This is a genomic window from Arthrobacter sp. KN11-1C (assembly GCF_052180225.1).
GTDB lineage: Bacteria > Actinomycetota > Actinomycetes > Actinomycetales > Micrococcaceae > Arthrobacter.
The window spans coordinates 1,479,895-1,537,308 of sequence record NZ_CP197467.1 but is presented as its reverse complement, the minus strand read 5'-3'; the positions used below and the strand labels follow the sequence as shown (position 1 = coordinate 1,537,308).

Annotated in this window: 53 protein-coding genes, 1 other RNA gene and 1 riboswitch (2 of these 55 cut by a window edge); of the genes, 28 read left to right on the top strand and 26 right to left on the bottom strand. The window is 62.0% G+C overall.

What is annotated here, in order from left to right:
• A protein-coding gene (locus ACSBOX_RS07185) for a hemolysin family protein (RefSeq protein ID WP_442545420.1) crosses the window boundary here: on the bottom strand, positions 1–1,026 show its 5' portion. It extends 45 nt beyond the left edge of the window; the window shows 1,026 of its 1,071 coding nt (coding positions 1–1,026); the start codon lies at positions 1,024–1,026; its stop codon lies off the left edge, out of view.
• A complete protein-coding gene (locus tag ACSBOX_RS07180) occupies positions 1,023–2,486 on the bottom strand; it encodes a hemolysin family protein (protein WP_442545419.1) in 1,464 nt (487 codons plus the stop codon). Before ACSBOX_RS07180 ends, ACSBOX_RS07185 begins: the two co-directional genes overlap by 4 nt.
• Positions 2,487–3,029: 543 nt before the next feature.
• On the opposite strand from ACSBOX_RS07180, the gene ACSBOX_RS07175 reads away from it, so the two are divergent.
• From ACSBOX_RS07175 to ACSBOX_RS07155, 5 genes are all read left to right on the top strand, one after another.
• Positions 3,030–6,827: a multifunctional oxoglutarate decarboxylase/oxoglutarate dehydrogenase thiamine pyrophosphate-binding subunit/dihydrolipoyllysine-residue succinyltransferase subunit gene (locus ACSBOX_RS07175; protein ID WP_442545418.1), complete on the top strand. Its 3,798-nt coding sequence runs from the start codon at positions 3,030–3,032 to the stop codon at positions 6,825–6,827.
• Between the two features lie 135 nt (positions 6,828–6,962).
• A complete protein-coding gene (locus ACSBOX_RS07170) occupies positions 6,963–7,562 on the top strand; it encodes a GDSL-type esterase/lipase family protein (RefSeq protein WP_284751260.1) in 600 nt (199 codons plus the stop codon).
• Between the two features lie 120 nt (positions 7,563–7,682).
• Positions 7,683–8,531, top strand: a complete 849-nt coding sequence (locus tag ACSBOX_RS07165; RefSeq protein ID WP_442545417.1) for a DUF4097 family beta strand repeat-containing protein — start codon at positions 7,683–7,685, stop codon at positions 8,529–8,531.
• A complete protein-coding gene (locus ACSBOX_RS07160; RefSeq protein WP_442545416.1) occupies positions 8,531–9,145 on the top strand; it encodes a PadR family transcriptional regulator in 615 nt (204 codons plus the stop codon). Before ACSBOX_RS07165 ends, ACSBOX_RS07160 begins: the two co-directional genes overlap by 1 nt.
• Before the next feature lie 127 nt (positions 9,146–9,272).
• Positions 9,273–9,347, top strand: coding sequence for a 50S ribosomal protein bL37 (locus ACSBOX_RS07155; RefSeq protein ID WP_369299106.1), 75 nt, complete (start codon positions 9,273–9,275; stop codon positions 9,345–9,347).
• A 79-nt stretch (positions 9,348–9,426) separates the two neighbouring features.
• Here the strand turns inward: ACSBOX_RS07155 and rsrA are convergent, their stop codons facing one another.
• Positions 9,427–9,684 carry a mycothiol system anti-sigma-R factor gene (rsrA, locus tag ACSBOX_RS07150; RefSeq protein WP_028264789.1) on the bottom strand — a complete coding sequence of 86 codons (258 nt, stop codon included), beginning with the start codon at positions 9,682–9,684 and terminating at the stop codon, positions 9,427–9,429.
• The gene (locus ACSBOX_RS07145) at positions 9,681–10,520 is read right to left on the bottom strand and encodes a sigma-70 family RNA polymerase sigma factor (protein WP_442545415.1); all 840 of its coding nucleotides are present in this window, start codon (positions 10,518–10,520) and stop codon (positions 9,681–9,683) included. Before ACSBOX_RS07145 ends, rsrA begins: the two co-directional genes overlap by 4 nt.
• A 218-nt stretch (positions 10,521–10,738) precedes the next feature.
• On the opposite strand from ACSBOX_RS07145, the gene ACSBOX_RS07140 reads away from it, so the two are divergent.
• From ACSBOX_RS07140 to ACSBOX_RS07110, 7 genes are all read left to right on the top strand, one after another.
• Positions 10,739–11,254, top strand: coding sequence for a DoxX family protein (locus ACSBOX_RS07140; protein ID WP_078108439.1), 516 nt, complete (start codon positions 10,739–10,741; stop codon positions 11,252–11,254).
• A gap of 6 nt (positions 11,255–11,260) precedes the next feature.
• Positions 11,261–12,655 carry a 3-phosphoshikimate 1-carboxyvinyltransferase gene (gene aroA, locus ACSBOX_RS07135; protein ID WP_442545414.1) on the top strand — a complete coding sequence of 465 codons (1,395 nt, stop codon included), beginning with the start codon at positions 11,261–11,263 and terminating at the stop codon, positions 12,653–12,655.
• Positions 12,656–12,657: 2 nt separating this feature from the next.
• The gene (gene rsgA, locus ACSBOX_RS07130; RefSeq protein ID WP_078108437.1) at positions 12,658–13,773 is read left to right on the top strand and encodes a ribosome small subunit-dependent GTPase A; all 1,116 of its coding nucleotides are present in this window, start codon (positions 12,658–12,660) and stop codon (positions 13,771–13,773) included.
• Between the two features lie 59 nt (positions 13,774–13,832).
• Complete coding sequence (gene hisN / locus ACSBOX_RS07125; protein ID WP_415983775.1) at positions 13,833–14,645, top strand: histidinol-phosphatase; 813 nt, start codon at positions 13,833–13,835, stop codon at positions 14,643–14,645.
• A 160-nt stretch (positions 14,646–14,805) separates the two neighbouring features.
• A riboswitch (SAM riboswitch) is annotated at positions 14,806–14,918 on the top strand.
• A gap of 35 nt (positions 14,919–14,953) precedes the next feature.
• On the top strand, positions 14,954–16,378 hold the full coding sequence (locus ACSBOX_RS07120; protein WP_442545413.1) for an aminotransferase class V-fold PLP-dependent enzyme: 1,425 nt from the start codon (positions 14,954–14,956) through the stop codon (positions 16,376–16,378).
• Positions 16,379–16,428: 50 nt separating this feature from the next.
• Entirely contained in the window at positions 16,429–17,205 is a 777-nt protein-coding gene (locus tag ACSBOX_RS07115; protein ID WP_442545412.1) for a class I SAM-dependent methyltransferase, read from the top strand.
• 29 nt (positions 17,206–17,234) lie between these two features.
• Positions 17,235–17,948 (top strand): metal-dependent transcriptional regulator, encoded by a 714-nt coding sequence (locus tag ACSBOX_RS07110; RefSeq protein WP_442545411.1) that lies wholly within the window; start codon positions 17,235–17,237, stop codon positions 17,946–17,948.
• Positions 17,949–17,994: 46 nt separating this feature from the next.
• Here ACSBOX_RS07110 and ACSBOX_RS07105 read toward each other — a convergent pair whose 3' ends face one another.
• On the bottom strand, positions 17,995–19,440 hold the full coding sequence (locus ACSBOX_RS07105; RefSeq protein WP_442545410.1) for an MFS transporter: 1,446 nt from the start codon (positions 19,438–19,440) through the stop codon (positions 17,995–17,997).
• 91 nt (positions 19,441–19,531) lie between these two features.
• Between ACSBOX_RS07105 and ACSBOX_RS07100 the strand changes: the two genes are divergently transcribed.
• A complete protein-coding gene (locus ACSBOX_RS07100) occupies positions 19,532–19,906 on the top strand; it encodes a hypothetical protein (RefSeq protein ID WP_442545409.1) in 375 nt (124 codons plus the stop codon).
• 122 nt (positions 19,907–20,028) lie between these two features.
• Complete coding sequence (locus tag ACSBOX_RS07095) at positions 20,029–20,169, top strand: hypothetical protein (RefSeq protein ID WP_171983543.1); 141 nt, start codon at positions 20,029–20,031, stop codon at positions 20,167–20,169.
• Positions 20,170–20,235: 66 nt separating this feature from the next.
• Here the strand turns inward: ACSBOX_RS07095 and ACSBOX_RS07090 are convergent, their stop codons facing one another.
• Positions 20,236–21,234: a S1C family serine protease gene (locus tag ACSBOX_RS07090; protein WP_442545408.1), complete on the bottom strand. Its 999-nt coding sequence runs from the start codon at positions 21,232–21,234 to the stop codon at positions 20,236–20,238.
• Between the two features lie 289 nt (positions 21,235–21,523).
• Between ACSBOX_RS07090 and ACSBOX_RS07085 the strand changes: the two genes are divergently transcribed.
• A complete protein-coding gene (locus ACSBOX_RS07085; RefSeq protein WP_442545407.1) occupies positions 21,524–22,021 on the top strand; it encodes a hypothetical protein in 498 nt (165 codons plus the stop codon).
• Between the two features lie 734 nt (positions 22,022–22,755).
• On the opposite strand, the gene ssrA is transcribed toward ACSBOX_RS07085, so the two are convergent.
• The 13 genes from ssrA to ACSBOX_RS07020 form a co-directional block, all read right to left on the bottom strand.
• Positions 22,756–23,124: a transfer-messenger RNA gene (gene ssrA, locus ACSBOX_RS07080) on the bottom strand.
• 140 nt (positions 23,125–23,264) lie between these two features.
• Entirely contained in the window at positions 23,265–23,735 is a 471-nt protein-coding gene (gene smpB, locus ACSBOX_RS07075; RefSeq protein ID WP_028264808.1) for an SsrA-binding protein SmpB, read from the bottom strand.
• Positions 23,736–23,799: 64 nt separating this feature from the next.
• Entirely contained in the window at positions 23,800–25,227 is a 1,428-nt protein-coding gene (locus tag ACSBOX_RS07070; protein WP_442545406.1) for a peptidoglycan DD-metalloendopeptidase family protein, read from the bottom strand.
• Positions 25,228–25,229: 2 nt separating this feature from the next.
• Complete coding sequence (gene ftsX / locus ACSBOX_RS07065; RefSeq protein WP_442545405.1) at positions 25,230–26,144, bottom strand: permease-like cell division protein FtsX; 915 nt, start codon at positions 26,142–26,144, stop codon at positions 25,230–25,232.
• Complete coding sequence (gene ftsE, locus ACSBOX_RS07060) at positions 26,141–26,905, bottom strand: cell division ATP-binding protein FtsE (RefSeq protein WP_059387583.1); 765 nt, start codon at positions 26,903–26,905, stop codon at positions 26,141–26,143. Before ftsE ends, ftsX begins: the two co-directional genes overlap by 4 nt.
• Positions 26,906–27,076: 171 nt before the next feature.
• Positions 27,077–28,192 carry a peptide chain release factor 2 gene (prfB, locus tag ACSBOX_RS07055; protein ID WP_442545404.1) on the bottom strand — a complete coding sequence of 372 codons (1,116 nt, stop codon included), beginning with the start codon at positions 28,190–28,192 and terminating at the stop codon, positions 27,077–27,079.
• 65 nt (positions 28,193–28,257) lie between these two features.
• Positions 28,258–28,737, bottom strand: coding sequence for a pilus assembly protein TadG-related protein (locus ACSBOX_RS07050; protein WP_442545403.1), 480 nt, complete (start codon positions 28,735–28,737; stop codon positions 28,258–28,260).
• The gene (locus ACSBOX_RS07045; protein WP_442545402.1) at positions 28,734–29,252 is read right to left on the bottom strand and encodes a hypothetical protein; all 519 of its coding nucleotides are present in this window, start codon (positions 29,250–29,252) and stop codon (positions 28,734–28,736) included. The genes ACSBOX_RS07050 and ACSBOX_RS07045 overlap by 4 nt, the downstream gene beginning before the upstream one ends.
• The gene (locus tag ACSBOX_RS07040) at positions 29,233–29,616 is read right to left on the bottom strand and encodes a TadE family protein (RefSeq protein WP_442545401.1); all 384 of its coding nucleotides are present in this window, start codon (positions 29,614–29,616) and stop codon (positions 29,233–29,235) included. The genes ACSBOX_RS07045 and ACSBOX_RS07040 overlap by 20 nt, the downstream gene beginning before the upstream one ends.
• 42 nt (positions 29,617–29,658) lie before the next feature.
• Positions 29,659–29,811: a hypothetical protein gene (locus tag ACSBOX_RS07035; RefSeq protein ID WP_416028337.1), complete on the bottom strand. Its 153-nt coding sequence runs from the start codon at positions 29,809–29,811 to the stop codon at positions 29,659–29,661.
• Between the two features lie 236 nt (positions 29,812–30,047).
• Entirely contained in the window at positions 30,048–30,986 is a 939-nt protein-coding gene (locus tag ACSBOX_RS07030) for a type II secretion system F family protein (protein WP_442545400.1), read from the bottom strand.
• A complete protein-coding gene (locus ACSBOX_RS07025) occupies positions 30,983–31,834 on the bottom strand; it encodes a type II secretion system F family protein (protein ID WP_442545399.1) in 852 nt (283 codons plus the stop codon). Before ACSBOX_RS07025 ends, ACSBOX_RS07030 begins: the two co-directional genes overlap by 4 nt.
• Entirely contained in the window at positions 31,834–33,057 is a 1,224-nt protein-coding gene (locus ACSBOX_RS07020) for a CpaF family protein (RefSeq protein WP_442545398.1), read from the bottom strand. The genes ACSBOX_RS07025 and ACSBOX_RS07020 overlap by 1 nt, the downstream gene beginning before the upstream one ends.
• A gap of 192 nt (positions 33,058–33,249) precedes the next feature.
• Between ACSBOX_RS07020 and ACSBOX_RS07015 the strand changes: the two genes are divergently transcribed.
• A complete protein-coding gene (locus tag ACSBOX_RS07015; RefSeq protein ID WP_442545397.1) occupies positions 33,250–35,154 on the top strand; it encodes an S-layer homology domain-containing protein in 1,905 nt (634 codons plus the stop codon).
• Positions 35,155–35,422: 268 nt separating this feature from the next.
• On the opposite strand, the gene ACSBOX_RS07010 is transcribed toward ACSBOX_RS07015, so the two are convergent.
• Positions 35,423–35,623 carry a hypothetical protein gene (locus ACSBOX_RS07010; RefSeq protein WP_442545396.1) on the bottom strand — a complete coding sequence of 67 codons (201 nt, stop codon included), beginning with the start codon at positions 35,621–35,623 and terminating at the stop codon, positions 35,423–35,425.
• 220 nt (positions 35,624–35,843) lie between these two features.
• Between ACSBOX_RS07010 and ACSBOX_RS07005 the strand changes: the two genes are divergently transcribed.
• From ACSBOX_RS07005 to ACSBOX_RS06985, 5 genes are all read left to right on the top strand, one after another.
• Entirely contained in the window at positions 35,844–38,435 is a 2,592-nt protein-coding gene (locus tag ACSBOX_RS07005; protein WP_442545395.1) for a GH25 family lysozyme, read from the top strand.
• Between the two features lie 171 nt (positions 38,436–38,606).
• Complete coding sequence (gene rfbB, locus ACSBOX_RS07000) at positions 38,607–39,605, top strand: dTDP-glucose 4,6-dehydratase (RefSeq protein WP_078108409.1); 999 nt, start codon at positions 38,607–38,609, stop codon at positions 39,603–39,605.
• A gap of 3 nt (positions 39,606–39,608) precedes the next feature.
• A complete protein-coding gene (locus ACSBOX_RS06995; protein ID WP_442545394.1) occupies positions 39,609–41,027 on the top strand; it encodes a sugar nucleotide-binding protein in 1,419 nt (472 codons plus the stop codon).
• Positions 41,028–41,065: 38 nt separating this feature from the next.
• Positions 41,066–41,758 carry a glycosyltransferase family 2 protein gene (locus tag ACSBOX_RS06990; RefSeq protein ID WP_442545393.1) on the top strand — a complete coding sequence of 231 codons (693 nt, stop codon included), beginning with the start codon at positions 41,066–41,068 and terminating at the stop codon, positions 41,756–41,758.
• A 9-nt stretch (positions 41,759–41,767) separates the two neighbouring features.
• Complete coding sequence (locus tag ACSBOX_RS06985; protein WP_442545392.1) at positions 41,768–42,178, top strand: DUF2304 domain-containing protein; 411 nt, start codon at positions 41,768–41,770, stop codon at positions 42,176–42,178.
• 55 nt (positions 42,179–42,233) lie between these two features.
• On the opposite strand, the gene ACSBOX_RS06980 is transcribed toward ACSBOX_RS06985, so the two are convergent.
• A complete protein-coding gene (locus tag ACSBOX_RS06980) occupies positions 42,234–43,115 on the bottom strand; it encodes a glycosyltransferase family 2 protein (RefSeq protein ID WP_442545391.1) in 882 nt (293 codons plus the stop codon).
• Between the two features lie 221 nt (positions 43,116–43,336).
• Here ACSBOX_RS06980 and ACSBOX_RS06975 point away from each other — a divergent pair, with 221 nt between their 5' ends.
• Positions 43,337–44,119 (top strand): glycosyltransferase, encoded by a 783-nt coding sequence (locus ACSBOX_RS06975; RefSeq protein WP_442545390.1) that lies wholly within the window; start codon positions 43,337–43,339, stop codon positions 44,117–44,119.
• A 150-nt stretch (positions 44,120–44,269) separates the two neighbouring features.
• The gene (locus tag ACSBOX_RS06970) at positions 44,270–45,088 is read left to right on the top strand and encodes a glycosyltransferase (protein WP_442545389.1); all 819 of its coding nucleotides are present in this window, start codon (positions 44,270–44,272) and stop codon (positions 45,086–45,088) included.
• A gap of 62 nt (positions 45,089–45,150) precedes the next feature.
• Here ACSBOX_RS06970 and ACSBOX_RS06965 read toward each other — a convergent pair whose 3' ends face one another.
• Entirely contained in the window at positions 45,151–46,161 is a 1,011-nt protein-coding gene (locus ACSBOX_RS06965; RefSeq protein ID WP_442545388.1) for a glycosyltransferase, read from the bottom strand.
• 209 nt (positions 46,162–46,370) lie between these two features.
• On the opposite strand from ACSBOX_RS06965, the gene ACSBOX_RS06960 reads away from it, so the two are divergent.
• The 4 genes from ACSBOX_RS06960 to ACSBOX_RS06945 all read left to right on the top strand — a co-directional run bounded on the left by ACSBOX_RS06960 (position 46,371) and on the right by ACSBOX_RS06945 (position 51,556).
• Entirely contained in the window at positions 46,371–47,525 is a 1,155-nt protein-coding gene (locus ACSBOX_RS06960) for a polysaccharide biosynthesis protein (protein WP_442545387.1), read from the top strand.
• A 205-nt stretch (positions 47,526–47,730) separates the two neighbouring features.
• Entirely contained in the window at positions 47,731–48,594 is an 864-nt protein-coding gene (gene rfbA, locus ACSBOX_RS06955) for a glucose-1-phosphate thymidylyltransferase RfbA (protein WP_442545386.1), read from the top strand.
• A gap of 50 nt (positions 48,595–48,644) precedes the next feature.
• Positions 48,645–50,630, top strand: a complete 1,986-nt coding sequence (locus tag ACSBOX_RS06950; RefSeq protein ID WP_442545385.1) for a DUF6541 family protein — start codon at positions 48,645–48,647, stop codon at positions 50,628–50,630.
• Positions 50,631–50,677: 47 nt separating this feature from the next.
• Positions 50,678–51,556, top strand: coding sequence for an aldo/keto reductase (locus tag ACSBOX_RS06945; protein WP_442545384.1), 879 nt, complete (start codon positions 50,678–50,680; stop codon positions 51,554–51,556).
• 76 nt (positions 51,557–51,632) lie between these two features.
• Here ACSBOX_RS06945 and ACSBOX_RS06940 read toward each other — a convergent pair whose 3' ends face one another.
• Genes ACSBOX_RS06940 through glf form a run of 4 tightly spaced genes read right to left on the bottom strand, consistent with a single transcriptional unit; the run spans position 51,633 to position 56,468 of the window.
• Positions 51,633–52,364, bottom strand: a complete 732-nt coding sequence (locus ACSBOX_RS06940) for an ABC transporter ATP-binding protein (protein ID WP_442545383.1) — start codon at positions 52,362–52,364, stop codon at positions 51,633–51,635.
• Between the two features lie 2 nt (positions 52,365–52,366).
• Positions 52,367–53,260: an ABC transporter permease gene (locus ACSBOX_RS06935; RefSeq protein WP_078108397.1), complete on the bottom strand. Its 894-nt coding sequence runs from the start codon at positions 53,258–53,260 to the stop codon at positions 52,367–52,369.
• Positions 53,257–55,284, bottom strand: a complete 2,028-nt coding sequence (locus tag ACSBOX_RS06930) for a glycosyltransferase (RefSeq protein WP_442545382.1) — start codon at positions 55,282–55,284, stop codon at positions 53,257–53,259. Before ACSBOX_RS06930 ends, ACSBOX_RS06935 begins: the two co-directional genes overlap by 4 nt.
• Positions 55,281–56,468 (bottom strand): UDP-galactopyranose mutase, encoded by a 1,188-nt coding sequence (glf, locus tag ACSBOX_RS06925; RefSeq protein ID WP_442545381.1) that lies wholly within the window; start codon positions 56,466–56,468, stop codon positions 55,281–55,283. Before glf ends, ACSBOX_RS06930 begins: the two co-directional genes overlap by 4 nt.
• Positions 56,469–56,678: 210 nt before the next feature.
• Here glf and ACSBOX_RS06920 point away from each other — a divergent pair, with 210 nt between their 5' ends.
• Positions 56,679–57,414 carry the 5' portion of an FtsK/SpoIIIE domain-containing protein gene (locus ACSBOX_RS06920; RefSeq protein ID WP_442545380.1) on the top strand. 3,335 nt of this gene lie beyond the right edge of the window, so only the first 736 of its 4,071 coding nucleotides appear in the window; it begins with the start codon at positions 56,679–56,681; the stop codon falls past the right edge of the window.

The following is a 57,414-nucleotide window of genomic DNA, read 5'->3' as shown; positions in this document are numbered from 1 at the left end:
GGTGGCGTCACGGATCTCGCCCACAAGCTGCTCGATAACGTCCTCCAGGAACAACACACCCAGGGTCGCGCCGTCTGTCCCCACAACCCGGCCGAGATGCGAGCCGGTCCGTTGCATCACGGCCATGGCATCCTCGATCTCGTCTTCGGGTGCGAGGTTCACGAGTGACCGGATCCGGCTTTCCGCGATCGGATAGCGTCGTCCTTCCTCGGGGATGGAGAGCACGTCCTTGATGTGCAGGTAACCGGTCAACTCGCCGTCGTCGTCCAATACAGGGAACCGGGAGTATCCGGTGCGACTGACCGCTTTCTCGAGCTCGCGGGGCGTGGCACCGGGCTTGAGCATCACGAGCTTGCCGAGCGGCACCATGATGTGCGCCGCGGTGTGCTCGGAAAACTCCAACGCGCCGCTCAGCAGGCCGGCGTCGTCGTCCACCAGCCCGTGGCGGGTCGATTCCTGGACGATGGACTGCACCTCTTCGAGTGTGAACGACGAGGTCACCTCATCCTTGGGCTCGATCTTCATCAAGCGCAGGATGCGGTTGGCCAGCCAGTTCAACGTCCAGATGACGGGCTTCACGAAACGGGCGACGTGGACCAACGGCGGCGCCAGCAGCAAGGCCGCCTTGTCCGCCACGGAAACGGAGATGTTCTTGGGCACCATCTCGCCGAAGGTCACATGCAGGAACGTGACTGCCAGCAAGGCAACGGCAAACGCGATGACGTCTGACAATTCGACGGGGATGCCCACGGACTCCAGCGGCGCCCCCAGCAAGTGGTGGATGGCGGGCTCGGCCACGAGGAGAATCAGCAAGGAACACACGGTAATGCCGAGCTGGGCGCACGCCAGCATCAGCGAGACGTGCTCCATCGCGTACAGGGTGGTCTGCGCGCGCTTGGACCCGCGTTGGGCCAAAGGCTCAATCTGGCTGCGGCGCGCAGACATGACGGCGAACTCGGCGCCGACAAAGAAGGCGTTGCCGATCAACAGCACCACGAGCCAGAGGATTCCTGCCCAGTCGCTCATGCCGCACGTCCTTTACGGCTGGTTTTGGCCACGGGGTTGCCGATGGCATCGCCTGCCGAACCGCCCGAGCCCTTGCTCAGCCGCTTGTTGGCTTGCTTCCTGCTTTGCCATCCGCTTGAGTCGCTTTCGGCAGTGTCCTTATCGTCGTCGTCATCGTGTGTGTCCGGCGCGGCGGTGTGGAAGCAAATCCGGTCGATCCGGCGGCCGTCCATGCGGGTGACGGCAAGGGTGCCGCCGCCGGCCTCGACGACGTCGCCCACAATCGCGATCCGTCCAAGTTGGCTCATGACGTAACCGCCAACGGTTTCGTAAGCGGGGTCGTCGGGAACCGTGAGGCCCGGGATCTGCTCGCTGACCTCGTCCGGACGCAATAGTCCAGGGAAGTACCAATCCCCCGAGGCGCTCTGCAGCAATCCGGGCCGGACCTTGTCGTGCTCATCCGCCACCTCGCCGACGATTTCCTCCACGAGGTCCTCGAGGGTCGCGATCCCCGCGGTTCCGCCGTACTCATCAAGCACGACGGCGAGTTGCAGGTTGCCCTCGCGGAGTTCCAGAAGCAGGGCGTCCAGGTGGATCGTCTCGGGAACGCTGAGGACCTCGGACATGATGGCTCCGGCCTCGAGCCGGCTCCTGCGTTCCGACGGGACGGACACGGCTTTCTTGATGTGCACCACGCCCCGGATGTCGTCGGCCGATTCGCCGATGACCGGGAAGCGGGAATAGCCGGTCCGCCGGGCCGCTTCGATGATGTCCGACACCGGCTGATCGGCATCGATGGTCTCCATGCGGATGCGCGGGGTCATGACGTCGGCCGCCGTACGCGCGGAGAAGTTCAGGGTCCGGGCGACAAAGTTGGCCGTCCCGGCGTCGAGGGTTCCCAGCTCCGCGGAACGGCGCACCAGGGACGCCAGTTCAGAAGGCGAGCGGGCACCGGAGATCTCTTCCTTGGCCTCCAGCCCCACGAGGTTGAGCATCTTGTTGGAGAAGCCGTTGAGCACCACGATTGCGGGCTTGAACACCGCGGTGAACACCAATTGCGGGCGCGCCAGCGCGCGGCCGAGCGGAAATGCCAGGGCCAAGGCCATGTTCTTGGGGACGAGTTCGCCGATCAGCATCGACAGGGCGGTGGCGAACGTCATGGCCAGGACGAGCGACACGGACTGCGCGGCAGCCTCAGGCAGCCCTGCCCAGAGCAGCGGCCCGTGCAAGAGGGCGCCGACGGACGGCTCCATGACGAAGCCGGTGAGCAAAGTGGTGAGCGTGATTCCCAATTGGCAGCTCGAGAGCTGGGTGGAAAGGGATTTCAGGCATTTGAGCAACGCCGCGGCGGCGAGGTCGCCGCCGTCGACCGCTCTTTGGACCGTTGACTGGTCGAGCGCCACGAGCGAGAACTCGACGGCGACAAAGAAGCCGGTGCCCAGAATCAGGAGCACGCCGGCGAGAAGGAAAAGCCACTCCATTAGAGGCCGCCGGATGGTTCGAACGGCTGGAGCAGGGCACCGGAAGGGCTAAGGGCTGGTTGACCCGGCGGGGGTTGGTCGGACGCTGCGGATGAGCGATCCGCCGACCGGCCGGCTTGGAGCTCCGGTGTGCGATGGGCATGTGTACGGGCATTGCCGGCTCGGCGGGTGCGCTGCGCGGAGATTGCCCAACGGCGTCCCCTGCAGCTCCCAGGCCGGCACCTAGAATTACTGTCCATAAGAATTCAAGTCTACAGTCCGGCCGCGGCCCGACTTCACGCGGCTTCACCCTGCGGAGGCGAGGTTCCCGGCGTGTCAAACGGCCGGAAAAACCCGGGGAAGAAGAGCCCTCTCAAGAAGCGGAAGCTGGGCCAAATTGTGATCGACATGATTTAGGTCACCACTATTGGCAGATAGCCGCCGCTCGTCACTAGACTGGCTAAGGTCTGAGTTCGCGGGACCCAGACCCTGGCTCGCCTTTGCACCCCCTGCAGTTCCCCGGGCCAGCTGGAAATCAACACTCACGGAAGAGGCGTATTTCAAGTGCCAGAGCAGCCAAGCCACCGTCTACCCGAGGAATTTGGCGGAAACGAGTGGCTCGTTGACGAACTGTACGAGCGGTACCAGCAGGACAAGAATTCGGTCGACGCCAAGTGGTGGCCGCTTTTCGAGTCCTTCGATACCGCTGACGGCACTTCCTCCAACGGAACATCCGCAGCCCCTGCAAACCCTCCCACTCGCGAACTTCCTGTCGTGGCACAGGCCGCCGCATCGGCAATGACGCCGGTTGCGCCCGTGGTTGCCCCGGCAGCTGCACCTGCTCCGGCCGCTCCTGCAGCGCCGGTCAAGAAGGCTCCGGCCACTGTCGCCAAGGACGGCGCGCAGAATCCATCGGGCGGCAGCCAGTCCCGGCCGATCCCGGCACAGCTTCCCAAGAGCACCAAGGCTCCCACTCCCCCGGAAGAGGACGTCGTCTCCGTCCTCCGCGGTCCGGCCAAGGCCATCGCTTCCAACATGGTCATGAGCCTCGAGGTTCCTACCGCCACGAGCGTCCGGGCCGTTCCTGCCAAGCTCCTGATCGACAACCGCGTTGTCATCAATTCCAACCTTGCCCGCGCCCGTGGCGGCAAGGTCTCCTTCACCCACCTCATCGGCTACGCAGTGGTTCGCGCCCTGTCCCAGTTCCCGTCGATGAACGTGTACTACGACGAAGTAGACGGCAAGCCGGTTGCCGTGCAGCCCGCACACGTCAACTTCGGCATCGCCATTGACATGCCCAAGCCCGACGGCACGCGCCTCCTGATGGTTCCCAACATCAAGAAGGCCGAGACCATGAACTTCGCGGAGTTCTGGCACACCTACGAAGATCTCATCAAGCGCGCGCGCAACGGCAAGCTCACGGCGGACGACCACGCGGGCACCACCGTTTCGCTGACCAACCCCGGTGGCATCGGCACCGTGCACTCCGTGCCCCGGCTCTCCAAGGGCCAGGCCGCCATCATCGGCGTCGGAGCCCTCGACTACCCGGCTGAATGGCAAGGCGCCAGCGAGAAGATCATCGCCCAGAACGCCATCAGCAAGATCCTCACGCTGACCTCCACCTACGATCACCGGGTCATCCAGGGCGCCGGAAGCGGCGAGTTCCTCAAGCTCGTCCACCAGCTCCTCCTGGGCGCCCAGAACTTCTACGACGAGATCTTCGAAGCGCTGCGCATTCCTTACGAGCCCGTCCGCTGGAGCCCCGACCTCCAGGTCGACCCGGCTGACGAGATCAACAAGGTTGCCCGCATCCAGCAGCTGATCCACTCCTACCGGGTCCGTGGCCACCTCATGGCAGACACGAACCCGCTCGAGTACGTGCAGCGCAAGCACCCGGACCTCGACGTCCTGACGTATGGCCTCACCTTGTGGGACCTGGACCGCGAGTGGCCCACCGGCGGCTTCGGCGGCAGGCCGATGCTCAAGTTCCGCGACATCCTGGGCGTTCTCCGCGACGCTTACTGCCGGACCACGGGCATTGAATACATGCACATCCAGGAGCCTGAAGAACGCAAGTGGTTCCAGGACCAGGTGGAGCACCCGTACTCCAAACCGAGCCGCGAAGAGCAGCTGCGCATTGTCTCCAAGCTCAACGCTGCAGAGGCCTTCGAAACCTTCCTGCAGACCAAGTTCGTGGGCCAGAAGCGCTTCTCCCTCGAAGGCGGGGAATCGCTGATTCCGCTGCTGGACACCATCATTTCCGACGCCGCCGACGACGGACTCGACGAAGTCGCGATCGGCATGGCCCACCGCGGCCGCCTCAACGTACTCACCAACATCGCGGGCAAGACGTACGCCCAGGTGTTCCGCGAATTCGAAGGCACCCAGGACCCCCGCTCCGTTCAAGGTTCGGGCGACGTCAAGTACCACCTCGGCACCGAGGGCACCTTCACTTCGGACAACGGCAATGAGACCAAGGTCTACCTCGCCGCCAACCCGTCGCACCTTGAAGCCGTGGACTCCGTGCTCGAGGGCATCGTCCGGGCCAAACAGGACCGGCTGGACCAGGGCGAGGCGTTCCCCGTGCTGCCCATCATGGTCCACGGCGACGCTGCCTTTGCCGGCCAGGGCGTTGTGGCGGAGACGCTCAACCTGTCCCAGCTGCGTGGTTACCGCACCGGTGGAACCATCCACATCATCGTGAACAACCAGGTCGGTTTCACCACCGCACCGTCGTCGTCGCGTTCCTCGACCTACTCCACCGACGTGGCCAAGATGATCCAGGCCCCGATCTTCCATGTGAACGGCGACGACCCCGAGGCCGTCGTGCGCATCGCGCAGCTGGCCTACGAGTTCCGCCAGCGCTTCCACAAGGACGTCATCGTGGACATGGTGTGCTACCGCCGCCGGGGACACAACGAGGGCGACGACCCCTCGATGACGCAGCCGCTCATGTACAACCTCATCGAAGCCAAGCGCTCCGTCCGCAAGCTCTACACGGAATCCCTCATCGGCCGTGGCGACATCACCGAGGACGAAGCCGAACAGTTGCTGCGCGACTACCAGGAACGCCTCGAGCGTGTCTTCGCGGAGACCCATGCCGCGCAGACTTCGCCTATCCCGATCATCACGGCGGACTCCGCTGCGGTCTCGGACATCGAGCGTCCTATCGCCCAGCAGGCGGATTTCGGCACCAACGCGCCTGCCACCACGGCCATCTCGGCCGAAATGCTGCAGCGGATCGGCCAGGCGCACCTCGATATTCCGGAGGGCTTCACGGTCCACTCCAAGCTCAAGCAGCTCCTCGAGAAGCGCGAGCAGATGTCCCGCGAAGGCGGCATCGACTGGGGCTTCGGCGAGATCGCGGCCTTTGGTTCGCTCGTCATGGAGGGCGTCCCCGTCCGCCTCGCCGGCCAGGACTCCCGTCGCGGCACCTTCGTGCAGCGTCACGCCGTCTTCCACGACCGCGCGAACGGCAGCGAATGGATGCCGCTGGGCAACCTGAGCGACGATCAGGCCAAGCTGTGGATCTACGACTCCTTGTTGTCCGAATACGCAGCCATGGGCTTCGAGTACGGATATTCCGTGGAACGCCCGGACGCCTTGGTGTTGTGGGAGGCCCAGTTCGGTGACTTCGTCAATGGTGCGCAGACCATCATCGACGAGTTCATCTCCTCGGCCGAGCAGAAGTGGGGCCAGCGTTCCTCGCTCGTCCTCATGCTGCCCCACGGCTACGAAGGCCAGGGACCGGACCACTCGTCCGCACGCATCGAGCGCTTCCTGCAGCTTTGTGCCGAAGACAACATGATCGTGGCGAATCCGACCACCGCGGCCTCGCACTTCCACTTGCTGCGCCGGCAGGCCTACAGCCGTCCCCGCAAGCCGCTCATCATCTTCACCCCGAAGCAGCTTTTGCGGCTCAAGGGTGCGGCTTCTGCGGTGGAGGACTTCACCACGGGCGGCTTCAAGCCGGTCATCGGCGAACACGAGCCGCTTGAGGCCCAGAGCGTCGATCGCGTGATCCTGGTTTCCGGCCGTCTCTACTACGATCTTCTGTCGAACCGCCAGAAGACCGGCGACACCTCGACCGCAATCATCCGCCTGGAGCAGCTGTACCCGTTGCCCCAGGCCCAGATTGAGGCCGAACTGGCCAAGTACCCGAACGCCGATATCGTCTGGGCGCAGGACGAACCCGCCAACCAGGGTCCGTGGCCGTTCATCGGCCTGAACCTGCCGCAGGCACTGGACCGCTCGGTCCGGCTCGTGTCGCGTCCGGCATCGGCCTCCACGGCGGCCGGTTCCATGAAGCGCCACAGCGCCGAGCAGGCCACCTTGCTCAAGCAGGCATTCGAACGCAAGTAAGACGGCTGCTGCCCGGCTGGAGGTTCAATACCCGCTTCCAGCCGGGCAGTTCTGTTTAATGGAACAAGTGTCCGGCGATCAAGCCGCCCGGCCGGACACAGTGCAAGGACCGCAACGTTTGGTGAAGAGGTAACTGTGGAAGACAGGAAGCTGCGCATCGCAGCTGTTGGTGATGAACTACTCGCCGGGCTCGGTGACCCCAGGGCCTTGGGCTGGCTCGGAAGGGTTCTCGCGCGGACTCCCCAGGACTCCGTCCTGGTGGAGAGCTACTCTCTTCCCTGTCCCATGGAGGGCACTGAAGGCCTTGCGGGGCGCTGGCTCGACGAAGCCGGGAGACGCTTCAGCAACGTCCACGAAAACCGCCTCGTGATCGGACTGTCCGGCCGCGACATCGAATTCGGTGTCTCCACGGCGCGCAGCCGCCTCAACCTGGCCAACATCCTGGATGGGGCGTCCCAAAGCAACATCGAAGTATTCGTCGTCGGTCCGCCGCCCACGCTGGACCCGGCCAAGAACCGTCGGATCGCGGAACTCAACGCCGCATTCGCCGACGTCACCACCCGCCGCAACCACCAGTACGTCGACACGTTCTCGCCGTTGCTCAACCACGAACAATGGCGCACCGACCTCGCAGCGAATGGCGGTACACCGGGCCAAGCGGGCTATGGGCTCATGGCCTGGCTTGTGTTGCACCGCGGCTGGTTCCAGTGGCTGAGGATCGCCCAGCCGGAATAACCGGGGCCAGCGGCGCGCCCCCTCTCCTCCAGCAGGACCCATTGCCAAGATGCGATTCGCGATATATCGTAAGTTTCATACGCGATATATCGCAACTAATGGCGCACCATTGGAGGGGTCATGAAAGAAGAGAATTGGACCGTTACCGGTCCGCAGACCATCGACGTCGACGGCGTCCGCTCACTCAAGCTGGGGATCGTCAAGGGCCGTTTCGACGTCGTCACGCACGACGAAGCAATCACCCGGATCGAGATCTCGGAAATCGCCGGCGACCCATTGAGCGTTAGCCTGGTTGACGGCCGGCTCGAAGTCCGCCACCAATTGCACGGCCCGCAGGGCTGGTTCCGCAACCTCATGGGGACCGTCAACAACACCAGCACCAACACGATCGTCATCAGCATCGCACTGCCCGCCGGCGTCGATGTCGAAGCAGGAACCGTGAGCGGTGACGGCATGGTCTCCGGCGTCAGCGGCCACATCCGCCTCAACACGGTGTCCGGGTCCGTCCTCGCGGACGGCACGCGGGGCGAGCTTCACGTCAACACCGTCAGCGGCGAAGTCATCGCGCGCAACCACGACGGCGTCATGACCGCCAAGAGCGTCTCGGGCGAAGTCACGGCTTCGGGTCGCTTCAAGAACATCCGGGCCAATACGGTCAGCGGAGACCTCAGCTTCGACCTTCACGGCTACACCCAGGATTTCGGAGCCAATTCCGTTTCGGGCGACCTCACCGTCCGCCTCCCGCATGACGTCGGCGTGGACATCGTCGCCAAAACAGCCAGCGGCACCGTGATGATCGATGACCAGCTGTACGCCCAGTCAGGCGGAAAGGTCCAGACCATCGCCGGCCCCGATCAGCGGCTCATGGTGGCGCGCACCAACTCCGTGTCCGGAAAGACCTCCATCATCCACGGCGGTGCGCCAACACCCGGAACAACGCACCCAGTCACCGGAGAAGAGGAAGTCTGATGCCGCCAGTCTTTGCCCACGGAGCGCTCCGGCTCTATCTGCTGGCGCTCCTGGAATCAGGCCCCAAGCACGGCTACGAGCTCATCAAGGCCCTCGGCGAACGCTTCGGCGGGACCTACTCCCCCAGTGCAGGAACCATCTACCCGCGCCTCGGCAAACTCGAGGAAGAAGGACTGGTAGCCACAAGCAGCGACGGGCGCCGAACCAACTACTCCATCACCGAGGCGGGACTGGCGGAGCTCAACAGCCGGCGGCAGGAACTAGCCGACGTCGAGGACAACATCTCGGCCTCGGTGCGGCGGTTGGCCGATAACCTCCGCGACGACATCCGCAGCAACATGCGCGGCCTGCGCGCAGACCTCGCGGCGACCGCCGAAGCCGCGCGAGCCAACGCGAAGTCCGCGGAGTTCCAGTCGTGGGCCGGAAGCTACTCTCCGGAAGGACACCGCATCCTGAAGGAAGCCGAAATGATGGTCCAGGCCTTCCGCGACGACATCCGGGTGGAGTTGCGACAGCACGCCGGCTCCAAGGCCCTGACTCCTATCGCCCTTGAGACCGTCCGCACCGTCCTGGACCAGGCCAGGATCTCCATCCGGAATTCCCTGCGGGGCTGAGCCCGGACTTCCTGCGGGGCTGCCGTCCTCTCCCCTGGGTCCCGGCCCGCGGTTCGCGGGGCGGCCCCCGGATGTGGGAGACTGGAGGGCAGCTTTATTGAGTATCAAGAATCTAAGGAGGCCAGCTATGAGCAAGCGTGCACGTAAGCGTCGTGACCGTAAGCGCGGCGGCGCAAACCACGGCAAGCGTCCCAACACCTAAGCCATCGGCTTAGCGTAAGACTTAATGCGGAGGGCCCCGGAAACCATCAGGTTTCCGGGGCCCTTGCCGTTCCAGGCTCTTAGACGTCCACGGACTTCATAGCGTGGATCCTGTCCAGGATCGAGTTCTTGAGATTCTCAGGAGCCGCTTCCGTACAGGAGCGCTTGACCACGGTGCGGATGACGCACTCAAGGTCGTATTGCTCGGTGCACTCCGGGCAGTCTTCCAGATGCACTTTGATCTCGGCGATGTCTTCCCGGGTCAACGCACCATCGAGGTACTCGTAGATACGCTGCATCCGAGCATCGTCGCAGTCGCCCAATCCTTGGCAGCTCATTTCCTTTTCTCCTGTTTTTTGCTTGTGGCCGCGCCCACGGCCAAGGCCTTTTCTTCCGCGCCGGCGCTGATTCCCCGTTCTGCGGCGTAATCCGCCAGCAGATCGCGCAACATCTTCCTGCCGCGATGAAGCCGGGACATGACCGTGCCAATCGGGGTATTCATGATGTCTGATATTTCTTTGTATGCGAAGCCCTCGACGTCAGCGAAGTACACCGCGAGCCGGAATTCCTCCGGAATGGATTGCAGCGCGCTCTTCACGTCCGAGTCCGGCAAATGATCCAGGGCTTCCGCCTCCGCCGAGCGCAGCCCGGCGGACGTATGGGACTCCGCCCGCGCCAGCTGCCAGTCTTCGATGGTGTCCGAATTCGACTGCAACGGTTCGCGCTGCCGCTTCCGGTACAGGTTGATGTACGTGTTGGTCAGGATGCGGTACAGCCACGCCTTGAGGTTGGTACCCGGCTTGTACTGGTGGAAGGCCGAGAACGCCTTGGTGTAGGCCTCCTGGACCAGGTCCTCGGCGTCGGACGGATTCCTGGCCATGCGCATGGCAGCCGAATAGAGCTGGTCGACATATTGCATGGCGTCCCGTTCGAAGCGCGCCCTCCGTTGTTCGGGAGTCTCGCTTGCGAAGTCAACGGCAATCTCGACGTCGGCCTCCACAGTTGCGTCGCCGTCGGACGTTGCGTCCGTGGCTTCCGTCGCTGCTTTGTACATGGCCGCTGCGGCCGGATCCATGGTGCTCATTGCATCCAAGTCTACTGTCACCCGCCGGGAGTCCAGTGGCAGCTCCCGCCCAAGCGCCAAGCGTCCCTCGCGGTCCTTAACCAAGGCCAAAAAACCATCTCCACTCGAACGACATGACTAAGCGCGGCACAACGCACACGCCACAATCCAAGGTCCAGCCCATACCGCACCTTCTTCTGACAACGGCAAGCTCCGGGCAAATATTCCGCAAAGATGCAAGACTAGATCCGACTGCACCCCGTGAACACCGCACCACTTGAACGCAGCACCACCTGAACACCGTGGCAAGCCATCCAGGAGGCAAAGACATGTCCCTCGTCCGTTTTCTCGCCAGGCCAATGTTGGCTTCCAGTTTTGTCGTCGCAGGGCTGGACAAGCTCAAGAACGCGGATGACACAGCCAAGCAGCTCTCTCCGCTGCTCCGCCGCGCTTCCGAGTCGCTGCCTTTCCCTGCGGACGAGAAGATGCTGGCGCGGCTCATTGGCGGCACCCAGGTGGGCGCAGGCGCCCTGCTCGCCCTCGGCAAATGCTCCCGGTTCTCGGCAACGCTGCTTGCCGGGATCTCGGTCCTGAACACCTTTGTTGAGTGGCGTTCTGCCGACATCAGCACAAAGGAAGGCCGGCTCGCACGTCGCGCCCAGTTGCTCAAGAACATTTCGCTGACCGGCGGCGTTCTCCTCGCCGCCGTCGACACTGCCGGCAAACCGAGCCTCGCATGGCGCGCGGAACACCTCGCCATCGACGCCAAGAAGGCCACGGGCAAGCAGTTCAAGAAGACAGACCGGGCCGTCCGCAAGGCCGTAGACAACGCAGTTGGAGCATAAGGAAGCATGCCAGGAACCCCCGCCACGCAGGCAGACGATTCAGGGACCAGCACAGCTTCCGCGCTTCCCCTGTGGCCCGCACCCTTCGCCAGCCACCCTGTGGATGCCACGGTCTCGGTTCCTGGTTCGAAGTCGCTGACCAACCGCTATCTGGTCCTGGCGGCATTGGCCAACGGCCCCAGCAGGTTGCGTGCACCCTTGCATTCGCGGGATTCGGCCCTCATGGTCGAGGCCCTGCGCCGGCTTGGCGCCACCATTACCGAGGTTCCCGGCGATGGACAGTACGGCCCGGATCTTAAAATCACCCCCATCGATCCTGCGGCTGCCGCATCGGAGACCGCCATCGACTGCGGCCTGGCCGGCACAGTCATGCGCTTCGTGCCGCCCCTTGCGGCACTGCGCAACGGCGTTTCGGTGTTCGACGGCGATCCGCACGCACGCCAGCGTCCCATGGGCACCATCATCGAAGCCCTCCGGACCCTCGGAGTGGAAGTCAGCGCCATGGACGGGCAAGCGCCGAGCTCCTTGCCGTTCAAGGTCTCCGGCACAGGCTCCGTGCGCGGTGGCCACTTGGTGATCGACGCGAGCGCGTCCTCGCAGTTCATCTCCGCCCTGTTGCTGGTCGGCGCTCGCTTCGAAGAGGGCCTCCACCTCGAGCATGTCGGCAAGCCCGTGCCGAGCCTGGACCACATCAACATGACTGTCGCTGTCCTGCGCGGGGTTGGAGTCCAGGTGGATGACTCCGTGCCAAACCATTGGCGAGTCTCCCCCGGCCCCATCCAGGCGTTCGACGAGCGGATCGAGCAGGACCTCTCCAACGCGGGTCCCTTCCTCGCCGCGGCGCTCGCCACGAAGGGAACCGTCCGGATCCCCAACTGGCCGGCCAACACCACGCAAGTCGGGGATCTCTGGCGGAACATTCTTGCCACCATGGGCGCCACCGTCACGCTGGACAACGACACCCTGACAGTCACCGGCGGTTCCGTGATCCTGGGCGCGGACTTCGACGAAACCAGCGAGCTCGCCCCCACTGTGGCGGCATTGTGCGCCTTGGCAACCAGCCCTTCCCGGCTCACCGGCATCGCGCATCTGCGCGGACACGAGACAGACAGGCTGGCCGCGCTGGTCGCCGAAATCAACCGACTTGGCGGCGACGCCGAGGAAACCAGCGACGGACTGGTGATCCGGCCCGCAGCGCTGCACGCCGGCGTCGTGCACAGCTACGCCGACCACCGCATGGCTACCGCGGGTGCGATACTCGGTCTCGCTGTCGAAGGCGTCCAGGTCGAAGACATCGCGACGACGTCCAAGACCATGCCCGAATTCCCGGACATCTGGACGTCGATGCTCACTGCGGGGCCAGCGGCCGCGGACACCGGTTCAACGGAGACAAGCAACTGACGATGGCTCGCGACGCACGCTCCTGGGATGAGTCCGATGTCCGGATCCGCCCCAACAAGAAGGGCACACGCCCCCGCACCAAGGACCGCCCCAGCCACGACGACGCCGTGATCGGGCGCATCGTCACCGTCGACCGCGGCCGCTACACCGCGATAGTGGATGAAAGCTCGGACAACGAGCGCATTGTCATTGCCGCCCGCGCCCGGGAACTGAGGCGCTCCCCCGTGGTTCCAGGGGACTTCGTCGCCCTCGTCGGCGATGTTTCAGGAGCCCCGGACACCCTCGCCCGCCTCGTGCGGGTCGAGGAGCGCAAGACCCTCCTGCGGCGAAGTGCCGACGACACCGATCCGATCGAACGCGCCGTCGTCGCCAACGCCGACCAGCTCGTGGTGGTGGTGGCGGCCGCCAACCCGGAACCGCGCACGGGATTCATCGACCGCGCCCTGGTGGCAGCATACGACGCCGGAATCGAGCCGCTGCTGCTCGTCACCAAAGCGGATGTCAAGGATCCGACAGAACTGCTCGCCAACTACGTGAGCCTCGGTTTCCCCATCATCATCAGCCGGACGGCCGACGCCGGCGCCTCCGGCATCGACGCCCGGTCGGACGACGGTTTGTCCGCCCGCCTCGACAGTGACGCCGTCGGCCAGTTGCGGGACTACCTCGACGGCAAGGTCACCGTGCTCCTGGGCCATTCCGGCGTCGGGAAGTCCACCATGGTGAACGCCCTGACCGGGGCCGAGCGCGCCACCGGCGGGGTCAACGCGGTGACGGGGCGCGGACGGCACACCTCCTCGTCTGCCCTTGCCCTGAAGCTCAGCGACGCCCCCGGCGGAAGCTGGATCATCGATACCCCGGGCATCCGTTCCTTCGGCCTCGCCCACGTGAACCCGGACCGTATCCTGCATGCCTTCCCGGACCTCGAACCCGGGACCGAAATGTGCGAGCGCGGCTGCAAGCACGATGCCAACGCTGTTCGATGCGGCCTGGATTCGTGGGTCGCCGATGGCCATGCCGGAGAGTCGGGCCCGGCCCGCCTGGCATCGTTGCGCCGGCTCCTCGGCGCGGACCCGCGCATGGAAGCACAGGAAACCAAGGAACTGGGTACGGTCAACTAACTGCGCCGCTGCCGTCCTACCTCCCCGGCTCACCGGCGAAGAGACGGTAGTTTGGAACCATGACCCAACCCGATTCGAGCTACAACGACGACCTGCGGCTGGCACACGTCCTGGCCGACTCCGTCGATTCCCTGACAATGGAGCGGTTCAAGGCCCTGGACCTTCAGGTGGAGACCAAACCCGACCTGAGCCCGGTCACCGACGCCGACAAAGCCGCCGAGGAAGCAATCCGCGGGCAGCTCTCCCGTTCCCGCCCCCGTGACGCCGTCCTGGGGGAAGAATTCGGCAGCACGGGCCACGGCTCGAGGCGTTGGATCATCGATCCCATCGACGGGACCAAGAACTTCGTGCGTGGCGTACCCGTGTGGGCAACGCTGATCGCCCTCGTGGACGAGGGCGAGGTAGTAGTCGGCCTCGTGAGCGCTCCGGCGCTCGGCAAGCGTTGGTGGGCGGCCAAGGGCTCCGGCGCCTACATGGGCCGGTCGCTGGCGGCGGCCACCCGGTTGAAAGTTTCCAACGTGTCCCGGCTCGAAGACGCCTCGCTCTCCTACTCCGAGCTTTCCGAGTGGAAGCAGCACGAGAAGCTGGACAACTTCCTGGGCCTCGAGAACGATGTCTGGCGCAGCCGTGCGTACGGCGATTTCTGGTCCTACTGCCTCGTGGCCGAGGGCGCCGTGGACATCGCCGCCGAACCGGAACTCCAGGTCTACGACATGGCGGCCTTGGTGCCGATCGTGACCGAGGCCGGCGGACGCTTCACGTCTCTGGATGGCGCGGATGGCCCCTTCGGCGGAAACGCCGTCGCCACTAACTCGATCCTGCACTCCGAGGTGCTCAAGAGGCTCAACCCCGAACTCGACGACTTGCTCTGATCCACCCCATTCACTGAACAAACGACGGCGGACGTCCCTTTTCCGGGGCGTCCGTTGCTTTTTCTTCGGCTGAAGGCACATTTTTCGGGCGGTGTAACAATCCGCTTAACAATCGCGGTCACATTGGAACCGGCCTTGCCGGTGTCCTACGCTCTTTACAGGTCACGAGTGCCAGCGCGAAACCCCGGTTTGCTGGCCGGCAACCCTCCATCGCGGCGGGGTGCCCCGGGTGACGACCCGGCCGGTCCGGAACGGATGCGGCAAGCGCGGACCCCCTGCACGCAGGGGTCCCTCTTGAGTGAGGTCCCATGAGCACAGCCACAATTTCTTCCACGGCTCTTTCGCAGCACCACGATCCTGGGCAGCGGCACGGTGAGTCCCGGACTCCGGCGTCGCGCCCACTGGCCGCAGTCACCGGAGCGGAGCTGCAGGCGCCCTTGATCCAGGGCGGCCAGATCCGCTACGCCAACCTCGACTACGGCGCTTCCGCACCTGCGCTGACCGTGGTCTCCGCGTACCTCAACGAAATCCTGCCGTACTACGCGAGCGTCCACCGCGGCGCCGGCTATGCCTCCCAAATCAGCACGTCGGTCTACGAGAATGCCCGCAACATCGTTCGTGACTTCGTTGGCGGCAGGCCGGACGATTCCGTCATTTTCACGCGCAACACCACTGACTCCCTCAATCTGCTGGCGGGTTGCTTGCCGGTTGAGGACGGCAGGCATACGGGCGAAGTCCTGTACCTGGACATCGAGCACCACGCCAATCTGCTCCCATGGCAAGGTGTTCCCCACCGCAGCATCGTTGCCGCCGGAACGTTGTCGGAGACTGTTGCGGCTGTCCGCACGGCGCTCTCCCAGGGTGGCGTCAGCCTCCTGGCAGTCACCGGCGCGTCGAACGTGACCGGCGAAATCCTGCCCATCAAGGAACTCGCTGCCTTGGCCCACGAATTCGGGGCGCGGATCGTGGTGGACGCGGCGCAACTCGCACCGCACCGCCGCATCGATATCGCCGCCGCGGAGGTGGACTACCTGGTCTTCTCGGGGCACAAGCTCTATGCACCGTTCGGCGCCGGTGTGCTGGTGGGCCGCCCAGACTGGCTCGACGCCGGCACGCCGCACCTGGCAGGAGGCGGCGCGGTCCGCGAGGCACGCCTTGATTCCGTCAGCTGGGCCACGGGGCCGGCAAGGCACGAAGGGGGCTCTCCGAACGTGCTGGGCGCGGCCACCCTGGCCCGGGCCACTCAGGTCATTGCCAGCCTCGACCACGATGAATGGCACGCCCACGAGGCCGCCATCCGCTCGCACCTTGTCGAGGGCCTCAAGCAAATCGACGGCGTGACCGTGCACCAGATCTTCAGCGACACCGATCCCCAGGACACGATCGGCGTCGTGAACTTCTCGCTCCAGGGCTACGACGCCGGACTCGTCGCGGCCTATCTTGCGGCCGAGCATGGCATCGGCCTGCGGGACGGACGCTTTTGCGCGCACCCGCTGCTCAAGCGCCTCGGCCTTCCCTCCGGATCGCTGCGTGCCAGCTTCGGCGTGGGGTCGCGTTTGGAAGACGCCACCCGGCTCATCGCGGGCATCCAGGCGCTCAAGAGCAATGGCCTCGGCTGGGACTACGTGGTGGATGCCGGGCGTTGGGTCCCTGCGAACGACCACCGCAGCTACCCGGAGTGGGCTCCCAACACCCCCGGGACCGCGGGCGCCGCACCCTGCAGCACCGACTGATTGCGGTAGATTCGTAGGGTATTTTTCCTGTCCTACGAAGGAGTTCCCGCGTGGCCCCGCGACCCAAAGGCACCTCAGCCGGCCCCAGGCTATATGAGGAACGGCGACTCGAACTCGGCCGCAGTTTCCAGGACGGCGGAGAACACTATGAGCGGGTCCGGCCGGGCTACCCTGCGGATTCAGCTGACTGGCTGCTGCCGGAGGGGGCTCGGGACGCGGCAGACATCGGCGCCGGCACCGGAAAGTTCACCTCGCTGCTCGTCGAGCGGGGGCTGGCGGTGTCCGCAGTGGACCCCTCCACGGACATGCTCACCCAGCTGCGCAAAGGGTATCCACAGGTGATCGCCCTGGAGGGCACGGCTGAGGCAACCGGGCTGGCGGACTCAGCATTCGACGTCGTCAGCGTTGCCCAAGCCTGGCACTGGTGCGATCCGCTCGCCGCGAGCACTGAGATCGCCCGGATCCTTCGACCCCAGGGCGTCATCGGCTTGATCTGGAACCAATTGGACACTTCGGTGCCCTGGGTCCATCGCCTGTCCCGCATCATGCATGCCGGCGATGTCCACAAACCGGACTTCCGGCCAGTGGTGGGCCCCGAGTTCACCGGCCTCGAAAACCACGTCACGCGCTGGGAGGATCCCTTGGCTCCGGCAGACATCCTCGAACTCGTGAAGTCGCGCAGCTATTATCTGAGGGCGAACGATGCCACCCGGGCGAAGGTCATGGGCAATCTCCGGTGGTATCTCTTCGAACATCTGGAACATGCCGAGGACGAGGTCATCCCGCTGCCCTATCTCACGCAGAGCTGGCGGGCGCGCAAAGCCTGATTCTGCCGGTTCACGATAGGCTTGGAAGCGTGAAGACCAGTGCGCCCTCCTCCTCCATCGAGGACTACGTCAAGGTCATCTACTCCTTTACGGAGTGGCAGGACAAACCCATCACGTCCTCACAGCTCGCGCAGCGGCTCGGCGTCGCCAATTCCTCCGTCTCGGAGATGGTCCGCAAGCTCAAGGACCAAGGCCTGGTGGACCACCAGCCGTACAGCGCCATCACTTTGACCCCCCAGGGAATGCATCTTGCCCTCGGCATGGTCCGCCGGCACCGCCTGATCGAAACCTACCTGGTGAGGGAGTTGGGATACAGCTGGGATGAAGTCCACGACGAGGCCGAGATGCTCGAGCACGCCGTCTCGGACACCTTCATCGATCGCATGGCCGCCAAACTGGGCAACCCCGGACGCGATCCCCACGGAGACCCCATCCCCGCCGCGGACGGTTCGGTGAGCCTGCCGCACGCGCACCGGATGATCGAGCTCGACGACGGGCATTCCGGCAAGATCACCCGGATCAGCGACGAAAACCCTGAGCTGCTGCGCTACCTTTCAGCCGAGGAAATCGACCTCGACGCCAGCATCGAGGTGATTGGCCGCAAGCCGTTCGGCGGTGCGCTGGTGGTCCGGATCGGGAAGGGACAGGGAAGCCGCGACTACGATCTCGCGGACGAGGTCGCTTCCGCGCTCTGGGTGGCCACGGATGTCGAACACGAAGGTTGCGTCCTCGCGGAACGCTGACGATACCGTCACTGCGTCTTGGAGAGCGTGTCTTGGAGAGCGCGGTTCAGGCGCGCTGGGCAGCCGTCCCGCCGTCGTCGGGGGCTGGACCTTCCGGCGAGTCCACTGCCGCCGCGCCCAGCACCGGGTTCCGGATCCCGACGGCGGATGCCACCGCGCCGAGGAAGAACAGCACGGCGGTGACCACCACCGCATTCATGAGGCCTTGCCGGCTGAAGACCGGGCCGATGATGAGCCCGGCAAACGCGATGCAGATCAAGCCTGCGATCCGGGCAACGGCGTTGTTCACAGCGGAACCGATCCCCGCCTCTTCAGTGGGTACCGCGCCGAGGATGGCCGCGGTGAGGGGCGCCACCAAGGTGCTGAGGCCGATCCCGAAGACGATCTGCCCGGGCAGCACTTGAGTCCAGTAGTTCAAGGGCTCCTGGACGGCCAAGGTCATGAGGAACCCGACTCCGCAGATGAACGGTCCGGCCGTCATGAACCACCGCGGACCGTACTTGCCCGCCAGTCCCCCGAAGAATGAAGCCGTGAGCATCAGGAGGACAGTCGCGGGAAGCAACGCGATGCCCGCCGTGGTGGCTTTCATCCCTCCCACTTGCTGCAAGTAGATGCCTACGGCGAAGAAGCCCAATGACAGGGCACCGTAAATGGCGAGCGTGGCGATGTTTCCCCAGCCGAAATTGCGGATGCCGAAGAGCCGCAGGGGCAGCATTGGTTCCTGGGTCCTGGCTTCGTGGACCAGGAAGAGGACCAGGCCGACGGCCCCGAGGGCGAGCGGCATCCAGACCACCATGTTCCCCCAGCCCATGCGTCCTTGTTCGATGAAGGCGTAGACCGGACCGCCGAGTCCCACCATGGCCAGGAACGCGCCGAGGTAGTCGATCTTCTTGCTCCTGTCCACGGCGGCATCGGACTTCCGCAGCCCGGCGAGGATCGGCCAGATCGCGACGGCAGGAATCACATTGATGAAGAAGATAACCCGCCAGGACAGCAGATCGACCGATGCGCCGCCGATCAGCGGAGCGACGATGGCGGCCGCGCTGGTCCAACCGGACCATTGGCCGATTGCCTTGGACTGCGCGGGCCCGGAGAAGAACGTGACGATCATGGCAAGCGAACTCGGGACGAGCAAGGCCCCGGCGATCCCTTGGAGGGCCCGCGAAACCACCAGCACCTCGCCGTTCCAGGCGAGGCCGCACGTGACGGAGGTGAGGGTGAAGCCGGCGAGTCCCCATTCCAGGATGCGCGCGCGGCCGAAGTGGTCGGACAGGGATCCGGCCACCAGTATCAGCGCGCCAAGGGTCAGCAGGTAGGCATCCACCACCCATTGCTGGATGACAAGCCCGCCACCCAGTTCGCGGCCGATCGCGGGGAGCGCGAGGTTCACTACGAAGCCATCCAAAATGGCGATAAAGGAAGCCACAATAGCCACAACAAGGACCCGCTTTTGAAGCGGAGTGCTTGGCAGCAGGGCCGCTGCGTCGGTCATGAGCACAGCCTACGCCTGCTTGTCCCTTGCGGTCCGGATTCCTGCCCGGTCCCGCCGCGGTTCCGCCACGGAGAAAGTCCCGTATCGTTGAATGGTGATTAGCAGACGTGACGCCGCACTGGCCCTTGATATTTCGATGGAAATGGCCCAACGCCACGGCATCCCGTCCAGGCTTTCACAAGCCGAGCTGAGGGATCTGCAGGACAATCCACCGCCATGGCTCGTCCAATCCCGCGCCAACCGCACCGGTAAGCGTCCCGTGTGGGTGTATTTGAGCTGCGTGGTGTGCGGCTACACCGAGGCCGCGCGTCCCAAGAAGTGGTGGCCGGAGTTCACTTACGTTTTCTGTGGTCATCATCGGAACAGCGAGGTTCCCGGAATCCTGCCTGGAGAGGTCCGGAGCGAGTACGAGGGAATCGGCTCGCGGTTCGTGGGCATCGTTGACGTTCCGGCGTCCGAAGCCTAGATTCCCTGGGCGTTTGGGGGCCGGTTGATTTCGCCTGAAACAGGCGTAGCTTACAAGGAGAGGGCCCTTCAGGACCCTCTTTGCAGGATCTTCACGGAAGATCCGTAGTTAGGGAGCATGACATGCCTGACAAAGCGCCGCACCAGCACGAGGCGAAGAAGAGTATGAAGTCCATCAAGGAGAAACGGGCAGTGAAGCGTGCCAAGCACGAATCCGACGCCGCTGCCGATCCGGTGGCCCACTTGAGGATGAGGAAGAAGTAGCAAAAAAGCCGGAGCCATCTTGGCCCCGGCTTTTTAGCTGACTGGTTCCACCGTGGGGGTGCTTCCTCATGAATCCGCGTCGGTCATTTCGCTGGGCACTGCGACAATCGCGTGGATCTTTCCGTCGCGCAGCACCGTCAGGAGGAACGGCTCCCCGATGGCCTGCGAAAACAAGAGCTTTTGAAGGCTCTCGGCACTGGATACTGCCCGCGACTGCGCACTCAGGACAAGGTCGCCCGCGAGCATTCCCGCCCGCTCGGCCGGAGATCCCGCGATGACCTCCACTACGCGGAGCGCTTCCTTCTGGCCCGTCCGGATCACCGCACTCGCGTCCAACGGAATAGGTGTGCTCACCAAGCCAAGGTATGCCCGCCGGACCCGGCCGTCCTTCAGCAGGGCGGCGATGATCCGTTGAGTGGTGGTGTTGATGGGCACTGCAAGTCCGAGTCCCAAGCCGGCCACGGCCGTGTTGATTCCCACGATCCGTCCTTTGGTGTCGGCCAGGGCTCCCCCGGAATTGCCCGGGTTCAGAGCCGCGTCGGTCTGGATGACGTCCTCGATCACCCTGCTGTGCCGGCCGGACCTGACCGGGATGGAGCGTCCGAGCCCGCTCACGACGCCCGCCGTCACCGATCCCGCCAGCCCCAGCGGATTACCGACGGCGATCACCAATTGGCCGACGTGCAGCGACTCCGCGTTGCCCAGAATGGCAGGCGGCGGCGTGTGGTGTCCGCGGACAATGGCGAGATCGGACAAGGGATCCGCACCGACGAGTTCGACGTCGGAATGGGTTCCGTCGGCGAAGATTGCCCGTCCGGAGCGTAGGCCCGAGACCACGTGGGCGTTGGTCAACATATAGCCGTCGCCCGTGAACACCACGGCGGACCCACTTCCGATCCTGACCTGGCCGTTCCTGCGGGCGCTGCTCATCTCCAATGCTGCGACATGCGGCGTGACCGTTTCTGCTACGTGCATCACTGTCCGCGAGTAGGCATCCAAGGCTTCGTCGTCTGACGGGGCGTCAGGGATGTCCTTGGGAAATACTTGTTCCGGCAACGTACTCATCGTGCACCTCCTGTAACCGGTGGTGTCTATATCAACGAATACATCGCTACGGTTAGTCCGTTCCGCCCTACGCCGTGGGTGAACTCAGTCACAGCACGGATAGCCATCCGGCCGGACCGGGAGGGGGTTGCTGGGTGGCTCGCGGGGGCCTCCTACGCACCGAGCCCTTCCTCGCCGGGTTTTGGCTCTCTACGATGGCAGCATCGGTTCGACGAGACGAGACATGAGCAGCGGAGGCCACCTGATGCAAAGCTTGCGGGACTGGTTCTCGAAACGATCAGGGTGGACAGTGGCCGCCATCTTGGCCATCCTGTGGACCGCGGGAACGTACGGAATCCAGGTGGCCATCCGGCCGGACCGGGCCGGCTGGGTGTGGCTCGCGGGGTCTTTGGCAGGCGGGGTCCTCTATGGGGTCTGCATGGCGCTCGTCGTCCGGAACCTGCAAAAGAAGTACGGGGGCCGGGACACTGCAGCCGCCATCGAGAAAGCGATCAAAAAGGGCCGTTTGCCTGAGGGCGTCCAGCCGGACGTCTGGCTTCCATTGCTGGAGCGCAAGCGGCGTTCGGACCGCTTCCTGACGTGGGCAGGTCCGGTCGAGTTTGGCCTTTTCGCTGCACTCGAGCTGTACCTCGGCATCACGGAACCCGGAGTCTGGTTCTGGTGGCTGGCCGCAGCCGCGTTTGTTTGCTTCGGGATCTGGACGCCATTCTGGGCGCTCCGTCGCAGGCCGAAGATCGATGCCCTGATTGCCAGCCTCACGCAAAAGCATTCGATGCCGCCCCTCTGACCGTCTTACTACGGGAGGACCGCGGATTCGATCTGATCATCTCCTAGCGCACAGACTGGTTAACGAGAACACTCAACGGACCGCCACGGTTGTGACGTAGGAATCTGCGAAAACGAGTAGTGACTACTCAAGACAGCAATCGCCCCCAGTCCTATCGTGTCCGACAGCGTTCATGCCAAAACAGATGGGCGGATTGCCACGACTGGGCCCGGACCGGCGAGGGGCCGCAGCGAAAAACATGCAGGGAGCCTTGCTCAATGGACAACCCACATTCCGAAAACCGGGGTCGGTGCATCGCCTACGCAAACCACCAGGAGAAAGACTGACTCCTTATTGGTCCTGTCCTCCCAGCCTAGGCCGACGGAGCGAGGGCCTTTAGTAGCACAACGCAGGACCCAGCCGACGGGCTGAGATTGGGGCGAACGTGGACGGGCAACAATGGATATGGGTCGTGATGGTCCTTGTCGGAGCCGCACTGGTAGCCGTTGTGATGGTCTTTGGACACCAGCGAAGAAGGCTGGTTGACCGCAAACCTGTGGCCAAACACCGCGAGGGAGAACCTGGGAACCCTCCTGACGGCGTCGACAGCGCGGGTGGAGAGCCGGCAGCCCAGAGTCCGAACCACTGAGACCGCCCGCGACTACCAACCCAGACAAAGAAAAACACCCCGGTCCGAAGACCGGGGTGTTACCGATGACCGACTCATCCATGAAGGATGTCTCGACTCATCACAAAAGTGGAGATGGGGGGAATTGAACCCCCGTCCGATGTCGTGTTGTCAGGGCTTCTCCGGGCGCAGTTCGCGTCGGACTTTCTCGGCCCCAGCTATCGTGCGAACAAGTAGCTGATCCGGGCCCAGTCATCTAAGAGTCCCGTTTGCCTCGATGACGGAGGCAAACAGCAGTGGCTATCTAAATGACGCCAGGATCCGGGGCAATAGCAACCTCGGGCTGACGGACTGTCTTACTGCTTAGGCAGCAAGAGCGAAGTCAGTGCGCTTAGAATTGGCACTTATTGGTTTGCAGACAGCGTTTACGAGATAATTCTGCATCCTCGGCCCGCTTCACCTGTCGCGACTAACATCGTCGAAACCGATCATCCCCGTATTTTGTTATCAATCCCCGCAGAACGACGATCGCCCGAAAGCGACCACGTGTAACCTGCCGGGTTAATCATCATAACGCATCGCAGCACCCGAACATTCCGGGACACGCTTCGCTACCGACGTCCTTGACGACGCAGCTTAGCGGCGGTTGCGTTCGCGCAGTTCACGCAGCGATTCGCGCTTGTCCTGCTGCTCGCGCAAGGTCTGCCGCTTGTCGTAATCCTTCTTGCCTCGCGCCAAGGCGATCTCCACCTTGGCACGTCCGTCCAGGAAGTACAGCTGGAGCGGCACTACCGTCAGGCCCGTCTCGCGGATCTTGCCGGAGATTTTGTTGAGTTCCTCGCGGTGAAGCAACAACTTACGACGACGGCGCGCGGCGTGGTTGGTCCAGCTCCCTTGGTTGTACTCGGGGATGTGGATCCCCTCCATCCACAACTCGTCGTTGTAGAACGTACAGAAGCCATCGACCATCGAGGCGTGGCCTTCACGCAGGGACTTTACTTCGGTTCCCATAAGGGCAATGCCAGCCTCATAGGTATCCAATATGTGGTAGTCATGCCGAGCCTTGCGATTGGTGGCCACTACCTTACGGCCACTTTCCTTGGGCACGGTAGAACTCCTTGGTTGTCGAAGAATCACACTAGTCTACGCCAGTAGAACACTGTCCTGCGGGCTACAGAAGGTTCATCGGGTCAACAGCCTGACCGTTCACCCAGGTTTCAAAGTGCACGTGGCAACCAGTGGAGTTACCCGTGGTACCCGAATATGCGATGAGCTGGCCTTGGCTCACCTGTTGTCCGGAAGAAACCACCACGCTCGTATTGTGGTAGTAGACCGTGGTCAGGGAATCTCCGTTGATGACTCCGTGCGATATTTTGACACGGTTACCGCCGCCGTCGTTGCCCCAACCGGCGGAAAATACGGTGCCGGCAGCCGCTGCGTACACGGGCGTTCCACAAGGGGCACCGAAGTCGATGCCAGTGTGCATGTAGCCGCCCTGGCCGTAGAAATCGATGGTTCCTGGCGGCGTCGCACGCCAACCGAAACCTGAGGTGATCGGAATGTTCGCGGGTACCGGGTGGATGAGGCCGAAGTTGGAGCGCGGGTTGCTCGCCGGCGGGACGTAAGGTTGCGGGGCTGCCTGGCCCTGGGCAGCTGCCGCTGCCGCAGCGGCTGCGGCCAGCCGCTGCTGTTCGGCCAACCAGGCTTCACGGAGCTTGCGGTCCCGCTCGGAAATTTCCGCCGCGACGGCATCCTGGTTCGCCTTCACTTGTTGGAGCTGGGCCTGGATACCTGGTTTGGCCGCCTGAAGCTGGCTGTTCAGGCGGGTGGTATCGGAAATGAGCTTGTCCACCTGCGCCTTCTTGGCGGCGGCGTCATCGCGGGCGGCCTTTTCCCGCTCAAGTGCGGCGTCCGCTTTCGCCTTCAGATCGCGGATTTCCTGTTCGACGGCGGCGAGCCGGGCCTGCGAGTTCACGTTCGTGGCGCTCTGCTGCGTCAACTTCGTCATCGTGGCGTTCTGGCTGCGCATCGCCTGGTTGGCGAGGTCCATGGATTCCGTGAGGTTGCCGCCGTCGTTCGATCCGAACAGCAAAGCAACGTTCGTCGGAACGCCACCGGACTTATAAGCCTGCGCCGCAATCTGGCCGATGAGCTTCTTGGTCTCTGTGATCTTTTGCTTGTCGTTTTCCAACTGCTGGGTGATCTGGGCTTTACTCTGCTGCGCCAGATCAACGCGGGCAGCCAGTGCATCAGCGTCCTTCACTGCACTGGCAACCCTGCCCTGGGCATCGAGCAGTGCCTGTTGCGCTCCCGGAAGTTGGCCTTGGTAGACCACAAGGTCACCGGCAGCCTTGGCGATGTTGGCGTCAACGAATTCCAGCGATTGCTGCACGCGCGCCGATTCAGCGTTGAGGGCGGCTTGCTGGTCGTCGAGGTCGTCCGCGTGTGCCAAGGGGGCGGTTGCAAGGCTCGCAACCAGCGCGATGGCAAGCACCGAACCGGCAACCTTGGCACGGCCACTCACCATGCGCAGCTGCAGGGCAGCCTGGTACTTCCGGGGCATCGGCTGTCCTGTTCGCTCGGGATCAGTGCTTTTCATAGCTACACCTTGAGATATCGACGGAGGGTCAGGAGGGAGGAAATCCCAGCCAGGCCGCCGCCCAACGCTATCAGGACCGGCGCAATCACGAGTACCTGGGTCGAGGAAATAAACGGCGTATTCAGGAACTGTTGCGACAAGTCCCCATTGAGCCAGAATTGGGCCACCAACCACAGCGTTCCGGAAGCCAGGACTGCACCCACGACGGCGGCGATGACGCCTTCGAGGATGAACGGCAGTTGGATGACGGTCTTCGATGCTCCCACGAGGCGCATGATCCCTGTCTCCCGTCGTCTGCTGAACGCGGACAATCTGATGGTCGTGGTGATGAGCAGGACTGCGCAGAAGATCATGACTCCCGCGACCACCATCGCCGCCACGGAGGCACCGTTCATCCACTCGAAGATCCGTTCAAGGACCTGTCGCTGATCGCTCACGGTCTCCACACCGGCCTGGGAGGAGAAGGTCTCGCTGATGATCTGGTACTTCTGGGGATCTTTCATGTTGATCCGGAAGGACGAAGGAAGCTGGTCCTGCGTGACCGAATCAACAATCGGAGAGTTGGAGAACTGTTCCTTGAAGTGCTTGAACGCATCGGCTTGCGATTCGAACTGGTAATCGTTGATGTACTGCTTGACTGCCGGCGAATCGAGCATCTTGACCAGGTTGTCCTGTTGCTCTTTGGTGACCGCACCCGAAGCGCATCCCGTCGACGTCGAGGAGTCGTTGCAGAGGAAGATGGCAACCTGGACTTTGTCGTACCAGTAACCCTTCATCTGGTTGATCTGCATCTGCAGCATGCCGGCCGCGCCGACGAAGGTGAGGGAGACAAAGGTCACCAGGACGACGGATATCACCATGGACAGGTTCCGGCGCAGGCCGCTGCCGATCTCGCCCAGGATAAAAGCGAGCCTCACTGCTGGACCCCCTGTGCGCGGTCGATTTCCGCATCGCTCGCGTCCTTCATCCGCCGGGACTCCCCTACCACCGGAATCATCGAGGTGTAGAGTGCCCTGGCCTCGTCACGGACCACCACTCCGTTCCGGAGCTCCACCACGCGCTTGCGCATCTCGTTCACAATGTCGTCGTCGTGCGTTGCCATGACCACAGTGGTGCCGTTCTGGTTGATCTTGTCGAGCACGCCCATGATGCCCATTGAGGTAATGGGGTCCAGGTTTCCGGTGGGTTCGTCCGCGAGCAGGATGCCGGGGCGGTTGACGACGGCGCGGGCGATGGCCACGCGCTGCTGCTCACCGCCGGACAGCTCATGGGGCATGCGCCGTTCCTTGCCTTCAAGCCCGACAGTCTTCAGCACTTCAGGAACTGTCTCCCGGATGATGCTGCGGCTCTTTCCGATCACCTGCATGGCGAAGGCCACGTTGGCGAAGACATTCTTCTGCGGCAACAAACGGAAGTCCTGGAAAACGACGCCGATTCCGCGGCGAAGCTTGGGGACCCGCCAGCTTGAAATGTTGGCTACGTTTTGGCCGGCGACGTAGACCGAACCGGATGTTGCCCGGTCCTCCTTCAGGATGAGTCGTAGAAACGTCGACTTGCCGGAGCCCGAAGCCCCGACGAGGAAGGTGAATTCTCCACGGTCAATCTCAAGGTTGACAGCATCCAACGCCGGACGGGCATTGGGGTCGTAGACCTTGGTGACATTCTCAAATCGGATCATGACTCTTCAGAACCCCGCCGGACGTGCCACGTTCAGCCAGTCCAACCGCCAGCGCACGGGCTTTCGTTGGGGGAAGTTGAGCGCCGGCTCTTCGACTATACGCACGCTCCGCGATGGAATCGCGGGCTTGCTGCGGTGTGTCGCCCAATCAGGCACCCAGCTAAGGCGGCCTTACGCTTCGGCGTTGCGGTTGCCCGTGCGCCAGCGAATGCCCGCGTCGATGAAGTCGTCGATGTCGCCGTCGAACACTGCTGACGTGTTGCCCACTTCGTGTTCAGTGCGCAGGTCCTTGACCATCTGGTACGGATTGAGCACGTACGAACGCATCTGGTCACCCCAGGATGCCTTCACGTCACCTGCGAATGCCTTCTTTTCGGCGTCTTCCTGCTCCTTTTTCAGGAGCAGGAGCCGTGATTGGAGAACGCGCATTGCTGCTGCGCGGTTCTGCAGCTGGGACTTCTCATTCTGCATGGAGACCACAATCCCCGAGGGAAGGTGGGTCAAACGTACTGCGGAGTCCGTCGTGTTGACGGACTGCCCGCCAGGACCGGAAGACCGGAACACATCGACGCGGATCTCATTGTCCGGAATGTCGATCGAGTCAGTCTGCTCGATGAGCGGGATGACTTCGACGGCGGCAAAGGACGTTTGCCGCCGGCCTTGGTTGTCGAAGGGGCTGATGCGGACAAGCCGGTGCGTCCCGGCTTCGACGCTGAGGGTACCGAACGCGTAGGGCGCTTTGACCTCGAAAGTCGCCGATTTGAGGCCGGCTTCTTCGGCGTAGGAGGTGTCCATGACCGTGGTCGGGTAGCCGTGGCGCTCTGCCCACCTCAGGTACATGCGCATGAGCATCTCGGCGAAGTCCGCAGCATCAACGCCGCCGGCGCCGGCACGAATCGTGACGACGGCTTCGCGTTCGTCGTATTCGCCCGAGAGCAGGGTTACCACTTCAAGTTCCTTGAGGGACTTGCGGATCGATTCGAGTTCCGTGGCGGCTTCGACCATGGAGGCGACGTCGTCCTCGTCCTGGCCGAGCTCGACAAGGACCTCAAGGTCGTCGATTCGGCCCGTCAGCCTGTTCAATCGCTCAAGTTCCGACTGCCGGTGGGACAACTTGGACGTAATCACTTGCGCGGACGCTGGATCGTCCCAGAGGTTCGGTTCACCCGCCCGCTCGCTCAGTTCAGCGATCTCTTCCTTGAGCTTTTCGACATCGGAAACCTGTTCGATGGAGCGGTAAGTGGAGCGAAGCGCGCGGATTTCTGCGGGAAAATCAATCTGAGCCATGGTTGTTCCAGAGTACGCCATCCGTTGGTGGCCTCGGCACGGGACTGGAGGTATGACGCTTGGAACTAGCGGGTCAACCGGGAACGCGCAGTGGAACGGGCTTCGATCGGCACACCGTCCGGAAGGATGAAGTTGACGACAGGCGGGTGGGCGACCGCGCTCAGCACAACCTCTGCCGTGGTGCTGTCCGGGCTTCCGGTACCAGGGGCGACGGCAAGTTGATCGAACCGTGAATGGGCACCGTTTTGGCTGAGGTATGACCGGGTCACGTGGCGCACCCGCTCGCTGTTGAGGACTGCCGACGGGGTTTCGGCACCACCGTCCACCTGGCCAAGGGAATAGCTGTCCGCCGCTGCCACCGAAGCTCCGTCCGCCAGGGAGAGGAGCTTCTTATGCTCGATGTAGATGGCGGAAGCCGCAGCTACGACCGTTGCAAGCAATAACGCGACCACCACATAACCGATGGTCAAGACCATCAATTGGCCGCGTTCCCCCTCCAATCCGCGTGGCCGCAGCGCATCCTCTTGACCGGGAAGATCCCTCACCGGAACCGTCCAACGATTTGCGTTGCCGACGCACTCAGATTCGCCGCGTCCAGGCTCAGCGCCTCTCCAAAAGGCACCATCGGCAACGGAACCGTGAGCTTCACCGTAACCGTGACCGCTGCCCCGGCGGACAGGCAATCGCCGCGGTCACACACGATGTCCACAAACGCCTGCTCCGTGGAGTGTCCATAGTCGGCGAGGGTCAGAAGGGCAGCCTGTTCAGCGGCGACGCGCCCCTGGGAAGCGTCCTTTTGCATGACGTACACCTTGGCGGCCTGGTCCGCTGCCCCCACCACAGCAAAGGAGCCAGCCTGGATTTGTCCAATGGTGACGATGAAATAGACCAAGGGGACCATGAGCAGCAGGGCCAGAAGGATGAACTCGACTACTGCGCTTCCCCGCTCCGCGCCACCCGGTGAACCGCTAGATTCCGGGCCGGCCGGGAATGACGGGCGGACGGCCTCCCGGAAACGGGCAAGTACAGTAAGGCCAAGGTCAGCCGGAAGAAGCAGCATGCCCCCTCACCTCCAGCACCCCTCCGGGACCGATCAACCCGATGACCGGCAACGGTGCCCGGACTGTCACTTCCAAGGTGCGGATTCCTTGGAAACTAGCCTCCGACGTCGAGACGTCCCGGGCGAAGTCCGCGTTCAGCGCCGTTCCGATCAGGTCTGCGGTGCGCTCCCGCGCATCGGCCGGTGTCCGGTCGGCGAGAGTGCCGTAACGGGCTCCGGACGATGCCGCATCAATGAGGGTATTGCGCACGTGCAACACAAGGGCAAGTTGAATGACGGCGAGGAAAAACGCGGTCAACAGGCCGCCGACCAGCACAAAATCCACGACGGCGGAGCCGCGTTCATCGCCGAGACCTGGACTCATGCAACTGCCGTCTCCCGCTCCCCGGCTGCGGAACGGCATGGACTACTTTCCGACCTTGCTCATGGCCTGGTTGAAGAGTCCCTCAAGAGCCGGGCCCGCGAGCGCCAGCAGGCCCGCGACAAGCGCGGCGGACATCAAGGTGATCATGACCCAACCAGGCACGTCGCCCCGCTCGGGATGGTCGTCGTCGGGCATCGGACGTTGGTTTGGTGTTGTTCCTAGTGCTGATGCGGGCGACAGGAGAGTCCACAGCTGCCACAGCAAAAGGCCGGATGCGGGCAGGCCTCTACGTCCGCGCTTATTCATTATTTCCTGTTTCATTTTTCCCCCATTTCGCTGTGCAGGAATCCGTTGTGGATTTCCCTGCGGTTTTTGGTGATGGCATTCGAGCCGGTACTCATGTGATGCATAGGCGTTGCCGGAGGTCATTGTCAGAAGCCAAGTTCCAGCGCGGCCAAGCCGGGAAAGACGGCGAAGATCACGGTGAGCGGCAGCACTCCGAAAACCAACGGCACCATCATCGCGATTTCTTTGCGACCAGCCGTTTCCATCAGCTCCCGTTTGGCTGAGTCGCGGACGTCCGCAGCTTGGGCCCGCAAAACATCGGCCAAGGGAGTACCGCGCTCGACGGCAACGACAATTCCATCCACGAACCGAACTAGCGGGCCGAGGTCGGTTCGGCCCGAAAACCCGTGCAGGGCCTCGACCAAGGGCGTACCGGCCCGGGTGGCGGCAAGTACCAAGGAAAACTCCTTCGCCAACTCGCCGCGGGCCGTCCGGCATACTCGATCGAGAGCGCCGCTGGCGCTCTCCCCCGCTGCCACCGCTAGGGCCATCAGTTCGGCAAGGCTGGGGAATTCCGCCAGCATCCGCCTTACCCTGCGTTTGATCCGCACCCCCAGCATGTGGTCGCGGAAAAGAAATCCACCGAGCGCGGAGAACAGTACCGAGACGACGGCAAGCCCCGGACTGAACCGTCCCCCCGCCGCGCTCATGACCACCCCGACCACCGCCGCGGCAAAGCCCGTCGCCGCCCAAAGCAACTGCTCTGCCCGGAAGTCCAGCGCGGACTTTGCGGAGCCGGCCTTCGCCAGCCGTTTGTTAAGGGAAGTGGTGCCGAGGTTGAACTTCGCCAGATAGCGGAGCGCGTCCCGGAACAGCGGCCGCACAATGCGTTCCAACGGGCCGAACGGTGCGAGGTCCGGGGTCGTCGACAGCAACCGCGATTCAAGGTTCTGGGACCTGAGCTGCGGCTCGATCCGCTCCGCGAACGGAATGGCCCGCATGAATGGCATGCGAACAAAGATGAGCCACAATCCGGCGCCCAGGAGAAGTCCGCAGAACACCGTTGGTGCAGTCAGCGCGCTCATCGAAGCACCCTTTCATCTTCAGGAAGCGCGCCAATGCGCAGCATGACCCAGTAGCAGAGCGCCGAGACCAGCACTCCTCCTCCAAGCACGCTGACCCCGGCCGCGGAGTTGTAAGCGGCAACAGCTTCCGGTCTGCCAGCCAGCAGCATCAGGACGATCCATGGGGCGGCAACCGCGAGGCGCGCTCCGTTGATGGTCCATGATTGTCGTGCCTCAAGCTCACTGCGGGTCCTTGCGCTCTCACGAAGGAACTCAGCGAGAGTTCCCAGAAGCCGGCCAAGATCGGATCCGCCCACGTCCCGGGTCAGCCTGAGCGCCTCAATGATCCGGTCGGCAACGGGGTCGGCCAAGCGCTCCTTTAGTTTGTTCAACGCCGAATCGAAATGGCCGCCGGAACGGTAATCCGCACCAAACTCACGGAAGAGTGCCCGCAGCTCTTCCGGGCCCTTGTCGCCGAGCTGGATAAGCGCCTCCGGCAGCGAAAGTCCCGCGCGGATCGCCGAGCGCAAATGGTCGACCACGTCGGGCCAGAGCTCGCGGAGCACGGCGGTCCGCCGGCGCGCCCGCCATCTCACGACAGCCAGGGGAAGCCACGCACCGAAGAGTCCGAAGCACGCCGCGATCGAAAAGGACGCGGTCACGAGGTAAATCACGAGTGTTGTGAAAAGTCCCAACCCGAGGCACGATGCGATGAATCCCCCGCCGCTCACCTTTTCGATCCCGGCCGTGAGCAACAAAGACTCAAGGCGTTTCGGTTTGGGCTCCTTGATGGCGGGCGGATGTTCCCATGCAGACCACCAGATGAGGAACATCCCCAGTCCACAGAGAACGCCAAGCAGCGGGGCCATCAGTAATGCTCCAGAAGCGCGGCGACGTCGAAACCTGCACGGGAAAACTTCTCTGCGGCCGGCATGGAATTCGACGCGGGTTGAAGTCTGCCGTCTTGAATCGCAAACACATTTGACGACTCAATGATACCGTTCTCCACGCGCCGACCCAGCGAAAGGATCTCCGTGACTTGACGGCGTCCGTCCGGGTGGCGGCTGCAATGGACCACGAGGTCGATGCACGACGCGACGGTCGGAACCACGAACGCGCTCGAGATGTTCCCGCCGGCCAGCAGCGGCAGCGTGCAAATCTTGGTCACGGCGTCATGGGCAGAGTTCGCATGGACGGTGCACATGCCGGGCAGCCCCGAATTCAACGCAATGAGCATGTCCAGGCTTTCCGCTTCCCGGACTTCGCCCACCACGAGGCGATCCGGCCGCATACGCAGAGCCTCCTTGACGAGCCGGCGTAAGGGAATTTCACCTTGACCCTCGAGGTTTGGCTGGCGGCACTGGAGGCCGACGACGTCACGCAACGGAAAGTGGAGTTCAAAGATCTCTTCGACAGTGATGACCCGCTCCCGGGAGCCGATATTGGCTGCCAGGCAGTTGAGCATTGTCGTCTTTCCTGCCTGAGTGGCTCCTGAGACGAGAATGTTCAATCCACTGGCCACCGCGGCTCCCAGGAATCGGGCTGACTCGGGGGTCAATGTCCCCAACTCCACCAGATGCTCGAGCCGCGTTGCCTTGACCACGAATTTGCGGATATTCACGGCCCAATGGCGGCGGGTAACGTCGGGAATGACGACGTGGAGCCTCGAACCGTCGGGGAGGGCTGCGTCAACAAAGGGTGACGAGAGGTCCAACCTCCGCCCGGAACTCTTAAGCATCCGCTCAACGAGGTCGCGAACCTGCTGCTCGCTGAGGCTGATCGAGGTAAGTTCAGATTCGCCATTCCTGGCAACGTAAACCTCGTTGGGCGCGTTGAGCCAGACCTCTTCTATGGTGGGGTCATCCAGAAGCGGCTGGAGCGGCCCGAAGCCGGCAATGGCGTCGAACACGTACTTGCGCGCGCTGTCCAAGTGTCCCAAGGGAGGCAAGGGACCGAGGAGTGCCCGCTCATCGTAGTCATTCACGGCGGCCTCAACGAGCCGGTGCACTTCGACCGCCTGGCTCAAAGGATCCAGTCCACGCCGACGAATCAGCTCGCGGACTTCATCCTCGACGATGCGCAAAGCCTCCATTTTCCCCCCAATGCAGCATGCGCCCAGGCGCTGCGGAAAACTTCCAACAAGGTTAAAAGTAGGGGAGGTTTCAACTCGAGACCAAGTCAAATTCAAGGAGCTGTGGATAATTGTCTTATCTGTAAGTCACACCAGAAACACGTGAATCTCTGGTCACTCCCGACGCCCGAATCCCGTGCAAAGAAGGATCTCATGCCGAAAACACCGCGCGGACACCCCCGCGGTCGCTGGTTCAGCCGGCCTCGATGGGTAACAGGCACGGCGGTCCTGATGCTGCTGACCGCGATTGTCGCGCCTGCGCAGGCAGAAGAAGGTTCAACCGGTCCCCTTCCTGGACCATCAACGGCGACAGCCTCGCCCCCTCAGCCCACGCCGGCCGCCCAGTCCATGGCACGGCTGAAGGGACACCGTCATTCGAAGGTATGCGGGGAAGCACCCCCGGGCTACGCATCGTGCCATGCGGAGATCGACGATGACATCGCTGGTCCCTTGGCCGTCGGACAACTGGTGCCCGCTGGATACGGACCAGCAGACCTGCAGTCCGCCTATAAGCTGCCTTCCCTCACGGCAGGCGCCGGCAGAACCGTAGCGGTAGTCGATCCGTACGATGCCCCGACTGCCGAGGCTGATTTGGCTGTCTACCGGACGAAGTATGGGCAGGCTCCGTGCTCCTCAACCACGGGGTGCTTCCGGAAAGTGGACCAGGGAGGCGGAAACTCCTTTCCGCTCGCCGACGCAGGGTGGGCACAGGAAGCGTCGCTCGATGTGCAAATGGTCTCGGCCTCATGCCCGAACTGCAACATCCTGTTCGTCGAAGCCGCATCCAATTCCCTCACGGATCTGGGCACCGCAGTCAATACCGCGGTCAGTCTAGGCGCAAGTGCGGTATCGATGAGCTTCGGCGGCCCTGAGGTCGGCGGGATCACCCGTTTCGACAGCGCGTACTTCAATCACCCCGGGATCCCACTCGTAGCGAGCTCGGGCGACAACGGCTATGCGAACGCCACCGCGCCGCCCACCGTGAACTACCCGGCGTCTTCCCCCAACGTCGTCGCGGCCGGCGGCACCACCCTGACGCTCGACACAAGCAAAGTCCGGGGCTGGACCGAACGCGCTTGGGGGGCCACCGGATCCGGCGCAGCCGGGCCGGGCAGCGGCTGCTCCGCCTACGAGCCCAAGCCCGCGTGGCAGCACGACACGGGATGTCCCAACCGCGCCGTCGCCGACGTCGCCTCAGTCGCCGACCCGAGCACCGGCGTCGCCGTCTACGACAGCACCCCCAGCAACGGGATGAGCGGGTGGATGGTCTTTGGCGGCACCAGCGCGGCCGCCCCCGTCATCGCAGCCACGTACGCCCTCGCCGGCCCTGTCCCCGCGGGCACCTCCCCTGCCCAGCTTGCCTACAGCTCCCCCTGGGCGCTGAATGATGTTGCGAACGGTGCGAACGGCACGTGCAGCATCCCTTATCTATGCACCGCCGGCTACGGATACGACGGGCCCACCGGTCTCGGCACCGCGCAAGGTCTGACGGCATTCACCGCTTCGACACCGCCTTCGTTCACCGACATCCCCGGAAGCTACCCCTTCTACACGGAAGTGACCTGGATGGCCTACAACGCCATCACCACGGGCTATCCCGACCATACCTTCCAACCTGTGCAACCCGTCACCCGCGAGGCCATGGCCGCGTTCATCTACCGTCTGAGGGGAAGCCCCACCTATGTGCCCCCGGCGATCTCTCCGTTCAGGGACATTGGACCCCTTTCACCGTTCTACAAAGAAATCACTTGGCTGGCCACCACCGGCATCACCACCGGATACTCCGACGGCACTTATCGCCCCTCGGACCCGGTCAATCGAGACGCCATGGCCGCATTCCTCTACCGCCTTGCTGGTAAACCCGCATACAACCAGCCGGGGGTCTCACCGTTCACCGATCTCACCCCACTGAGCCCGTTCTACAAAGAAATCACTTGGCTGGCCTCCACCGGCATCACGACCGGATATGCCGACGGCACCTTCCACCCCTCGGATCCCGTCAACCGTGACGCCATGGCTGCGTTCATGTACCGCTACAACGCCCGAATCGGACGTTGAGGACCGCAGTCAGGCATAGCCGAATGCCAGTCCAGTCGCCGTGAACCGTCTAGCTTTGAGTACCCCGCGTTCAAGTGGAAACGGAGTCGCGCCCAAGTTGGCGTCGTCGTTGGATAACTGTTCAACCACCAGTCACACCAGCAACACATAAAACTCTGGTCACTCCTGCCCCCGAATGCTATGGTGTCCCGGTTAGGAGCTGGCCTTATGGTGCACTGCAGAAGCGTTACTTGCTGGAGCTGCAGTCGCAAGCTATCACCATGTGCCGTCAATTGAGCGGCACCTTGCCGGAATTGAAAATGAATAAAACCAAAGCCGAAACGGCCCGCCGTTCACCCTTGGCCCGCGCAGGCGCGGCGCTATCCTTGGTGCTGCTGATGACCGTCGCTGCCCCCGCACAGTCCGGTGCCTCAGAGCTGGCGCCGACAGCCCCATCACCGTCGTCTTCGGCTACGACATCAGCGGTCAAACCAAGCACTCCTAATCCGGCAACGCCGTCGGTCCCCGCGCCAACCCCTTCTCCGGCGCCAAGCGTTCAAGGCTCTGCTCCCGCAGTTCCCTCGCCGCAGGCCCCTGATGCGATCAATATGCCCGGCGGGAACCCGATGACCGCCGACGCGATGAAGGCCGCAATGCGAAAGGCGATCCCGTCCGGCGGGGCCGAGATGGGTCAACGCTCTCCTCGTGTCATGGCAAACAAGCAGGAAGAGTCGTTGCATGTGGTGGCCGGCTCACGGGCAGTAGCCGGTTCAATTCCGCTAGCCATTTCCCAGGCGACCGACCCGGGCCATTGGAGTCCGCCGTACGGGATCGCCGGCCAGGACGTTAGCGCGTACCAAGGCAACGTTGACTGGGCGGCGCAGTGGAACCAAGGTTCGCGCTTCGCTTACGTCAAGGCGTCTGAGGGAAACTACTACGTCAATGGGAATTTCTCCCAGCAATACGATGGTTCACGCAGCGTCGGGATGATCCGGGGCGCTTACCACTTTGCGATTCCCAACTGGTCATCCGGCGCAGACCAAGCCAGGTACTTTGTGGCCAACGGTGGAGGATGGTCCGGCGACGGATACACCCTGCCTCCCGTGCTTGACATTGAATACAACCCGTACGAGGGCCAGACCATCAACGGTTTCTACTTCGGTAACACCTGTTATGGAATGTCTGCAGGCCAAATGGCCTCGTGGATTTCCGACTTTGGAAATACCGTCAAGTCGCTCATCGGACGATACCCCGTTATTTACAGCACCACCGACTGGTGGGCCACCTGCACAGGAAACTCAGGCGGTTTCGCCAACTATCCGCTGTGGATCGCCTCCTATCCTTCAAGCCCCAGCAGCTCGCCGGGGACGCTTCCAGCCAGTTGGAATCAGTTCAGCTTCTGGCAATACAGCAGCACAGGGCCGTTCTCGGGCGACTCAAACATTTGGAACGGGGACTTCGCCTCACTCTCGACTTTCGCGGGGAACTCCGTCCCGCAGGCGGCGTCCGACCAGATTAGCGCGTATCGCAACGGCCACCCTGCCCTGGGGAACCAGACGACGGCGATCACCTGTGGTCTCGTCAACGGCGGCTGCTTCCAGGGATTCCAGGGCGGAACGATCATGTGGTCGCCGGCAAGCGGAGCATTCCCAATCACTGCCGGCCCCATCGCTGATGCCTGGCGCAGTACCGGGCTGGAGAGCGGCCGCGCAGGGTACCCCACGAGCGAGCTCATTTGTGGGCTCAAGAACGGCGGCTGCTTCCAGAACTTCCAGGGCGGGAGTTTCATGTGGTCACCAGCCACAGGTGCTGCGCTGGTCCAACCAGGAGCAATTCGCGACTATTGGGCGTCGAAAGGTTTTGAAAGCGGGGCGCTCGGTTATCCGACCAGTTCCCTGACGTGCGGGCTGAAGAATGGAGGATGTTTCCAGACGTTCCAGGCCGGATCCGTTCTATCGAGCCCATCCACTCCACCGGTACTCGTCAAATCCGGACCCATGCTGGATGCCTGGGGAGGAACCGGGTTCGAGAACGGGGTGCTCGGATATCCGGCAGCCGAAGCGAGCTGTGACGCTTCCTCGTGCGTGCAGAAATTCCAGGGAGGTGTGGTCGCCTGGACATCAACCTCCGGCGCGTGGCCGATCATCCTGGGAATCGCGGACACGTGGAACACCGCGCGTGCTCAGTCGGTGCCAATCGGATTCCCGTTGGCCAAGGAAGTCTGCGGACTCCGCGCCAGCGGGTGCTATCAGTTGTTCCAAGGCGGGGTAATAATGTTTTCCCCGAATACCGGCGCCTTCACTCTCACCGGACGCCTCTTGGATTATTGGCAAAAGTCCGGTTTCGAGAACGGATCCCTCGGATATCCGACCTCGTCCGCGAATTGCGGACTCACAGACTCCGGATGCATCCAGTCCTTCGAAAAGGGCTCGGTAGTCTACTCGAATTCAACTCCTGTCCAAGCTGTGGGTGCCGGCGCAATGCTGGACGCGTGGAAGCTCTCAGGCATGGAGACAGGTTCACTCGGTTATCCGGTCTCCGCGCAAATCTGCGGCCTTAAGGATGGCGGCTGCTTCCAGATGTTTGCCAAGGGCGCTTTGATGTACTCGCCGGCTACCGGTGCGCAGCCAAGCATCAACGGTCCGATCCGCGACCTGTGGCAACAAGGAGGCTTCGAGAGCGGGCGTCTCGGTTACCCGGCCTCCAGCGTCCTCTGTGGTCTCCGGAACAGTGGCTGCTTCCAGAATTACCAAGGCGGCACCATCATGGTGTCTGGCGCGACAAGTGCCAACGCTCTCATGATGGGTCCGATTCGAGACGCCTGGGTCAAGTCAGGCTTCGAAGGAGGGACCCTCGGGTACCCCACGAGCGCGCAGATCTGTGGACTCCGCAACGGGGGCTGCTTCCAGAACTTTGAAAAGGGCACCGTCATGTGGTCCCAGGCCACGGGCGCCCAGCCTATGACCTCGGACCCGATCCGTGCACGGTGGGGGCAGTCAGGCTTCGAATCAGGGAGCCTGGGATATCCGACGAGCGCCACGATTTGCGGCCTGCGCAATGGCGGTTGCTTCGAAAACTTCGAGAACGGGACCATCATGTGGTCCCCGACGAGCGGTGCACAAGCCATGGTGCCGGGACCGATCCAACAAGCTTGGGCCGGTCAGGGCTTTGAAGGCGGGCGCGCTGGTTATCCGACGACGAGTCAGACCTGCAGCCCAGATGGGACGAGCTGCACCCAGTCGTTCCAAGGCGCAACAATTACGTGGAGCTCTGCAAGCGGGGTCAAGATTCTAGCCCCGTAGCTGCAGCAATTGCCCGAAGGCGGGGACCCATCGCTGGGTCCCCGCCTTCGGCGTTGCTGGAGGGTTTTTCGCTATTGACGTGAGCCGACGTCGTTGACAGGACCAATGCGAGGCCGGTCCGCGGCCATTGCGGAACAGATCGCTGGCGCAAATCCGGTAACGTATGGAACTATGCAGCGACTCCTCGTAACCGGCGGCGCCGGCTTCATCGGCTCAAATTTCGTCCACTTTGTCATAGCTAACACGGACCACCATGTCACGGTGCTGGACAAGCTCACCTATGCCGGGAACCTGGAGTCGATCAAGCACCTACCGAGCGAGCGGCTCACGTTCGTCCAGGGGGACATTGCGGACCCTTCCGTCGTCGAGCCCCTCGTGGCCGCGGCCGACGTCGTGGTCCACTACGCCGCGGAGTCGCACAATGACAACTCGCTGCATGACCCGCGTCCCTTCCTGGACACCAATATCATCGGCACGTACACGCTGATCGAAGCCGCCCGGAAGCACGACAAGCGCTTCCACCACATCTCCACCGACGAGGTTTACGGCGATCTTGAGCTCGATGACCCGGAACGGTTCACCGAGAACACTCCCTACAATCCCTCCAGCCCCTACTCCTCGACGAAGGCCGGTTCAGACCTGCTGGTGCGGGCATGGGTGCGCTCCTTCGGGTTGCAGGCCACCATCAGCAACTGCTCAAACAACTACGGCCCGTACCAACACGTGGAAAAGTTCATCCCACGCCAGATCACCAATGTGATCGACGGGATACGCCCGAAGCTCTATGGCAAGGGCGAGAACGTCCGCGACTGGATCCACGCTAACGACCACTCTTCCGCCGTTCTGGCAATCATCGAGAAGGGCAGGATCGGGGAAACCTATCTCATCGGCGCGGACGGAGAGAAGAACAACAAGGATGTCGTGGAGCTCATCCTGGCGCACATGGGCCAGGACAACGACGCCTACGACCACGTGGTGGACCGCCCAGGCCACGACCTCCGTTACGCGATCGACTCCACGAAACTGCGCACCGAGCTGGACTGGAAGCCCGAGTTCTCCAACTTCGAGGCCGGTATCGAAGACACCATCAAGTGGTACCGCGACAACGAAGCATGGTGGCGTCCCCAGAAGGCCGAAACCGAGGCCAAGTACAAGGAACAGGGCCAATAGACGATGTCGATTGAGTTTTCCAAGCAGCTGAGTGCCCGCGAAACGCCTATTCCCGGCGTCGTTCTGTACGAACTTCCCGTCCACGGCGACAACCGCGGTTGGTTCAAGGAGAACTGGCAGCGCGAGAAGATGGTGGCCCTCGGGCTTCCGGACTTCAAGCCGGTACAGAACAACATCTCTTTCAACGAGAAAGCCGGCACCACGCGCGGCATCCACGCCGAACCTTGGGACAAATTCATCTCCGTGGCCACTGGCAGGATCTTCGGCGCCTGGGTGGACTTGCGCGAAGGTCCGTCGTTCGGTGCGGTATTCACCGCCGAGCTGGATCCGAGCCAGGCAATTTTCATCCCCAGGGGTGTGGGCAACGCCTTCCAGACCCTGGAAGACAACACCGCGTACACCTACCTGGTCAACGACCACTGGAGCGCCGATGCGCAAGGCCAGTACACCTTCCTGAACCTGGCTGACGAGACAGCGGCGATCGACTGGCCCATTCCGCTCGAGCGGGCCGAGCTCTCGGACAAAGACAAAGCACATCCGCGACTCGCGGATGTGCGGCCGATGGGCCCGAAGAAGACGCTGGTTCTGGGTGCCAACGGCCAGCTGGGCAAAGCCCTTCGGGAACTGTACGACGGCGATGCATCCGTTGAGTTCGCCGGCCGCGCTGAGTTCGACCTCAACTCCGAGGATGCGATTGCGCAAAAGAACTGGAAGAACTACTCCACTGTCATCAACGCGGCCGCTTACACCGCCGTCGACGCCGCGGAAACCCCTGAAGGCCGCCAGGCCGCCTGGGAGTCGAACGTCACTGCCGTCGCTCGTCTGGCCCGGACCGCCGTCGAGCACGACCTGACGCTGGTGCATGTCTCCTCCGACTATGTGTTCGACGGCGCTGCTGACACCCACGGCGAAGACGAACCGGTCTCGCCGCTGGGCGTATACGGGCAGACGAAGGCCGCCGGCGACGCCGTTGTCAGCGTCGTTCCCAGGCACTACATCGTGCGCACGAGCTGGGTCATTGGCGAGGGGAACAATTTCGTCCGCACCATGGCCTCCCTCGCTGCACGCGGAATTGAACCTTCCGTCGTCAACGACCAGATCGGACGCTTGACCTTCACCGAGGATATCGCCGCGGGAATCAAGCACTTGCTGGACTCCAAGGCCAGCTACGGCACGTACAACCTCAGCAACGCCGGTGAGCCGCAGTCGTGGGCGGACATCGCCGCCGACGTCTACGAGCTCAGCGGTGCGGCACGGGATTCCGTTACGGGCGTCACCACCGAAGAGTACTTCCACGGCAAAGCAGCCGCTCCCCGCCCGCTCAAAAGTGTCCTCGACCTGAGCAAGATCCGGGCAGCGGGATTCGAGCCTGGCTCGTCTGACGATCGGCTAACGTCGTACGTCCGGAACAGGTTGGTCTAGCCGTGGCCGGTGTTCGCCGCAACGATGTTCTGGTCATCATGCCAGCGTGGAATGAGTCCGAGGCCATTGGCAGCACGATCCGCGAGGTCTTCGCTTTCGGGCCGCCGTGCGACGTCTTGGTTGTCGACGACGGCTCGCGCGACAACACTGCCGCGGTGGCACAGGCCGCCGGCGCCACGGTTCTGCAACTCCCCTTCAATATGGGCGTCGGTGGAGCTATGCGCACTGGTTTCAAATACGCCAAGTCGCACGGTTACGCCCAGGTGATACAGGTCGATGCTGATGGCCAGCACGACCCCCGGGATATCAAGGTCGTCTTGGAGGGGCTCCGGGAGGCGGACATCGCAATCGGTGCCCGGTTCGCCGATAAAGGGACCTACTCGGTCAGCGGTCCACGCAAATGGGCCATGATCGTCTTGGCCTGGACCTTGTCAAAGGTTGCCGGAACGAAGCTTACTGACGTGACCTCCGGCTTCCGCGCCGCCAATGCCAAGGCTATCCGGCAGTACGTCGACCACTACCCCGCTGAATACCTTGGCGACACCATCGATTCGCTGGTCGTGGCCATCCGCTCGGGATGCACTGTACGCCAAGTTGGTGTTTCGATGCGTGAACGCCAAGGCGGAGAACCAAGCCACGACGCCGTGAAGGCGGCACTCTACCTTGGACGTTCGGGGCTTGCCCTGATCTTTGCGCTGACCCGCAAGAAATCCATTCCTTCAACCAACTAGGACATCCACATGGCACTCCTCATGGGCGCGATCGTCGTGGTGGCGATCCTTATTTACGTGTTTGAGATGCTGCGGCGCCAAAAACTGCGGGAGAAGTACGCCGTCCTCTGGATCATCGTCGGTATCGGAACGCTGGTACTTTCGGCATTCCCGCAATTGCTGTCAGGGGCAAGCAAGCTGTTGGGCATCCAGATCCCGGCGAATCTGCTCTTCATCATGACGCTGATTCTGCTCGTCGGTGTTTGCCTTCACTTGTCCCGTGAACAATCCACAGCTGAAGACGAAGTACGGATCCTGGCCGAGGAACTCGCAATTTTGCGGGCAGAATTCAAGGCGATCCAGGCTAAGCAGACCGCTTCTGGAACCCCGGAGACACTCGACAACAAGGTTGAAACTCCCCCGGACTCCCAGAACATTTGATGGAAACAGAAGAGGGCGCCTCCTGGGAGGCGCCCTCTTCTGTTTCCATCGTCCGCTAGCCGACGATGTGCTTGGCCAGCCGGGGAAGGGAGTCGAACTTTCCCTTACCGACTGACTTCAGGATCAGTGTGGCTGCATTCAGTCGAGATGTTGTGTGGAAGCTCGCCGCGCGGGCAGCCTTCTTCCAACCGAGAGCCGCGAAACGCTCAGCCTGGCTCTCGAAAAAGTGACGCTCTTCATCAAAGCGCCGGCCGTCGAGTGCACGGACCGAAGAATCCGAAGCCGAATGGCGCCTGTAAAGGAACGCGAGTACTGGATCGATGATCATGGAGCCATGCTCTGCTGCGATGTCGAGCAGGAGCGCGAGGTCCTGGACAACGTCCAGGCCCTCGGTGAAGCCGATGCGTGTGACTGTCTCCGACTTCCAGGCCAGGGAAGGGAAATAGGCCCAATCGGCACGGACCAGGCTCGTGGCCATGGCCTCGCCCTTGAGCTCGATCCGCTCGCTCGTTTTCGGTGCGTACACTTTCTTCACTGCGTCAACGAGAGGTGTGCATGCGATGCCCTTCTCGTCTATGACCTGTACTCCAGGCTGAACGACGTCGGCCTTCGGGTACTCCTCGAAAGCGCTCACAACGACGCCGAGGTAGTTCGGCAACATGATGTCGTCGGCACCCATGATCACGACGTAAGGGGCCTCGACGAGTCCCAGGGCCTTACGGTAGTTTCCGTTGGCGCCGAGGTTTTCGTCGTTGCGCATATAGGTGACCCTGGAGTCGGTGATCTCCGAGAACCAGCGCTGGGGTTCCGGGTCCGGGTAGCCATCGTCGATAACGATCAACCTCCAGTCCTGGTATTGCTGGTTCAAGACACTCTGGGCCGCCAGTTTCATCTGGTCGACGTCCCCGTAGTAGGGCAACATAACGTCAACGGTCATGGACCTGTTGTTCCTTCCGGTGGGTTCAGCCAGTTTCGGGCGAGGCGTTGAGGGCAAATAACATGCGGTTCGAGAAACCTCTGGCTGTATTCCCTCGATTATATAGGTGCCCAATGGCCAGAACCTGCGGCAGTTGCATCGCTTGGTAGGATGATGGAAGTTTGGCCAAGCCCCCGCTCTGCTCACATGTTCTTGCGGGAAAGAGAAAGTGACGCCCGTTCATGCATGCCTCATCCGGAGCCGTTCCTCGCGTCAGCGTGTGCATGGCCGCCTACAACGGGTCCCGACACATCGCGGAGCAAATCGACTCCATTTTGTCCGAACTAGCCCCGGATGACGAACTCATTGTCGTTGATGACTGCTCCACCGACGGAACCGCCCAATTGGTGGCTGATATCGAGGACTCCCGCATCCGCCTGATTCGCGCCGAATCGAACGCTGGGTATGTCAAGACATTCGAGCGGGCATTGTCGGAGGCCCGCGGAGAGTACGTTTTCCTCTCGGACCAGGATGACATCTGGATTCCAGGACGAGTCGGGCTCATGATTGGCGCTCTGCAAAACAAGGGCATGGTTGTGAGCAACTGCCAGCACATCGAAGGAGACCTGGGCCGTTTCCACGAGATCCGTCTCCGGGCGCGGGATTCAGGTCACACTTTGCGGAACATCCTCGGGGTTGTGGTGGGCTATCGCCTTCATTGGGGATGCGCCATGGCGTTTCGTCGTTCCATGCTCGAACAGGTCCTTCCGTTCCCGAGCCACATGACTGAATCGCACGATCAGTGGATCGCCCTCGTCGGTATCGTCAATCGCTCCATTCTGTACCTGGAAACGGATACCATACTTCACCGGCTGCACGGAGGTAACCTCACTCCTAGCGGGATCCGAAGCTTCCGCAAAATCTTGGCTGCGCGAGTGGCTTTTCTGCGTAATTTGCTCACGGCAACCAAGCGGGCGTCCAGCACCCGTCGTGCGCCAGCGTCGGCGACTGCCGCCCGGCCGTAACCACCGACTACTCCGATTGGCGCACAGCTCCAAATGAATTTTACTGACAGGAACCCGGCCGTCGTTGCCGTCGTGTCTGCGTTCAACCCATCCACCGCCCTGATCGACAGGATCAGGAACCACTCGAAGCACGTAACCCGGGTCGTCGTCGTGGACGACGGTTCCACGTTCGGCAACAATGAAATCTGGCAAGAACTCCGGGATGCCGGGGCGGAAGTGGTCCACCATGATGAAAATCGAGGGATCGCCGCAGCCCTGAATACCGGTGTGTCCACAGGACTCGCAATGGATCCGAATGCATGGATACTGACCCTGGACCAAGATTCTGACCTCACCGACGGCTATGTTGAGCGCGCGCTCTCAACATACGCCTTGCTGACGAAACAGGGCGTCAACGTTGGATTAGTTGCCCCTGGCAAGCACAACGGGTTCCCCGTCAAACTCCTCAGGAGTGAAGGCGACTTCGTCGAAGCATTTGATCCGATGCAATCCGGCTGCCTTATCCCTGCGGCCGTCTTCCGGACGGCAGGCTACTTGGACGAAGACTTGTTCATCGACGGGGTGGATACAGATTTCAATGCCCGACTACGGAGATTGGGATACCGTCTTCCGGCCGATCCTGAATGCAATCTCCATCACGAGCTCGGACGCCCTCGTGAAGTGACGATTCTTAAACGAAGGATCCACTTCCGCGGTCGCCCGTTGGCCCTGACTTACCACACACCTCTGCGGGTCTACTACATCACCAGAAATTCACTCGTCATTGCCCGACGTTACTGGCGAGACAACCCGAGCTGGATGTTCCGTAGGCTTTGGATGGAAGTTGAGAGCAACTTGGTCCGACTCGCATTCGGCCCGGACCGTCGCGCCTACACCATTTCGTGGCGCCATGGAATTCGAGACGCATTCAAAGGCCATCTGGGCAAGGCTGATGCCGCCATCGCGCGCAGCCTAAGCCCCCGACCGTAGCCGACGCGGCGAGATATCGGTCATTTCCGGCTGACCGTCTGCCTCTAAAGCGCGACTGGCGCTCAAGACTCAGCTGCAGTCAACCGCCGGGTTGCCTGCCGCCTGCCAAAGAGCCCGATCAAGTGCGTGAGGGCCGGTCCCAGGTCAGTTCGTGAACCAATGACGCCACGCCACAACAGCGCAACAATTCGAAGGACTGCCCAAGGGCCGTTGAACGTCTTCGAGGCGGCCTCAAGACTATGCGTGCGCTCGGGCATCCGCTTTTCGAGCGTCCCCAGCATGAGCGCCTTCCATCCGAAGGTCATATTGGCCACCATGACCGCCACCGAGGGTACCGAAGCGGAATTCTCGAACTTAAGGGCAAGTTCTCTCGCGCGGCGCAGGGATCTCAGCGGGTTGAACGACTCTGTGGCCTCACCAATCACGTTGGCTGCGTGCTGGACGTAGTCCTGCACAATGTCGTCAACGATCACATAGTCATCCAAGGCGGCGGCGGCAACACCGATCCAATGATCATGATTCTGGGTCAGGGTCGAGAGGCGTGGGAAAGGAAGAATCACCTCGAGCAAATCGCGCCGAAAGACACACAATCCGCCGGTCACTTGGTTTTGGACCAAAAGGTCACAAATATCGGTCCGCCGCCGCATCGTCGACGGAGCGACCACTCGACCCGAATCGGTCACCACCCTTGCCTGACCTGTCACCAAAACGGCGGTCTCCAGGTGCGGCAGTAGACGTTCAAGTTTCTCTGGATACCAATAGTCATCCTGATCGGACAGCGCGACCCAGTCCGCGGAGGCCGGGACCAAAGTCAGGCCACGTTCAAAATTTCCGTAGAACCCCAGCCGATGATCGAAGCCTGCGACGCGAAACCGATCATCACCGGGCAAAATCGAACGAACCAGCCGCGCCACGTCTTCCGGATCCCCGTCTGCGGTGATGACACATTCAAAGTTCGCATGTGTCTGCTTGCTAATCGACAACAGCTGACGCTCGAACAGCACGGGATCCGGTTTGTACGCCGCGAGGACGATTGTTCCGAAGGACGGCAGCGCTTGGGGTTTGTCGTTCACCCAGTGATGATAGCAGTCGGCCGACCCCCCTAGACTTAGGAGGTTGGATCGTCCGGATAGTGTACGGGGATTCGAACTACCGATGTCGAGGAGGTTTCGAGGCTGGCTGGCCACGGCGAGCAGCCCCGATAGTAATGAGAACAGTCCTAACACGTCTGGCGGGCTTCGCTGGCTTTCCTCTTCTGTCTGCCGTTGTGCCGATATTCGTCATGCCCATCATTGCCCGGATTGCTGGACCACTAGGATGGTCCAGCATTGGCAGCGGACTGGCAATCGGTATTTTCGCTTCGACCGTCATCCTCTTCGGGTGGAACATCGAAGGTCCCGTCCGGATCGCCAGGTCCGGGGACGTTCAGGTCCGACTCCGAATATATGGAGAGAGCATCGGCACGCGTCTGCTCCTCTGCATCGTCGTTATGCCGGTCGCGGCCGGATTGGTCTACCTGATTTCGGCCCCTGCGCATAGGTTTGACGCAATCCTGATCGCACTATCTGCGGCATCGGGTGGCTTGTCGCCGGCGTGGTATTTCATAGGCATCGGCAATCCACGGCTACTGGGGGTGGTCGACACTATCCCTCGGGTGGTCGCATCGCTGATTTCAATTCCGCTCCTTCTCATAACCGGACAGATTTGGCTCTACGCCGCAATGCAGCTCATCGCAACGGTCGTCACCATGCGTATTTTCCTCTACCTCGCGCCGGGGTCGCGGGGAAAGGCTCCGAAAATCGTTTGGAAGCTCGGCGACATGCTCTGCATCCTGAGGTCCCAGGCCGCCGCTGCCGGTGTCAATCTTGCCGGCAATGCTTACGGCTCCACCCCGGTCCCCATTGCAACAGCGACAGTCTCTGGACCTGGGGCAAGCAATTTTGCTTCCGCCGACCAGTTGTACCGCTATGCCCTGTTTCCCGTGGTCGTCCTTGCCAATGCATTTCAGGGTTGGGCGCTGGAGTTGGACGGTGAACAAGGACGACGGCGGCAGCTCGCCGCGATTGGGGCACACGTCTTGCTCGGCGTAGTTGGCGGAGCGCTCCTCGCGGTATTTGGCCCGTTGGTTTCGTCGATTATGTTCGGCCCGGCTTTGGCCGCGGGCCAGGTCACCAGTGTTTTCTACGGCTTGGCCTTGTGCTTCTTATGTATTGCCGCTCCGCTCCAGAGAAACGTGCTCATTCCAGCGGGGCGTGCCACGCTCGTCTTTGGAGTAACCGTGGCGGCGGCACTGGCGGGCGTCAGCACTATGGTGGTGTTCGGAAGTTTGAAATCGGTTGATGGCATAGCCTTCGGCATGGCAGCAAGCGAAGCCATAGTGCTATTGCTCCTGATCAAACCGTCGATCAAGGCCCTTCGTTCGGACTACATGAACTGAACCCGTCTCCGCGAGGGCCCCGTGAGATCTGCTCGGGACTGCAGCAATCCTTCAGAGTCTTACCGAATGCACCTGCACTGGCCCCTCGCGGATGGCTTGCGGGTGGGTCAAAACAGTCAATCCCAGCTCCGGTATACATCGAATTCGTCTCGGACTGAGCGAAGCTGGTTTGCTGAGCGGCCCGGCGTACGGAAGTATTGAGCCCATGCGTGGAATTATCCTTGCCGGCGGAACTGGATCCCGGCTTCACCCGATCACACACGGCATCAGCAAGCAGCTCGTCCCTGTGTACGACAAGCCGATGATCTACTATCCCCTGTCGACGCTCATTCTGGCTGGAATCCGCGACATCCTCATCATCACCACGCCACACGACGCGGAGCAATTCCGGCGACTCCTCGGAGATGGCTCCCAGTTCGGCATCAACCTCAGCTACGTTGAGCAGCCGTCCCCTGATGGACTTGCCCAGGCGTTCGTCCTTGGTGCGGAACACATCGGAAACGACACCGTGGCTCTGGTCCTCGGTGACAATATCTTCTACGGCCAGGGCATGGGGACACAATTGCGCCGGCATGCCAACATCGACGGCGGCGCAGTCTTCGGTTACTGGGTCAGCGACCCGAAAGCGTACGGTGTCGTGGAATTCGACGACTCGGGTAAGGCCATATCCCTTGAGGAGAAGCCGGCCAAACCAAAATCGCACTACGCCGTGCCGGGTCTGTACTTCTATGACAACGACGTTGTCGACATTGCCAAGAATCTGCAGCCGTCAGCACGAGGCGAGCTTGAAATCACGGATGTGAACCGCACTTACCTTGAGCGGGAGAAGCTTCACGTCGAAATCCTTCCCCGCGGCACCGCGTGGCTGGATACCGGGACATTCAACGACCTCAACGACGCTTCCAACTTCATCCGCACGGTAGAGAACCGTCAGGGCCTCAAGATCGGCGCGCCTGAGGAAATCGCTTGGCGCCAAGGTTTCCTCACGGATGACGAACTCAGGCAGCGGGCCGAACCCCTGGTCAAGAGCGGCTACGGTCAGTACTTGCTCGGTCTTCTCGACGGTTAGGCTTCCTTTTTGCCGACCGTCGCACATCCTTAGTTAAAAGTGGAGTCCAATTGAGTTGGTATTCAACGCTTCCAGTATTTATTGCCAGTTTGGCAGTCCTTTTTGTACCCGGAAGCTTGATCGCAGCGGCATTGGGCCTCCGGGGCTTGACCTTCCTTGCTGTGGCACCAGCGCTCAGTGTCTGCGCTGTCGCCTGCACGGCCATTGCCCTCCCCTTTCTGAGACTCTCTTGGTCCCTGGGCCCTGTCGTCGTCGCGGCATTGGTCTTGGCCGTTGTCCTGTTCGGAGCAAGCTATCTCACGCGAGACAAACTCGCCATACGATCTCGCTGGCGATTCGAGCGTCCCAAAGCGGGCACGTACGCAGCGGTAATCGGCTTCTTGGTGGGTGGCGTGTCCATCGGAATACAGCTGGTCGATGCATTCGACCGACCCGATAACATCTCCCAGACTTTTGACAACGTCTTCCATCTGAACGCTATTCGCTACATTCTGAACACTGGCAACGGATCGTCAATGTCCATAGCCACCATGACCAGCGGCGACAACCCGCCATCGTTTTACCCGGCGGCTTGGCACGACCTTGCATCCCTCGTGGTCCAAATTACCGGCGCACCAATCAGCGTTGCGGCCAACGTCCTGAACATTTGCATTGCCGCGGTTGTCTGGCCTCTCGGCTGTATGCTCCTCACACGGGCAATTGCCCGTCCCAGCGCCTACGTCGTTGGCGCTGCAGGCATCCTCGCCGCCGGCTTCAGCGCGTTCCCGCTGTTGCTTTTGGACTTTGGGGTGCTGTACCCAAATTTCCTTGCCCTGAGCATGCTCCCCGCCGCCTTGGCTAGCGTGGCGGTCTTCTTTGCGGTCGGGAACATCGATGGTATCCCAGCGATCGCCCGCTTCTCTTTGGCACCAATCCTTGCGTTGGGCCTCGCGATCGCGCACCCCAACGGCATGATGTCGTTGATCGCCCTCTCGGTTCCGATCCTTCTCGCGAGCTACGTTTGCTACTGGCTTCGCCGGAAAAACCAAGGCGCCGGCTATGGCCGAGTCATGATCCTTGGCGCAGCTTTGGTGCTTGCCCTAGTCACCATGGTGGTGATGTGGAAATATATTCGACCGCCGGCCGAGACCGCCACCTGGGCGCCCGTCCAAAGTGCAGGCCAAGCCGTTGGTGAAATCGTGACGAATTCACCCATGCACCACGCACCGGCCTGGGCAGTAAGCGCGTTGATGCTTCTGGGACTAGCAGTTGTGGCACGGAGTCGGCACAACTTGTGGTTCATGGGTTCGTTTCTCGTCTCAGCCGTGTTGTTCGTCGTAGTCTCCGCCGGAACAGACCAATGGTTCCGGAACGCACTCACCGGTGTCTGGTACAACGACAGTTACCGGCTGGCGGCGTTGCTGCCAACAGTTGCCGTTCCCTTCGCAGCCATCGGTTTGGCCTGGTTGATCAGGAGAATCCAACTCGGCTGGCTCTCAGGGTGGGAGCGCGGACGCAGGTGGTTCGGATCGCAGAACCGCCCTAAAGCAATAAGTGCCGTGGTGATACCCGCGGGTCTCCTTGCGTTGTTTCTCGCGCTACAAACGCTTCCTCTGGGTGGCGAAATTGCTTCCGCTCACAACATCTACTCGACGGCCCTGGATGCCCCCTTGGTGAGCAGGGACGAAATGACTCTCATTGACGAGCTGGATAACTACGTTCCACAAAACGCAACAATCGCCGCAAATCCGTGGACAGGGGCTGCCATGGCCTTTGCGCTGGCCGATCGCAACACGACATCCAAGCACACACTAGCTGCCTACACTCCCTCAGTCCTCATGCTCAACGACCGACTCAAGGACGCCGCGAGCGACCCCGAGGTGTGCAAGGCAGTCCATGCTGCCGGCGTTGGCTATGCGTTGAATTTTGGGACCAAAGAGGTCCATGGAGGCGATCACGGATTCAAGGGACTCCTGATCGAAAACACAACTCCAGGCTTCCAGCTTCTCGCGCAGGTCGGCGAAGCGAAGCTGTTCAAGGTGACTGCTTGCGGCTAGTTTGACCATTCAAGGGTCCGGGCGGTTACGAGAGCAGGAGTGCAAGAATGCTGGAGCGAAGGCCATTCGGTAGTACCGATCTGAACGTCTCCATCGTGGGGCTCGGAGCCGGCCAGATCGGCGAAAGTGATGTCACCGAGGCCGAAGCCTCCGAAGTGCTTAACGGAGCTCTGGATCTTGGCATTACGTTGATCGATACCGCCGCCAGTTATGGCTTGAGCGAAGAGCGTATCGGGAGGCATCTCGGCCGACGTCGGGACGAGTTCGTGTTGTCAACCAAAGGGGGCCATGGGATCAACGGCGACCCGGGTTGGTCGTCGGGCAGCGTGCTTGAGAGTATCGAACGGTCGTTGCGATTGACCCGATCGGAACGAATCGACATCTTTTTCCTGCACTCATGCCCGGTTGAGATTCTGCAACGCGGCGAGCTGCAGGAGACGCTGGACGAAGCCGTCGCGGCTGGCAAGATCGGCGTCGCCGGCTACAGCGGAGACAATGAGGCGCTCGCGTTCGCACTGGAGTCCGTGCAGTTCGGTGCCGTCGAAACCAGCGTCAACATCGCTGACCAGCGGAATCTCAGAAACTTGCTCAGCCATTATCCCGGACCCGGAGTGATCGCCAAGCGCCCGATCGCGAACGCGCCGTGGCGGTTCCGCGAGCGACCGACCGGGCACTATGCGGAACTCTATTGGGAGCGGCTTCAGTTCCTCGACCTTGATCCAGGCGAACTTGATTGGGCCGAACTCGCTTTGCGCTTCACGGTGTACGCCCCTGGTGTCCACACGGCAATTGCTGGCACGGCCAAGCTGGACCACCTGCGCCGAAACATCTCAGCGGCCGGCCGAGGGCCACTCCCGGCTGCTACCTTGGAAGGCATCGACCGCGCTTGGCGCGGCGTCGGCTCCGACTGGCCGGCATCAACCTAAGGTCCACCACTCGTAAAAGACGTGAGACGCCCCGCCAAAGGCGGGGCGTCTCACTCGTTGGTCTACAACGCGCTGTTTAGACCTGGCTGCGGAGCTGGGCCACAGCGGCGTCGATGGCTCCGTCATACACGATGTTTCCGTGCTTGAGAACCACACCTCGATCGCAAATACGGGAAACAAGTTCAAGGTCGTGACTGACGACGACGAGGGTCTTGCCTGCCGCGGAAAGCTCCTTGATCCTGGCGAGGCACTTACGCTGGAATGGCTCGTCTCCGACGGCCAGGATCTCGTCCACGAGGAATACCTCGGGATCCGTGTGAACGGCGACTGAGAATGCCAGACGGAGATACATGCCAGATGAATAGAACCTGACCTCCGTATCGATGAACTCGCCGATCTCGGAAAATTCCACGATGGAGTCGAATTGTTCGTCGATCTGGGCTTCCGTCATTCCCAGGATCGCGCCGTTCAGGTAGACGTTTTCCCTGCCCGACAAGTCATGATGGAACCCCGCGCCTACCTCAATAAGGCCTGCGACTCTGCCACGCGTCCGCACTGACCCGCTATCAGGCAACATGACACCTGAAATGTGCTTGAGCAGCGTGGACTTGCCGGACCCATTCAAGCCCAGCAACGCGACCGTCTCGCCTTGTTGGATTTCAAGGTCGACATTGTGAAGCGCATGGAACTTCTTGGAGATGTCACCCTTGCGGCCGGTGACAAGCCAGACAATTGCCTCTTTGAGGGAGCGCGTATGCCTCAGCACGAACTGCTTATTTAACTTGTGAACTTCGATTGCAACAGACATCGTCACAGCTCCTGCGCGAATCGGCCCTCAAGCCGGCGGAATACCCACTGGCCGAGAACGAGAACTGCGAGGGAAACCACGATTCCCACGGGAACCCAAAGGGGTAAAAGATTTGGCGGCATGGGGGCGGTTTCATCGGTGGTTGGAAGCCAGAAGGCATAATGAAATGCTTCGACGCCGATGGTAATGGGATTGACTTGGTAAACGGCGTACCAGCTCGCGCCGAGTTTGCTCTGCACCATGGTCCAGGAGTACATGATGGGAGAGGTCCAGGTCGCAACCATCAGCAGCATGTCCACGATGTTCTCGGAGTCCCTGAAATAGACATTCGCAGAGCCAAAGAGGAGTCCCAATCCGGTAGCCAACATGGCCACGATCACGAAACCCGCGATGGCCGCCACAAGCTGCAGCAGGCTCGGGTGCCATCCGGCGAAGACACAGGCGACAACCAGGACAATCAACTGCGGAATGAAATGCACGGCCGAAACCCAGACAGAGGCGACGGGGAAAAGCTCGCGTGGCAAGTAGATCTTCTTGATCAGACCGCCGTTGCCCACTATGGAACGGGCCGCGTTGCTGAGCGCCTCGGTGAAAAAGTTGATCAGGACGATACCGGAGAACAAGTACACGGCGTAGTTTGCCAGTCCATCCGGATTTCGAGCGCTCTTCTCCAGTCCCAGGAAAACGCCCAAGGCAATGTAGAAGACGAGGAACTGAACGCCCGGCTTTACGTAGGACCAAAGCAGCCCAAGAACCGACCCCTTGTAGCGGATCTGCAATTCCTTGCGAACAAGGAGTTTGAGCAGGAACCGCTGTCTGAAAACGTCGGCGAGTCCGCCCCCCACGCCCGGGCGGACGAGCGGGGCGGTCTCACTGAAGTCACTAGCAGTTGTCACCCGTTGGCCTTTTCCTGCGGAGTCGTAGTGGTCACCGCGTCGAAAGTCTCGCGCCACGCCTGCTGCGACGTGAACTCGGGCAGGCTCCGGGAATACTCCTCGGAAAGCTTTTCCCAGTCCTGGAGGAGCTGCTGGTGGAGCTTGATGCTGCGGGCCATCATATTGCGGAAATGCTCAGGATGGCGCTTGTACCAGGATGCACCGGTTCCATCGGCGGACGAGACGATTGCCGAGTCCAGCTGCGACAGTCGCCACCAACGGGCATCCATTGCCGGAACGAGGGCCTCGGGGTGCTCCAGGGCTCCCGGCCTTACGCTTTGAACCTGACGAACCCCCGCCGAGGCAGCAGTCGCGAGGGCAGCGAAAATAGACTTCGGCGAAGATGGCTTCTTTCCACGCTTCGGCGGCTTTACGCGCTTTACTTGCGGGAAGGCTGCTACTTCCTTCGTGATGCGTGCGTCATCGAAGTCTGCACGTCGCGCACGAATTTCGGGGAGCTTGGTCCGAATTGTCTGGTGCAAGTGTGACGGTCCCTTGAGCAGGTCCTCCAGGGCATCCAAGCGGAGCTCGACCGCCGAGTACTGCATCGACAACAGGTGCTTGACATCAACCATGAAGCTTTGGCGCGGCAGGAATCCGCCCTTTTTGTAGGGCGAGTAGACCAGGGCAGCAAGCCAGCGGTTTCGCTGGTGGAAGTAGGCCTGCCAGTCGATCGTGTCATCTTTTTCGGTCCACGGCATATGCCAGACAGCGGCGCCCGGGAGGGTGACTGTCGGGTAGCCGTGGCGGCGGGCACGAATGCCGTATTCGGCGTCGTCCCACTTGATGAATACGGGTAGGGAGAGTCCGATGTCGCGCAGAACACTGGTCGGAATCAAGCACATCCACCAGCCGTTGAAGTCCACATCGATCCGGCGATGCATCCACGGCGTCGTGCGAAGGTTGCTCGCCGAAAAGTCATGGGCTTCTTTGGTGCTTTCGACCGCGCCCCATTGGAACTTGTACTCGTTGACTTCCTCGCCGAAGCTGTGCATCACCGAGCGTTCATACAGGTTGAACATGTGACCGCCGACGATCGACGGCTTCCGCGTGAAGTCAGCGAAGTTGATAGCGCGCAGCACGCCCTCTGTTTCGATGATCACGTCATCGTCCAACAGGAGCACGTATTTGCTCCGGCCATCTTCAACCGTCTCGTGCATGCCGCGGGCAAAACCGCCCGAACCACCGAGGTTGCCCTGCTCAATCAGCGCGAACTTATCCCCGAGTCGCGCGGCAGCCTCATCAAAACCATCCTGGTCGCGTACCTTCTGCGTACCCTGGTCGGTGATGAGGAGCCGGTCCATTACAGCCAGGAGTTCAGGAGAATCGGCAAATGTCGAAAGGTGCTTGACGCAGAAATCCGGGCGGTTAAAGGTAGTTACCGCGACTGTGGCGGTGCCTGCCTCGAATCCTTCAGGCTTCCTTACGGACCATTCGGCGCTGAGGAGCTTGACCTGTTCAGAGGAAGCCACGAGGTCGAACCAGTACCAGCCGCCATCGCCGAAGTTGGCCAGCGGCAGAACAACATCTACCGGCCGCCCAGCGTCTACGCTGATGCTTTCCACCCTGTTCGAGGTGCCTCTCGCGGTGGACCGGAGAATCACAACGGTAGCCGGGGCATCGACGGCAACCGTAAGCCGGACACTCGTGACATCGGTGTGAGCTCGCCAGTAGCTCGCGGGGAAGGCGTTGAAGTACGTGCCAAAGGAAATGCGTCGGTACGCCGGCAAGTGCAGCTGGCGACGGTTCTCAATGAAGTCCGAACGAATTTTTGCGCCAGTGGAAGTGACAGCCGTGACGCCCGAGCCCGACTTGGAAGTCTGCGATTCCTCGGACACGACCCGCTGAGCCGCGTTGAAGTCCAAGTACAAGGGAAGTGTGTCAGAGTCGCCATCCGTCGGGAAGACAACGCGATGGACGGTTTGCCATTCTTCGCCCAGTCCGGGCGCAGCGTCCTGGTTCATGGGTTCCGTTGAAACGCTCACGCGTCCACTCCTCCGCTTTCAATTTCTGCGCCGCTTTCGAAGTGCGGACGGATCTTGTTGTCAAACATGGACAGGGCAGAACCGATGGCCATGTGCATGTCGAGGTACTTGTAGGTGCCGAGACGACCACCGAACAGGACGTCCTTTTCGGCGGATGCGAGATCGCGGTACTTCAGCAGTTTTTCGCGGTCATCCGGGGTGTTGATCGGGTAGTACGGCTCATCGCCGGTTTCGGCGAACCGGGAAAACTCGCGCATGATGACGGTCTTCTCCGTCTGGTAGCCACGCTCCGGGTGGAAATGGCGAGGCTCGATGATCCTGGTGAACGGGACGTCGGCGTCGTTGTAGTTGACAACCGACGTTCCCTGGAAGTCGCCCATTTCCAGGACTTCCTCTTCGAAATCGATGGTGCGCCAGGACAGATCTCCGGCGACAAAGTCGAAGTAGCGGTCCACAGGCCCTGTGTAGACGACGGGAATCTTGCCGACAACCTTGTTCTTCGAATACTCGTGGGACTCGTCAAAGAAGTCCGTGTTCAGTCGCACTTCGATGCTCGGGTGCTCGGCCATCTTTTCGATCCACGCCGTGTAGCCGTTGGTCGGCAGGCCTTCGTACTTATCGTTGAAGTATCGGTTGTCGTAGTTGTACCTGACAGGAAGGCGCGAAATGATGCCCGCTGGGAGATCCTTGGGGTCCGTCTGCCACTGCTTGCCGGTGTAATGCTTGATGAATGCCTCGTACAGGGGGCGGCCAATCAGCTGGATGCCCTTGTCGTTGAGGTTCTGCGGGTCGGTACCCGCAAGCTCGCCAGCCTGCTCCTTGATAAGGTCCTGTGCCTGGCTGGGCGTCAGGTTCGCACGGAAGAACTGGTTGATTGTCGCCAGGTTGATGGGGAGGGAATAGACCTCGCCCTTGTGCACGCCGTACACCTTGTGCACGTAGTTGGTGAAGGTCGTAAACCGGTTGACATACTCCCATACCCGCTCATTTGAGGTGTGGAAGAGGTGCGCACCATAGCGGTGCACCTCGATTCCGGTCTGCTCTTCCGTTTCGCTGTAGGCGTTGCCACCGATGTGATGCCGGCGGTCAATGACAACAACCTTCAAGCCCAGCTCAGTGGCGGCCTGTTCTGCGATTGTCAGGCCAAAAAAGCCCGACCCGACGATGACGAGGTCAGCGGTCACAAATACTCCTGGTTCGAATGCGGGCAGCCTAATGATGTGCACTTGCTGCAGGTCAAGCCTACCTGAGATGCCGCATCCAATTGCCGCCGAGGCCGTTCCCCGCCCGCGGGCGCACTGTTTTCCACATAGGGAAACTGACCGGGAACACCCCGTCAACATCACAAATATCGTGGGAGAACAGCAGTCACGCGAGCCGAAGGAGCGGACATAGTGGCACTCCATTGCACTCTCGTCCGGGCCCCGCGGGCGCTTCGGCAAGGTGAACCCGTCGAACTGACCCTAGCCGTCGGCAATGGCACCCCCGGTACCGCCGTCGAGGCTGCCGTCGCGGCCGAGTTCGGAGCGGGACAACTGACAGTCGATGGGCATCCACTCAGTGGTCTCACCGTGGGCTCTCCACCCCTCATATCCGGAGCTGTGTTGATCGACGGCGCAGATTCGGAGGCGCGAAGCGACTCCATCTGCAAACGCGGTCCTTCGGCCTTGTCTTTGCTGGTGCACGCCGGACCTGCCGCGGGCCTGGTGGTTCCGCTGGAGCGTGGCAGTTACAGGATCGGCAGGAGCAACGCGGATGTTTGCCTGGCGGATCCCGATGTTTCCCGGGTTCACGCGGTCCTGACGATCTCCGAGACGGCGGTCACCATTACCGACAATGGGAGCGCCAACGGAACAGTGGTGGATGGCCGCACGGTCCGCTCCGCAGCTCTCTCGACCGCGTCCAGGATCCGATGTGGCGGCTCAGTCATGTCGGTTGTCTTCGGCGCCGAGGACTTAGGGACGGAATCCCTGGGGGCAGCGGGGCAAAGCGTTGCGGAGCCGCTCTCGGTGCGGCGGCGCCACGACGCGGGCAGCCGCACACAGCTTCTCCTCACGGCCGGGCTACCGTTCCTGCTGGGAGTCGGAATGGCCCTGGCCACTGGCATGTGGATGTTCCTCGGCTTCACCG

Excerpts from the sequence above, each read along its gene's own strand:
- ACSBOX_RS07040 (WP_442545401.1), bottom strand. The coding sequence starts at position 29,616 with ATGAGTCCAGGTCTCGGCGATGAACGCGGCTCCGCCGTCGTGGATTTT.
- ACSBOX_RS07035 (WP_416028337.1), bottom strand. The coding sequence starts at position 29,811 with ATGCCCGACGACGACCATCCCGAGCGGGGCGACGTGCCTGGTTGGGTC.
- ACSBOX_RS06990 (WP_442545393.1), top strand. The coding sequence starts at position 41,066 with ATGCCAGCGTGGAATGAGTCCGAGGCCATTGGCAGCACGATCCGCGAG.
- rfbA (WP_442545386.1), top strand. The coding sequence starts at position 47,731 with ATGCGTGGAATTATCCTTGCCGGCGGAACTGGATCCCGGCTTCACCCG.
- ACSBOX_RS07100 (WP_442545409.1), top strand. The coding sequence starts at position 19,532 with ATGGTGATTAGCAGACGTGACGCCGCACTGGCCCTTGATATTTCGATG.
- ACSBOX_RS07090 (WP_442545408.1), bottom strand. The coding sequence starts at position 21,234 with ATGAGTACGTTGCCGGAACAAGTATTTCCCAAGGACATCCCTGACGCC.
- ACSBOX_RS06980 (WP_442545391.1), bottom strand. The coding sequence starts at position 43,115 with ATGACCGTTGACGTTATGTTGCCCTACTACGGGGACGTCGACCAGATG.
- ACSBOX_RS06975 (WP_442545390.1), top strand. The coding sequence starts at position 43,337 with ATGCATGCCTCATCCGGAGCCGTTCCTCGCGTCAGCGTGTGCATGGCC.
- ACSBOX_RS07070 (WP_442545406.1), bottom strand. The coding sequence starts at position 25,227 with ATGAAAAGCACTGATCCCGAGCGAACAGGACAGCCGATGCCCCGGAAG.
- ACSBOX_RS07025 (WP_442545399.1), bottom strand. The coding sequence starts at position 31,834 with ATGGCCCCGCTGCTTGGCGTTCTCTGTGGACTGGGGATGTTCCTCATC.
- ACSBOX_RS07160 (WP_442545416.1), top strand. The coding sequence starts at position 8,531 with ATGCCGCCAGTCTTTGCCCACGGAGCGCTCCGGCTCTATCTGCTGGCG.
- prfB (WP_442545404.1), bottom strand. The coding sequence starts at position 28,192 with ATGGCTCAGATTGATTTTCCCGCAGAAATCCGCGCGCTTCGCTCCACT.
- rfbB (WP_078108409.1), top strand. The coding sequence starts at position 38,607 with ATGCAGCGACTCCTCGTAACCGGCGGCGCCGGCTTCATCGGCTCAAAT.
- hisN (WP_415983775.1), top strand. The coding sequence starts at position 13,833 with ATGACCCAACCCGATTCGAGCTACAACGACGACCTGCGGCTGGCACAC.
- aroA (WP_442545414.1), top strand. The coding sequence starts at position 11,261 with ATGCCAGGAACCCCCGCCACGCAGGCAGACGATTCAGGGACCAGCACA.
- ACSBOX_RS06960 (WP_442545387.1), top strand. The coding sequence starts at position 46,371 with ATGCCCATCATTGCCCGGATTGCTGGACCACTAGGATGGTCCAGCATT.
- ACSBOX_RS07105 (WP_442545410.1), bottom strand. The coding sequence starts at position 19,440 with ATGACCGACGCAGCGGCCCTGCTGCCAAGCACTCCGCTTCAAAAGCGG.
- ACSBOX_RS07045 (WP_442545402.1), bottom strand. The coding sequence starts at position 29,252 with ATGCTGCTTCTTCCGGCTGACCTTGGCCTTACTGTACTTGCCCGTTTC.
- ACSBOX_RS07095 (WP_171983543.1), top strand. The coding sequence starts at position 20,029 with ATGCCTGACAAAGCGCCGCACCAGCACGAGGCGAAGAAGAGTATGAAG.
- ACSBOX_RS07180 (WP_442545419.1), bottom strand. The coding sequence starts at position 2,486 with ATGGAGTGGCTTTTCCTTCTCGCCGGCGTGCTCCTGATTCTGGGCACC.
- ACSBOX_RS06985 (WP_442545392.1), top strand. The coding sequence starts at position 41,768 with ATGGCACTCCTCATGGGCGCGATCGTCGTGGTGGCGATCCTTATTTAC.
- ACSBOX_RS07140 (WP_078108439.1), top strand. The coding sequence starts at position 10,739 with ATGTCCCTCGTCCGTTTTCTCGCCAGGCCAATGTTGGCTTCCAGTTTT.
- rsgA (WP_078108437.1), top strand. The coding sequence starts at position 12,658 with ATGGCTCGCGACGCACGCTCCTGGGATGAGTCCGATGTCCGGATCCGC.
- rsrA (WP_028264789.1), bottom strand. The coding sequence starts at position 9,684 with ATGAGCTGCCAAGGATTGGGCGACTGCGACGATGCTCGGATGCAGCGT.
- ftsE (WP_059387583.1), bottom strand. The coding sequence starts at position 26,905 with ATGATCCGATTTGAGAATGTCACCAAGGTCTACGACCCCAATGCCCGT.
- ACSBOX_RS07005 (WP_442545395.1), top strand. The coding sequence starts at position 35,844 with ATGGCAAACAAGCAGGAAGAGTCGTTGCATGTGGTGGCCGGCTCACGG.
- ACSBOX_RS07165 (WP_442545417.1), top strand. The coding sequence starts at position 7,683 with ATGAAAGAAGAGAATTGGACCGTTACCGGTCCGCAGACCATCGACGTC.
- ACSBOX_RS07120 (WP_442545413.1), top strand. The coding sequence starts at position 14,954 with ATGAGCACAGCCACAATTTCTTCCACGGCTCTTTCGCAGCACCACGAT.
- ACSBOX_RS07020 (WP_442545398.1), bottom strand. The coding sequence starts at position 33,057 with ATGGAGGCTTTGCGCATCGTCGAGGATGAAGTCCGCGAGCTGATTCGT.
- ACSBOX_RS06940 (WP_442545383.1), bottom strand. The coding sequence starts at position 52,364 with ATGTCTGTTGCAATCGAAGTTCACAAGTTAAATAAGCAGTTCGTGCTG.
- ACSBOX_RS07015 (WP_442545397.1), top strand. The coding sequence starts at position 33,250 with ATGCCGAAAACACCGCGCGGACACCCCCGCGGTCGCTGGTTCAGCCGG.
- ACSBOX_RS06945 (WP_442545384.1), top strand. The coding sequence starts at position 50,678 with ATGCTGGAGCGAAGGCCATTCGGTAGTACCGATCTGAACGTCTCCATC.
- ACSBOX_RS07030 (WP_442545400.1), bottom strand. The coding sequence starts at position 30,986 with ATGAGCGCGCTGACTGCACCAACGGTGTTCTGCGGACTTCTCCTGGGC.
- ACSBOX_RS06995 (WP_442545394.1), top strand. The coding sequence starts at position 39,609 with ATGTCGATTGAGTTTTCCAAGCAGCTGAGTGCCCGCGAAACGCCTATT.